52 protein-coding genes, 1 other RNA gene and 2 pseudogenes (2 of these 55 only partly in view) are annotated in these 56,150 nt (G+C 67.6%); 36 read left to right on the top strand and 19 right to left on the bottom strand.

Annotation, left to right across the window (positions count from 1 at the left end; all coding sequences use genetic code 11):
* Positions 1-491 carry the 5' portion of a LysR family transcriptional regulator gene (locus tag RD110_RS24325; RefSeq protein WP_076205606.1) on the bottom strand. It extends 424 nt beyond the left edge of the window, so the window shows 491 of its 915 coding nt (coding positions 1-491); it begins with the start codon at positions 489-491; the stop codon falls past the left edge of the window.
* Positions 492-628: 137 nt separating this feature from the next.
* On the opposite strand from RD110_RS24325, the gene RD110_RS24320 reads away from it, so the two are divergent.
* A complete protein-coding gene (locus RD110_RS24320) occupies positions 629-2,077 on the top strand; it encodes an MFS transporter (RefSeq protein WP_076202930.1) in 1,449 nt (482 codons plus the stop codon).
* A gap of 42 nt (positions 2,078-2,119) precedes the next feature.
* Here the strand turns inward: RD110_RS24320 and RD110_RS24315 are convergent, their stop codons facing one another.
* Positions 2,120-2,353 (bottom strand): DUF2789 domain-containing protein, encoded by a 234-nt coding sequence (locus RD110_RS24315; protein ID WP_076202927.1) that lies wholly within the window; start codon positions 2,351-2,353, stop codon positions 2,120-2,122.
* A gap of 54 nt (positions 2,354-2,407) precedes the next feature.
* Positions 2,408-2,854, bottom strand: coding sequence for a hypothetical protein (locus RD110_RS24310; protein ID WP_076202924.1), 447 nt, complete (start codon positions 2,852-2,854; stop codon positions 2,408-2,410).
* A gap of 150 nt (positions 2,855-3,004) precedes the next feature.
* Between RD110_RS24310 and RD110_RS24305 the strand changes: the two genes are divergently transcribed.
* The gene (locus tag RD110_RS24305; protein WP_239467113.1) at positions 3,005-3,388 is read left to right on the top strand and encodes a DUF2946 family protein; all 384 of its coding nucleotides are present in this window, start codon (positions 3,005-3,007) and stop codon (positions 3,386-3,388) included.
* A 246-nt stretch (positions 3,389-3,634) separates the two neighbouring features.
* Positions 3,635-4,525 (top strand): copper chaperone PCu(A)C domain-containing protein, encoded by an 891-nt coding sequence (locus tag RD110_RS24300; RefSeq protein WP_076202921.1) that lies wholly within the window; start codon positions 3,635-3,637, stop codon positions 4,523-4,525.
* A 48-nt stretch (positions 4,526-4,573) separates the two neighbouring features.
* Here RD110_RS24300 and RD110_RS24295 read toward each other — a convergent pair whose 3' ends face one another.
* The 7 genes from RD110_RS24295 to RD110_RS24265 all read right to left on the bottom strand — a co-directional run bounded on the left by RD110_RS24295 (position 4,574) and on the right by RD110_RS24265 (position 12,360).
* On the bottom strand, positions 4,574-5,266 hold the full coding sequence (locus RD110_RS24295; RefSeq protein ID WP_076202919.1) for a general secretion pathway protein GspB: 693 nt from the start codon (positions 5,264-5,266) through the stop codon (positions 4,574-4,576).
* A gap of 11 nt (positions 5,267-5,277) precedes the next feature.
* Positions 5,278-6,939: an ExeA family protein gene (locus tag RD110_RS24290; RefSeq protein WP_076202917.1), complete on the bottom strand. Its 1,662-nt coding sequence runs from the start codon at positions 6,937-6,939 to the stop codon at positions 5,278-5,280.
* Positions 6,940-6,984: 45 nt separating this feature from the next.
* The gene (locus tag RD110_RS24285) at positions 6,985-7,887 is read right to left on the bottom strand and encodes a LysR family transcriptional regulator (protein ID WP_076202915.1); all 903 of its coding nucleotides are present in this window, start codon (positions 7,885-7,887) and stop codon (positions 6,985-6,987) included.
* A gap of 51 nt (positions 7,888-7,938) precedes the next feature.
* Positions 7,939-9,006 carry an Ldh family oxidoreductase gene (locus tag RD110_RS24280; protein ID WP_076202912.1) on the bottom strand — a complete coding sequence of 356 codons (1,068 nt, stop codon included), beginning with the start codon at positions 9,004-9,006 and terminating at the stop codon, positions 7,939-7,941.
* 22 nt (positions 9,007-9,028) lie between these two features.
* Entirely contained in the window at positions 9,029-10,006 is a 978-nt protein-coding gene (locus RD110_RS24275) for a Bug family tripartite tricarboxylate transporter substrate binding protein (RefSeq protein ID WP_076202909.1), read from the bottom strand.
* 127 nt (positions 10,007-10,133) lie between these two features.
* On the bottom strand, positions 10,134-10,712 hold the full coding sequence (locus RD110_RS24270) for a helix-turn-helix domain-containing protein (protein WP_239467112.1): 579 nt from the start codon (positions 10,710-10,712) through the stop codon (positions 10,134-10,136).
* Positions 10,713-10,803: 91 nt separating this feature from the next.
* Positions 10,804-12,360, bottom strand: a complete 1,557-nt coding sequence (locus RD110_RS24265) for a methyl-accepting chemotaxis protein (RefSeq protein WP_076202907.1) — start codon at positions 12,358-12,360, stop codon at positions 10,804-10,806.
* Between the two features lie 136 nt (positions 12,361-12,496).
* On the opposite strand from RD110_RS24265, the gene RD110_RS24260 reads away from it, so the two are divergent.
* The 3 genes from RD110_RS24260 (at position 12,497) to RD110_RS24250 (ending at position 14,683) form a co-directional block, all read left to right on the top strand.
* Positions 12,497-13,462, top strand: a complete 966-nt coding sequence (locus RD110_RS24260) for an AEC family transporter (RefSeq protein WP_076202905.1) — start codon at positions 12,497-12,499, stop codon at positions 13,460-13,462.
* Positions 13,463-13,526: 64 nt separating this feature from the next.
* Positions 13,527-14,096 (top strand): cysteine dioxygenase family protein, encoded by a 570-nt coding sequence (locus RD110_RS24255; RefSeq protein WP_076202902.1) that lies wholly within the window; start codon positions 13,527-13,529, stop codon positions 14,094-14,096.
* 8 nt (positions 14,097-14,104) lie between these two features.
* Positions 14,105-14,683 (top strand): antibiotic biosynthesis monooxygenase, encoded by a 579-nt coding sequence (locus tag RD110_RS24250; RefSeq protein ID WP_076202899.1) that lies wholly within the window; start codon positions 14,105-14,107, stop codon positions 14,681-14,683.
* A gap of 29 nt (positions 14,684-14,712) precedes the next feature.
* Here RD110_RS24250 and RD110_RS24245 read toward each other — a convergent pair whose 3' ends face one another.
* The 4 genes from RD110_RS24245 to RD110_RS24230 form a co-directional block, all read right to left on the bottom strand.
* A complete protein-coding gene (locus tag RD110_RS24245; protein WP_076202885.1) occupies positions 14,713-15,570 on the bottom strand; it encodes an oxidoreductase in 858 nt (285 codons plus the stop codon).
* 73 nt (positions 15,571-15,643) lie between these two features.
* On the bottom strand, positions 15,644-16,903 hold the full coding sequence (locus RD110_RS24240) for a serine hydrolase domain-containing protein (protein WP_076202883.1): 1,260 nt from the start codon (positions 16,901-16,903) through the stop codon (positions 15,644-15,646).
* 79 nt (positions 16,904-16,982) lie between these two features.
* Positions 16,983-18,176 carry an amidohydrolase family protein gene (locus RD110_RS24235; protein ID WP_076202880.1) on the bottom strand — a complete coding sequence of 398 codons (1,194 nt, stop codon included), beginning with the start codon at positions 18,174-18,176 and terminating at the stop codon, positions 16,983-16,985.
* A gap of 30 nt (positions 18,177-18,206) precedes the next feature.
* Positions 18,207-18,893, bottom strand: coding sequence for a TetR/AcrR family transcriptional regulator (locus RD110_RS24230; protein WP_076205598.1), 687 nt, complete (start codon positions 18,891-18,893; stop codon positions 18,207-18,209).
* A 230-nt stretch (positions 18,894-19,123) separates the two neighbouring features.
* Here RD110_RS24230 and RD110_RS24225 point away from each other — a divergent pair, with 230 nt between their 5' ends.
* The 13 genes and pseudogenes from RD110_RS24225 (at position 19,124) to RD110_RS24165 (ending at position 33,499) form a co-directional block, all read left to right on the top strand.
* On the top strand, positions 19,124-20,734 hold the full coding sequence (locus RD110_RS24225; RefSeq protein ID WP_076202877.1) for a 6-hydroxynicotinate reductase: 1,611 nt from the start codon (positions 19,124-19,126) through the stop codon (positions 20,732-20,734).
* Positions 20,735-20,744: 10 nt separating this feature from the next.
* Complete coding sequence (locus tag RD110_RS24220; RefSeq protein ID WP_076202875.1) at positions 20,745-21,692, top strand: UPF0280 family protein; 948 nt, start codon at positions 20,745-20,747, stop codon at positions 21,690-21,692.
* 25 nt (positions 21,693-21,717) lie between these two features.
* Positions 21,718-22,359, top strand: a complete 642-nt coding sequence (locus tag RD110_RS24215) for an amino acid synthesis family protein (protein WP_076202872.1) — start codon at positions 21,718-21,720, stop codon at positions 22,357-22,359.
* 27 nt (positions 22,360-22,386) lie between these two features.
* Entirely contained in the window at positions 22,387-22,971 is a 585-nt protein-coding gene (locus tag RD110_RS24210; protein WP_076202869.1) for an amino acid synthesis family protein, read from the top strand.
* 59 nt (positions 22,972-23,030) lie between these two features.
* The gene (locus tag RD110_RS24205) at positions 23,031-24,227 is read left to right on the top strand and encodes an ABC transporter substrate-binding protein (protein WP_076202866.1); all 1,197 of its coding nucleotides are present in this window, start codon (positions 23,031-23,033) and stop codon (positions 24,225-24,227) included.
* 204 nt (positions 24,228-24,431) lie between these two features.
* Positions 24,432-26,342 (top strand): ABC transporter permease, encoded by a 1,911-nt coding sequence (locus tag RD110_RS24200; RefSeq protein WP_076202863.1) that lies wholly within the window; start codon positions 24,432-24,434, stop codon positions 26,340-26,342.
* Entirely contained in the window at positions 26,339-27,136 is a 798-nt protein-coding gene (locus RD110_RS24195; protein ID WP_076202860.1) for an ABC transporter ATP-binding protein, read from the top strand. Before RD110_RS24200 ends, RD110_RS24195 begins: the two co-directional genes overlap by 4 nt.
* Positions 27,133-27,864, top strand: coding sequence for an ABC transporter ATP-binding protein (locus RD110_RS24190; protein WP_076202857.1), 732 nt, complete (start codon positions 27,133-27,135; stop codon positions 27,862-27,864). The genes RD110_RS24195 and RD110_RS24190 overlap by 4 nt, the downstream gene beginning before the upstream one ends.
* Before the next feature lie 23 nt (positions 27,865-27,887).
* Positions 27,888-28,598: a bifunctional nicotinamidase/pyrazinamidase gene (pncA, locus tag RD110_RS24185; RefSeq protein WP_076202855.1), complete on the top strand. Its 711-nt coding sequence runs from the start codon at positions 27,888-27,890 to the stop codon at positions 28,596-28,598.
* A 9-nt stretch (positions 28,599-28,607) separates the two neighbouring features.
* A pseudogene (locus RD110_RS28715) lies at positions 28,608-29,063 on the top strand ((2Fe-2S)-binding protein); the annotation flags it as partial.
* 221 nt (positions 29,064-29,284) lie between these two features.
* A complete protein-coding gene (locus RD110_RS24175; protein ID WP_076202852.1) occupies positions 29,285-32,839 on the top strand; it encodes a molybdopterin cofactor-binding domain-containing protein in 3,555 nt (1,184 codons plus the stop codon).
* A 54-nt stretch (positions 32,840-32,893) separates the two neighbouring features.
* On the top strand, positions 32,894-33,178 hold the full coding sequence (locus tag RD110_RS24170; protein ID WP_076202849.1) for a type II toxin -antitoxin system TacA 1-like antitoxin: 285 nt from the start codon (positions 32,894-32,896) through the stop codon (positions 33,176-33,178).
* A 21-nt stretch (positions 33,179-33,199) separates the two neighbouring features.
* A complete protein-coding gene (locus RD110_RS24165; RefSeq protein ID WP_076202846.1) occupies positions 33,200-33,499 on the top strand; it encodes a type II toxin-antitoxin system RelE/ParE family toxin in 300 nt (99 codons plus the stop codon).
* Between the two features lies 1 nt (position 33,500).
* On the opposite strand, the gene RD110_RS24160 is transcribed toward RD110_RS24165, so the two are convergent.
* Positions 33,501-34,640: a hypothetical protein gene (locus RD110_RS24160; protein ID WP_076202844.1), complete on the bottom strand. Its 1,140-nt coding sequence runs from the start codon at positions 34,638-34,640 to the stop codon at positions 33,501-33,503.
* Between the two features lie 10 nt (positions 34,641-34,650).
* On the bottom strand, positions 34,651-35,568 hold the full coding sequence (cysK, locus tag RD110_RS24155) for a cysteine synthase A (protein WP_076202841.1): 918 nt from the start codon (positions 35,566-35,568) through the stop codon (positions 34,651-34,653).
* 99 nt (positions 35,569-35,667) lie between these two features.
* On the opposite strand from cysK, the gene rnpB reads away from it, so the two are divergent.
* Positions 35,668-36,009, top strand: an RNA gene (rnpB, locus tag RD110_RS24150) — RNase P RNA component class A.
* 57 nt (positions 36,010-36,066) lie between these two features.
* On the opposite strand, the gene RD110_RS24145 is transcribed toward rnpB, so the two are convergent.
* Positions 36,067-36,402 carry a hypothetical protein gene (locus RD110_RS24145; RefSeq protein WP_076202838.1) on the bottom strand — a complete coding sequence of 112 codons (336 nt, stop codon included), beginning with the start codon at positions 36,400-36,402 and terminating at the stop codon, positions 36,067-36,069.
* Positions 36,403-36,499: 97 nt separating this feature from the next.
* Positions 36,500-37,336: pseudogene (locus RD110_RS24140) on the bottom strand (MBL fold metallo-hydrolase); the annotation flags it as partial.
* Positions 37,337-37,463: 127 nt separating this feature from the next.
* Here RD110_RS24140 and dapF point away from each other — a divergent pair.
* The 5 genes from dapF (at position 37,464) to RD110_RS24115 (ending at position 42,849) form a co-directional block, all read left to right on the top strand.
* Positions 37,464-38,348, top strand: a complete 885-nt coding sequence (gene dapF / locus RD110_RS24135; protein WP_076205596.1) for a diaminopimelate epimerase — start codon at positions 37,464-37,466, stop codon at positions 38,346-38,348.
* Between the two features lie 164 nt (positions 38,349-38,512).
* Complete coding sequence (locus RD110_RS24130) at positions 38,513-39,199, top strand: DUF484 family protein (RefSeq protein ID WP_076202835.1); 687 nt, start codon at positions 38,513-38,515, stop codon at positions 39,197-39,199.
* Between the two features lie 240 nt (positions 39,200-39,439).
* Positions 39,440-40,378: a tyrosine-type recombinase/integrase gene (locus RD110_RS24125; protein ID WP_076205593.1), complete on the top strand. Its 939-nt coding sequence runs from the start codon at positions 39,440-39,442 to the stop codon at positions 40,376-40,378.
* Between the two features lie 44 nt (positions 40,379-40,422).
* Complete coding sequence (locus RD110_RS24120; RefSeq protein WP_076202832.1) at positions 40,423-41,625, top strand: class I SAM-dependent rRNA methyltransferase; 1,203 nt, start codon at positions 40,423-40,425, stop codon at positions 41,623-41,625.
* 159 nt (positions 41,626-41,784) lie between these two features.
* Positions 41,785-42,849 (top strand): CobW family GTP-binding protein, encoded by a 1,065-nt coding sequence (locus tag RD110_RS24115; protein WP_076202830.1) that lies wholly within the window; start codon positions 41,785-41,787, stop codon positions 42,847-42,849.
* 28 nt (positions 42,850-42,877) lie between these two features.
* Here the strand turns inward: RD110_RS24115 and RD110_RS28425 are convergent, their stop codons facing one another.
* A complete protein-coding gene (locus tag RD110_RS28425; protein WP_204250093.1) occupies positions 42,878-43,279 on the bottom strand; it encodes a hypothetical protein in 402 nt (133 codons plus the stop codon).
* Here RD110_RS28425 and dksA point away from each other — a divergent pair.
* The 11 genes from dksA to mraY all read left to right on the top strand — a co-directional run.
* On the top strand, positions 43,206-43,946 hold the full coding sequence (gene dksA / locus RD110_RS24110) for an RNA polymerase-binding protein DksA (protein WP_157900315.1): 741 nt from the start codon (positions 43,206-43,208) through the stop codon (positions 43,944-43,946). The two genes, RD110_RS28425 and dksA, sit on opposite strands and share 74 nt — an antisense overlap.
* Positions 43,947-44,020: 74 nt before the next feature.
* A complete protein-coding gene (locus RD110_RS24105; protein ID WP_076202827.1) occupies positions 44,021-45,928 on the top strand; it encodes an STAS domain-containing protein in 1,908 nt (635 codons plus the stop codon).
* 288 nt (positions 45,929-46,216) lie between these two features.
* Positions 46,217-46,762, top strand: coding sequence for an ATP-dependent protease subunit HslV (hslV, locus tag RD110_RS24100; RefSeq protein ID WP_076202825.1), 546 nt, complete (start codon positions 46,217-46,219; stop codon positions 46,760-46,762).
* Positions 46,763-46,919: 157 nt separating this feature from the next.
* Positions 46,920-48,263 (top strand): ATP-dependent protease ATPase subunit HslU, encoded by a 1,344-nt coding sequence (gene hslU, locus RD110_RS24095; protein WP_076202822.1) that lies wholly within the window; start codon positions 46,920-46,922, stop codon positions 48,261-48,263.
* Between the two features lie 301 nt (positions 48,264-48,564).
* A complete protein-coding gene (gene mraZ / locus RD110_RS24090) occupies positions 48,565-48,993 on the top strand; it encodes a division/cell wall cluster transcriptional repressor MraZ (RefSeq protein WP_076202820.1) in 429 nt (142 codons plus the stop codon).
* 9 nt (positions 48,994-49,002) lie between these two features.
* The gene (gene rsmH, locus RD110_RS24085) at positions 49,003-49,962 is read left to right on the top strand and encodes a 16S rRNA (cytosine(1402)-N(4))-methyltransferase RsmH (RefSeq protein ID WP_076202817.1); all 960 of its coding nucleotides are present in this window, start codon (positions 49,003-49,005) and stop codon (positions 49,960-49,962) included.
* A complete protein-coding gene (gene ftsL / locus RD110_RS24080) occupies positions 49,959-50,318 on the top strand; it encodes a cell division protein FtsL (protein ID WP_076202815.1) in 360 nt (119 codons plus the stop codon). Before rsmH ends, ftsL begins: the two co-directional genes overlap by 4 nt.
* A complete protein-coding gene (locus RD110_RS24075) occupies positions 50,315-52,048 on the top strand; it encodes a peptidoglycan D,D-transpeptidase FtsI family protein (RefSeq protein ID WP_076202812.1) in 1,734 nt (577 codons plus the stop codon). Before ftsL ends, RD110_RS24075 begins: the two co-directional genes overlap by 4 nt.
* On the top strand, positions 52,048-53,547 hold the full coding sequence (locus RD110_RS24070; RefSeq protein ID WP_076202809.1) for a UDP-N-acetylmuramoyl-L-alanyl-D-glutamate--2,6-diaminopimelate ligase: 1,500 nt from the start codon (positions 52,048-52,050) through the stop codon (positions 53,545-53,547). The genes RD110_RS24075 and RD110_RS24070 overlap by 1 nt, the downstream gene beginning before the upstream one ends.
* Positions 53,547-54,983 carry a UDP-N-acetylmuramoyl-tripeptide--D-alanyl-D-alanine ligase gene (locus RD110_RS24065; protein WP_076205588.1) on the top strand — a complete coding sequence of 479 codons (1,437 nt, stop codon included), beginning with the start codon at positions 53,547-53,549 and terminating at the stop codon, positions 54,981-54,983. The genes RD110_RS24070 and RD110_RS24065 overlap by 1 nt, the downstream gene beginning before the upstream one ends.
* On the top strand, positions 54,973-56,150 hold the 5' portion of the coding sequence (gene mraY / locus RD110_RS24060) for a phospho-N-acetylmuramoyl-pentapeptide-transferase (protein ID WP_076202806.1). Its footprint extends 1 nt past the window's final position; the window shows 1,178 of its 1,179 coding nt (coding positions 1-1,178); it begins with the start codon at positions 54,973-54,975; its stop codon straddles the right edge of the window (only 2 of its three bases are visible, at positions 56,149-56,150). Before RD110_RS24065 ends, mraY begins: the two co-directional genes overlap by 11 nt.

Raw genomic sequence — 56,150 nt, 5'->3', positions numbered from 1 at the left:
AGGGCCTGCAGGCGCAGCTCGGGCGCGGCACCCTTGCCGACCACCCCGGTTTCCAGGTCGACAAGGCCATCGCGCAAAGGCGCGCTGTCCTTGTCGGATTTCTGCACGAAATGCAGGCGCACGCCGGGCGCTTCCTTGCCGATGCGCGCGAGCAGGGCCGGCCCGAAGTTCTCCACGAAGCCATCGCTGGTGCGCAGCGTGAAGGTGCGCGACAGTTGCGCGAGCTTGAGCTGGTTCGCGGGCCGTAACACCGCCTCGCCGGATTGCACCAGCAAGTGCACCTGTTCGCGCAAGGCCACGGCGCGCGGCGTGGGCACCAGGCCGCGGCCGGCGCGCACCAGCAGCGGATCGCCCGTGGTTTCGCGCAGCCGTGCGAGTGCGCGGCTCATGGCCGACGGGCTGAGCCGCAGGCGCCGCGCGGCCCCGGCCACGCTGCATTCCGCAAGCAGCACGTCCAACGTCACGAGCAGGTTGAGATCGGGGAGGCTCATGCGCGAACCATACCGCATCGGGTGGTGGCATGGCGTTGAACGCATGGACACAGTGCGTCGGTGGCGCCTTCCGCGATGCGACACAAAACCCTAGGCTTGCCGCAGGCCCGATCCGGGCGTCAACAGGAGATGGATCGATGGGAAAGTCAAGGGTTCTGAATCCAGTCCAGCACAGCGGCGCCACCGTGGAGGCGGTGTCGCCGCGGGGCGCGCTGGCCAGCCTGGCCGTGTGCATGTTGCTGGCTTCGCTGGGCACCAGCATCGCCAACGTCGGCCTGCCGGCGATGGGGCAGGCCTTCGGCGCGAGTTTCCAGCAGGTGCAGTGGATCGTGCTGGCTTATCTGCTGGCCATCACCACGCTGATCGTCAGCGTCGGCCGGCTTGGCGACATCGTCGGCAGGCGCCGGCTGCTGCTGGCCGGCGTTCTGCTGTTCACGTCGGCCTCGGCCTTTTGCGGCGCGGCGCCCACGCTATGGCTGCTGGTGGCCGCACGAGCGGTGCAGGGGCTGGGCGCCGCGGTGATGATGGCGCTGGCCACGGCCTTCGTTGCCGACACCGTGCCGAAGGAGCGCACCGGTAGCGCCATGGGCCTGCTGGGCACCATGTCGGCGGTGGGGACCGCGCTCGGCCCCTCGCTGGGCGGCGTGCTGATCGCCGGGCTGGGCTGGCGCGCCATCTTCCTGGTGAACCTGCCACTGGGCCTGCTGGCCTGGGGCCTTGCGCGGCACCACCTGCGCGCGGACGCCGCGCTGCCTGCGGCGCGCAAGCCGGGCTTCGACCACGGGGGTACGCTGCTGCTTGCGTTCACGCTGGCGGCCTATGCGCTGGCGATGACCATGGGACGCGGCCATTTCGGTCGGCTCAACATCGCCCTGCTGCTGTCGGCCGGAGCCGGCCTCGGGCTGTTCGTGCGCTTCGAGACGCGTGCGGCGTTTCCCTTGATCCGGCTGGCGGCCTTTCGCAGCCGGGTGCTGAGCGGCGGCCTGGTCATGAACGTGTTGGTCTCGACGGTGATGATGGCCACGCTGGTGGTCGGACCGTTCTACCTGTCGCGGGCCCTCGACCTCGACGCGGCCCGTCTGGGGCTGGTCATGGCGATCGGCCCGGTGGTCTCCGCGCTCAGCGGCGTCTGGGCGGGGCGTCTGGTGGACCGACGGGGCGCGCCGGCCATGGCCACCGTGGGCCTCGTTGCCATGGGCCTGGGCGCCACGGGGCTGTCGATGCTGCCGATGCATTTCGGCCTGGCGGGTTACATCGCCGGCATCGCCGTGCTCACGCCCGGCTACCAGTTGTTCCAGGCCGCCAACAATACGGCGGTGATGATGGACGTGCAGCCGCCCCAGCGCGGCGTGGTCTCGGGTCTGTTGGCCCTCTCGCGCAATCTGGGCCTGGTGACCGGAGCGTCGGTGATGGGCGCCGTGTTCGCGTTTGCCGCTACGACCGACATTGCCACGGCGGGGCCGGAGGCGGTGTCCGCGGGCATGCGAGGCACCTTCGCCGTCGCGGCGCTGCTGATGCTCGCAGCACTTGCGCCAGCCTGGGTCAACGCGTTGGCGACGCAGCGCAGGGCGCGTCCTCCGCTTTGAACGGAGCACGCGCCCGACGGGTCGCTCTGCGGTGGATGCGGCTCAGGCGCGCAGGCTGGTGTTGAGCTGGTCCACCAAGGGCGCCCATTCGGAGTCTTCGTTGATTTCCTCGCGCAGGAACTGCGCCTGGCCCTTGCTCCAGAAGGGCGCATCGGCCAGTTTCACCGACTCGGGCAACGGGCGGTGGTCGGCGATGAATTGCGTCATCTCCGCTTCGCTGCTCGGCAGGCCGAGCTGGTCGAACAGGTCAGTCATCACGTGGTTGGTCAAATCCATTGGGCAGGGTCTCCGTCCAGGGTATGTCGATCGGGCGCGCAGCGGCGCAACGGGTCAGAAACGGCGCGGCCGGTTGATATTGAGCAGCAGCGTGGCGAGCAGGGCGCCGGCGGCGACGCCGACCAGCACCGCCTTGATCGGCTCGTCGGCAATGTATTGCGCGGCGGCTGCCTGGGCGTCGGCGGCTTTGCTCTTGAGCTGGTCAAGCTTCTGGCTGGCGGTGTCGGCCACGCTTTTGGCGGTGGTTCTGGCGTAGTCCGTGGCGCTGTCAACGGCGTCGCCCGCAATTTCCTTGGCATCGCTGGCCAGGCCCTTGGCGGTGTCGGCGGCCTCGCGGACCGTGGCTTTGGCGTCCTCCACGGCCGGGCGCAGCGACTGCACCGTGTTGGCGCCGATGGCCTTGGCTTCGCTGGCGATGCCTTCGGCCGCACTGGCCGCGTCGCGTCCGACCTGGCGCGCGTCGTTCTCGATCTCTGCGGGTGTCTTGGTGTAGTCGGCCATGGTTCTCATCCTCGGTTGGTAAAACATGCAAAGGCAACAGCGCCTTCCCTCCATTGGGCCGCCGTGCGATCGGCGGGCGTGTCGGTCTTCATACCCTGTTCTTGTAGGCCGCGGGTCGTGGTGGCCATCCTGGTTGATAATCTGCCGACCATGTTCTCCACGGCCCATCCTCCATCTTCGACCGGCGCGCGCCTGCGTGTTGCCTTCGCGCGGTGGGTGATGCTGTGGTTCGTGTTGTCGCTCGGCGCCGCCATCGCCTCGCCGATCGTGCATCCGCAGTCGGTGGAGCTGGTCTGCACCAGTGCCGGCGCGGTCAAGGCCGTCGTGCATACGGACGATGGCGTGCAGGAGGTCGGCATGGGCCACATGGACTGCCCGCTGTGCGTGCTGGGCGGCCCGCTGCCGCCGGCGCCGAACGTGTCGCTGCCGGTGCTCGTGCCGCTGTCGCATGCCATGCAGTCGATTCCGGCGGCGCGCATCGCCGCGGCCACGGCTGCGCCCCTGCCGGCGCGCGGCCCACCGACGCTTTTCTGATCCGGCTATCGATTTCGTAGCGTATCGCGCCCGTGGGCCGAGCGTTTCGAACACTTTTTGCATTGATCAGCGGTGCCCCTGGCGGGCGCCGTGGGAAGCCATCCTTTGAACCACACCATCGCACCGGCGCCTCGTGGCCCGGCCCCGACAGCGGGCCATGCAGGTCGGCCCGCGCCCATCCGCCAGCCATGGGCCCGGGCGCGCCATGGCGGCCCCACCCCGACTCCACCCGACCAAGAGATCCACATGAAGAAAAAATTCCCTGCACCCCTCGCTCTGGCGGCTTTGGCCGTGTTCACCGGCGCTGCCTCGGCCCACGTCACACTGCCGCCCGGCGGTGCCGCGGCCGGCAGCGACTACGAGGCTGCGTTCCGCGTCGGCCATGCCTGCGAAGGCGCCAAGGCCACCACCGGCATCACGGTGCGCCTGCCCAAGGGCTTCACGCTGGCCGAGGCCGTGCCGCGTGCTGGCTGGAAGCTCGAAGTCCAGAAAGAGGGTGAGCCGCAGGTCCGCTGGACACCGGACAGCCCCGACAAGGCCCTGGCGGGCCACGACAAAGCCGAGTTCATCCTGCGCGGCAGGCTCACGTCCACGCCCGGCCCGCTGTACTTCAAGGTGCTGCAGAGCTGCGACGTGGGCAGTGCCGACTGGGCACAGTTGCCCACCGGTGCGGCCGGCGAGAAGCTGGTTTCGCCCGCGGCGCGGCTCGACGTGCTCGCCCCCGGCGTGGCCGCGGTGGACGTGAAGGACGCCTGGGTGCGCCCGGCCGTGCCGGGCCAGAGCGGCACCGGGGCCTTCATGAAGCTCAGCGCGCCGTCGGGCGCGCGCCTGGTCAGCCTCTCCACGCCCGCGGCCGGCGTGGCGGAGGTGCACGAGATGAAGATGGAAGGCGACGTGATGAAGATGCGCGAGCTCAAGGGCGGCCTCGACCTGCCGCCGCGCAAGACCGTGGAACTCAGCCCCGGCGGTTACCACGTGATGCTGATGGACCTGAAGCAGCCCATCACCAAGGGCACGAACCTGCCGCTGACGCTGCGCTTCGAAGATGCCAAGGGCGTGAAGAGCGCGCTGGAGGTGAGCGTGCCGGTGGGGATACCCGAAGGCGCCGCCGCGGCGGGATCGCCCCACCAGCATTGAGGCGGGCTCGGGCTCGAAATCTTGCGGCGGGCCGCCATGGCGGCCGGTTCAATAACCCACGCTGTACCGGTAGCCCTTGAAGCGCAGCACCATGTCCTTCTGCCGGATCGTCTCCAGCGTCAGGCCCGGCGCGGGCTCGTCGCCTTCGTGCAGCACCTGGCCGTTGACGATGAGCATGCGGTAGGCGGCCTGGGCCGAATAGGTGACGCCACTGATCGAAAGCTTGGGCAACTGCGCGCGGATATCGTCGGGCAGCTCCGCCACGTTGTAGATCAGGCTGGCGGCGGTTGGCGCCGCCGAGGTCCGCGGCGCCGGTGCGGGTGCTGCCGCTTGCGGGGGCGCGGCAGTGGCGGCGGCCGATGCGGCAGGGCGTGCCGCGGCGGCGCGGGGCGGCTCCGCGGCCTTGCGCGGCGGCGCCGACGGTGCGGGCCTTGGCGGTGCCACGGCGACGGGCGCCGCCGGTGCGGCTGGTAGCGCCGGCGCGGCGGCCACCACGGCCGGTGCCGGTGACGGCGTCACCACGGGGGCCAGCACCACCGGTGCGGGCTGGCGTCCCAGCGTCCACCACAGGGCGGCGACCACCAACAGGGCCAGCAGCGCGCCGGCCGCGATCCAGTTGGCGATGGGCGCGCGCGGGCGCGTCTGGGCCGCGGCCGGCATCGCGTGGCTGTGCAGCGTGGGCACGGCGCCGCGGTCGCGCTCGGCGTCGGCACGTTTCAGGGCTTCGAGGATGTAGGACATGGCGTGGGTGTTTATTTTTGCAACTGCGGTTCGGCCACGCCGGTGGCGCGGTTGAGCAGCATCAGCGTGATCGGGCCGGCCTGGCCGTCGGGCACCAGGCCTTGCGCGAGCTGGAAGCGGTAGATCCGTTCGCGCGGGCTGTCGCCGGCTGCTGCGCCGCTGGCCGGCGTGGCCACACCGGGCAGGGTTGCGAGTTGCTGGCTCACCCACTGCGCGGTCGCGGCTGCGCGGGCTTTTTCTCCCTTGAGCCGGTCGTCCAGCGGCGGCGTGCGCCACAAGGTGGCGTATTCGCCGCGCCAGTACAAGGCGAGGGTGGCCAGCGGCACGGCTCGCGGTTGGCCGTTGACGAGCAAGGTCGCGTTCCGGGCGTCGAGCCCCCGCAGCAGTGCGTAGGCCGGCCGGCCCTGGGCATCGGTGAGCGTCAGCAGGCCCGGCCGGTCGAGCTGGCGGATCAGCGCCAGGCTGGTGCGCGTGCTGCGGAAACACTGCAGGCCCTGGGCCGGCAAGGCCTCGCAGGGGTCGGCAGCGGCGTCCGGCGTGGCTTTCCAGTCCGCGGCGAGGGCCCGCCAGGCCGCGTCCTCGGCGCGCGGCAAGGTGGTGAAGAGGTCGGCGAAGTGATCGGTGGCCGCGGCAGTCGCAGTGGCCGCCAGGGCTGCGGATGCCTGGGAGGCCGCAGGCCGCGCGGCGGCGATGTGCGGGCCGGCGGCGGATGATGCGGCGGTGGGTGATGCGCCGGTCCACGGCAACTTGACGCCCATGGCCCAGCCCAGCCCGGCCAGCAGCGCAACGCCCGCCACCAGGCCCAGGCCCGCGGCCACCGCCTTGGGATGGCCCGCGCTGCGTGCCGCCGGCAGGTCGCCGAACACCTCGGTGCCGGCCTTGGCCACGATCTTGCGGTCCACCACCGACTGGCCGGTGGCATAGGCGCCGAGCAGCGCGCGGCCACACAGCAGGTTGATGCGCCGCGGCACGCCGTGCGTCATGCGGTGCACGAGTTGCAGCGCCGCGCGGTCGAAGGGCAGCGCGCCGTGCCGTCCGCCGATGGCCAGGCGGTGGGCGATGTAGTGTTCGGTCTCGGCCAGGCTCAGCGCATCCAGGTGGAAGCGCGCGATCACGCGCTGCGCCAGCTGTTCCAGTTCGGGCCGCGCCAGCAGCGTGCGCAGTTCGGGCTGGCCGATGAGGATGATCTGCAGCAGCTTGCGTTCGTTGGTCTCGAGGTTGGTCAGCAGGCGCAACTGCTCGAGCACGTCGGCCGAGAGGTTCTGCGCCTCGTCGATGATCAGCACGTTATGCTGGCCGGCCGCATGCGTGCGCAGCAGGAAGGCGTTCAGCGGGTCGATGCAGTCCTTGGCGGTTTCCTCGCCCGGTCCATTGTGGCCGTGGGGGATGCCGAACTCGTCGCAGACCGACTGCAGCAGTTCGCCCACCGTGAGCTTGGGGTTGAAGATGTAGGCGACATTGCAGTCGGCCGGGATCTGCTCCAGGAAGCAGCGGCACACCGTGGTCTTGCCGGTGCCGATCTCGCCGGTCAGCAGCACGAAGCCGCCCCCGCCGCCCAGGCCGTACAGCAGGTGTGCCAGCGCCTCGCGGTGGCGTTCGCTCATGAACAGGTAGCGCGGGTCGGGCGCGATGGAAAACGGGTCCTGGCTCAGGCCGAAGAAAGAGGCGTACATAACCCCGAGGATAACGACCCGGCGTGGCGGCGCCGTGTGCGGGCCCTATGCGGCTTTTCCGGCATCGGCCAACACCAGTTGCCGGAAGCGCTCGACCGCCGGATTCGCCGCTTCGTCCGCCGCGCGCCAGGCCAGGTGGAATTCGGACACCGCCGCCGCCGGCAGGCCGATGGGCCGCACCGCCACGCCGGGCATGCGCAGCCGCGCGGCCGAAGCCTGGATCAGCGCGATGCCGATGCCGCTGCCGACCAGGCCCATCAGGCAATACGTCTGGCGCACGTGCTGCACATAGCGCGGCGCCACCCGTGCGGCATGGAAGGCGGCGGTGAGCAGTTCGTACATGCTGCCACCCTGGCCGGGCTCGTACATGATCAGGTCCTGCCCGTGGAGGGCTTCGATGGCGAGTTTGCGCCTGGCGGCCAGCGGGTGGGCGGCGGGCAGCGCGGCCACGAAGGGTTCGCGCAGCACGCTGGCGCTGCGCAGGTCGGCGTGGTCGGCCGGCGAGCGCGTGATGCCCACGTCGAGCCGGCCCGAACGCAGGGCCTCGAACTGTTCGGTGGTGCTGAGGTCACGCAGCACGATGTCCAGACCCGGCAACTGCTTGTTGGCGGCGGCCACGATGCGCGGCATGAAGCCGAAGCTCGCGCCGGCCACGTAGCCCAGCCGCACGGTGCCGGCTTCGCCCTGGGCCGCGCGGCGCGCCACCGAGGCGGCGGACTGGCTCAACTGCATCAGGTACTCGGCTTCGGGCAGGAAAGCCTTGCCGGCCGGCGTGAGCTGCACGTTGCGTTGCGTGCGCTCCAGCAATTGCACGCCGAGCGCGGCCTCGAGCTGCTGGATCTGCCGGCTCAGTGGCGGCTGCGTCATGTGCAGCCGCACGGCGGCGCGGCCGAAGTGCAGTTCGTTGGCCAGCACGACGAAGCAGCGGATCTGGCTGAGCTGGAACATGGCGGTGCGCCGTGCGGCGCGGTGGATGGTTGGCGGAGCGGTGATCCTAGCTCAGGCGGTTTCCTCGGCGGGCAGGGCCACGCCGAGCTGGTCGGCGCAGGCCGCCAGCGCGGCCCAGGTCACTGCATCGCAGGCTACGCCTTCGGCCTCGGCCGCAGCAATATGCCGCGCCACCTGGTCGCCGGGGATGCGCACCGGCTGCTCCGGCCGGATCGGCGCGCTGTCGCGGCATTGCTGCGCGAAGAATGCGGTCTGCTGCTCGAAGGCCTCGGCGCCCGCGAAGAATTCAGGGTTCAGCACCTGCAGGAAGACGTTGCCGCCCCAGCGCCTGGGTGCGTCCGCACGGCCGTGGCCCGACAGGCCTTGCGACAGCGCCTCGATCATCAGCGCCAGGCCGAAGCCCTTGTGGCCGTATTCCTGGCCGCCGATGAGCTGCAGCGAGCCGCGCGGCTCGGTGTGCTCCAGCACGGCCGGGTCGCGCGTGGGCCGGCCCTGGCCGTCGAGCAGCCAGGGATGGTCGAAGGTTTCGCCGGCCGCGAACTTGGTGCGCGTCATCGAGGTGGTGGTGATGGACGCGCAGATGTCCACCAGCACAGGCAGTTCGCCCGCCGGATAGCCGATGGCCATCGGGTTCGGTGTGAACAGCGCCTCCCGGCCACCGTAGGGCGCCACGCGGCGCGCGGCCGGTTCGGAGTTCTGCACGATGGCGATGAAACCCTGGTCGGCCGCCTGCTTCACGAGTGCCGCGAGGCAGCCGATGTGGTGGCTGCGGCGGATGGCGAAGGTGACCACGCCGAGCTCGGCCGCGCGCTGCATGCCGAGCGTGATGGCCTGGTCCATCAGCCACAGGCCGGGCAGGTAGCCGCCGTCCCAGACCAGGGTGGCGCCGGTGTCTTTCACCACCTCGGGCGCGCCGGTCAGCGCCATGCCGCCCTTGGCGATATCGGCCAGGTACAGCGGCGCCATGGCCAGGCCGTGGGTGCGCCGACCCATGGTGTCGGTCAACACCAGGTAGCGTGCCACGGTGGCGGCCTTGTCGGCGTCCATGCCGGCGGCGCAGAACAGTTCGGTGGCGAAGCGCGTGAGTTGCGCGATGGGCAGTTTGGTTGGAAGGGGCATGGATGACTTGAAGAAAACAGACTCAGGTGGAACCTTCGATGGTGTTGCCGGCTTGTTTGACGACCTTGGCCCAGCGCACGCGGTCCCTGGCGATGAACTGCGTGGTCTCGACCGGCGACATCGCCACCATGTCCACGCCCGCATCGCGCAGTTGCGCGCGCAAGGCCGGCTCCTGCACGATCCGCACCAACTCGGCATGCAGCCGCGCCACCTGGTCTTTCGGCAGTTTCGAGGACACGGTGACGCCCTGCCAGGTGCCCGATTCGAAATCGGTCGCGCCCTGTTCGGCCAGTGTGGGCAGGTTCGGCAGCAGCGGTGAACGCGTCTTGCCGGCCACGCCGATGGCCTTGAGCTTGCCGCCCTGCACCTGCGGATAGGTGGCCGCCATGCCGTTGAGCACGGCCTGCGTCACGTTGGCCACCGTGTCGCCCACGGCCGGTGCGCCGCCCTTGTACGGCACGTGTTGCCACTGGATGCCGGTGATCTGCGCCAGCTGCACGGTGGCCAGGTGGTTCGGCGTGCCCTGGCCGGCCAGCGCCACGTTGAGCCTGGTGCGTTTGGACAGCGCGATCAGCTCCTGCAGGTTGTTGGCCTCCACCGACGGGTGCACGGCCAGCAGGTGCGGCGATTGCGCCAGCATGGCCACGCCCTGCAGGTCGCGGTCCAGGTTGTAGGGCAGCGTCTTGTAGATCGACGGGCTGATGGCCAGCCCGCCCACGTCGCACAGCAGCACGGTGTGCTGGTCGGTGGCTTGCGCCACGGCTGCGGCGCCGATGTTGCCGCCGGCCCCGGCGCGGTTCTCGATGATCACCGGCTGGCCGAGCGCATCGGACAAGGGTTTGGTGAGCAGCCTGCCGATGATGTCGGACGTGCCGCCGGGCGCGTTGGGCACGACGATGCGCAGCGGCCGGCTGGGCCAGGCTTCGGCATGGCTGACGCCGAAGGCGGCGAGCATCGGAAAGGCGCCGAGGGACTGCAGGATGTGGCGGCGGTTGGCCATGTTCTTGTCTCCGTTTGGGGTACCCGCTGGCTCTTGGGCCGGCGTGGGTGGAGTACAGCACCACGGACCGATGCGCGTCCAATCCAAATTGGGGATGGATTGATGCGCGTCTTGGATCGATGGCCGGTCAGGCGTCGCTCATCACGATCAACACCTGCGCATCCTGCGCGCCCACCGCAAGGTAGACATGGCCGATGCCGCTGTCGAAATAGACCGACTCCGAGGCGTTCAGTGTGAGTTTCTCGCCGGTCTCGAAACAGATCTGCAGGGTGCCGGCGATCACCATGAGGAACTCCTCCCCCGCATGGCGGTTGTACTGGCGGAACTCCGACAGGTCGCGCGTCTGGATGCGGCTGTAGACCGGTGTCATCTTCTTGCGCGGGAACTCGGCGGCCAGCATCACGTGGTCGTACCGATCACCGGCGTAGGTCGGCGCCTGGTCGAGCCGGGTGTGGGCGAAGGTCGGCGCGGGCTGCGTGCCGCCGGCGACGTCGGGCTCGAAGAGCTGCGCCATGTCGATGCCCAGCGCGCGGGCCACGGCGACGAACTTCTGGTAGCTGATCGAGACCTGGCCGAGCTCCATCTTCGACAGGGTGGGCAGCGACACCCCCGAGGCCTGTGCCACCTCGCGCAGCGTCAGCCCCCGGTGCTTGCGCTCGGCGCGCAGGCGCCGGCCCATCTCTTCGCGGTCGATGATCCTGCCCACGGACGGGGCGGCGGGGCGGGCGGGGGCTGGCGCGGTCAAAACGGCTTGGCTTCGCAACGGATGGGCATGGCGCATTTTGCCGCGCCGGACGCTACAGCCGGAACACGCTCACCCGCTGTGCCAGCTGCTCGGCCTGGCTGCGCATCGAGGACGCCGCAGCGGCGGCTTCCTCGACCAGCGCCGCGTTCTGTTGCGTCACGCCGTCCATGTCGGCGATGGCCTGGTTGATCTGGTCGATGCCCTGCGACTGCTCCTGGCTGGCTGCGGCGATCTCGGCAATGATGTCGGTCACGCGCTGCACGCTTTGCACCACCTCGCCCATGGTGGCGCCGGCCTGGTCGACGAGGCGGGTGCTGTGCGCCACGTTGCCGACCGAGTCGTCGATCAGCGCCTTGATTTCCTTGGCCGCTGCGGCGGAGCGCTGCGCCAGCCCGCGCACTTCCGAGGCCACCACCGCGAAGCCGCGGCCCTGTTCGCCTGCCCGCGCAGCCTCCACGGCGGCATTGAGCGCGAGGATGTTGGTCTGGAAGGCGATGCCGTCGATGACGCCGATGATGTCCACGATCTTCTTCGACGAGGCGTTCACCGTGCCCATGGTGCTTACCACCTCGGCCACCACCGCGCCGCCCCGGGCCGCCACTTGCGAGGCCGAGGCCGCGAGCTGGCTGGCCTGGCGTGCGTTGTCGGCGTTCTGTTTCACGGTGCTGGTGAGCTCCTCCATCGAGGCCGCGGTTTCTTCCAGCGCACTGGCCTGTTGTTCGGTACGCGCCGAGAGATCGTTGTTGCCCGAGGCGATCTGGCTCGACGCGGCGGCAATGGCGTCGGTGCCGGTGCGCACTTCGGCCACGATACCGGCGATGCTGTCGCGCATGCTGCGCATCGCGTGGAGCAGGCTCGCCGTGTCGCCCGGCTTGACTTCGATCTTTGTGGACAGGTCGCCCTGGGCCATGCGGCCGGCCAGTTGCGCGGCGAGCCCGGGTTCGCCGCCGAGTTCGCGCAACAGGCTGCGGGTGATCAACAGGCCCACGCCGAGCAGTACCGCGGCCAGCACCAGCGCACCCAGGCCGAACGTGATCGCGCGCTCTCGGAAACGCGCGTCCACGGTGTCCACGTAGACGCCCGAGCCGACGATCCAGCCCCAGGGCTGGAAGCCCTCGACGTACGAGGCCTTCTCCACGGGCTGGTCGCTGCCCGGCTTGGGCCAGAGGTAGACGACGTCGCCCGCGCCCGAGGCCTTGACCACGTTCACGAATTCGACGAACAGGCGCTTGCCGGTCGGGTCCTTGTTTTCCGAGACGTTCTGGCCTTCGAGGTCGGGGCGGATCGGGTGCATCACCATGGTCGGCGTGAAGTCGACGATGAAGAAGTATTCGTTGCCGCTGTAGCGCATGGCGCGCACGGCCGCCATCGCCTGCTGCTTGGCCGCGGCCTCAGTGAGCTTGCCGTCGGTGAACTGCTTGTGGAACGCGGCGATCAGGCTGTGCGCCGATTCCACGTTCTGCCGCACGCTGGCCTGGCGCTCCTGCATGATCAACCTGCGCTCGGACACCAGGAAGAGCGCCGTCAGCACGATCACGCCGAGCAGCGCACTGGCGATCAGTATCCCCAGGCGCTTGGCAATGCTGAGGCTTGTCGGTTTGGAGGGCATGGTGGTCTCCCGAAGACGGGTTGCAGGCTGGGCTGAACGATGGTAACTGGATGAAACAGCTTTGGGAAACAGCTTGGGCAGGGCGGCAAACCGCTTTGGCGCCGGCGCAACGGAATGCCCTGCGACAATCCGAGTCGTGCTCACTGTCCTGCTCGTCACGTTTCCGTTCTTTGCGCTGGTGCTGGCGGGCTATGTCGCCGCGCGGCGGCGCTGGCTGCCACTCGAGTCGATCGGCGGGCTCAACGGCTTCGTGCTGTTCTTCGCGCTGCCGTGCATGCTGTTCCGATTCGGCGCGGCCACGCCGCTGGCCCTGCTGCTCGATGTGGGCCTGTTCGTCACCTACGTGCTGTGTGCGCTGGTCATCGTCGGCTTCGTCGTCGCCACCAGCCTGAACCGCCGCATCGGCTGGAACGACGCGGCTTTCGGCGCGCTGGTGGCCGCTTTTCCCAACACCGGCTTCATGGGCGTTCCACTGCTTGTCGCGCTGATGGGCCCCAAGGCCGCCGGCCCGGCCATCGTCACCATCGTGGCCGACCTGCTGGTCACCTCGTCGCTGTGCATCGCGCTGTCCCGGCTCGACGGTGCGGACGAGCACGGTGCCGCCCGGGCCGCGCGCAACGCGCTCAAGGGCGTGGCCATCAACCCCATGCCATGGGCCATCGTGCTCGGCGTGCTGGCTTCGGCCACGCAGCTGCGCCTGCCCGGGCCGGTGATGCAGACGGTGGGCTTGCTCGCCGATGCGGCTTCGCCGGTGGCGCTGTTCACCATCGGTGCGGTGCTCGCGCGTTCGCAGATCGTCGCCGCTGCCGGCCGGCACGCGGCCATGCCGCTGGCGGACTATGTGCCGGTGGCGCTGGTGAAGCTCGTGCTGCATCCGGTGCTGGTCGGCCTGGTGGGGCTGGCGGCCATCAACCTCGGCGTGCCGCTGGACACGTTTTCGTTGACGGTGATCGTGCTCGTCGCCGCTTTGCCGAGTGCCAGCAACGTGTCGATGCTGGCCGAGCGTTTCGGTGCGGACACGGGGCGCGTGGCGCGCATCATCCTGCTCTCCACGGCTGCGGCCTTCCTCACGTTCTCGGGCGCGGTGGCGTTGTTGCGCTGACCGATCCTCCAGGCCCACGCCGGGCGTGGCTTGAGCCCGGCCGTGCGGCGGTGGAGAATGGCGCATGACCGCTCCCGCCCTCGAATCCTTCATCGACCAGGCCATGGCCCGAAGCCGCGGCCATGCCGATCCGGCCGACTGTGTGCTCGCGCTCGCCCCGCTGATGCTGGACCTGATCGACCACGCCGGCACCTTCCTGGCGCCACAGCATTACCAGAGCAGTCCGGCCGGCTACAACCGCAACCTCGTCTACGAAGCCCCGGACAGGAGCCTTTCCCTGTACGCGCTGGTCTGGCTGCCCGGGCAATGGACACCGGTGCACGACCATGGCAGCTGGGGGGTGGTCGGTGTCGTCGAGGGGGTGTTGGAAGAGCGCGGCTACGTGAGGCTGTCGCCCGAGCGCGGCGCGGACACGGAAATCGACCTGGCACGCGGCGGCACGGTGCTGCTTCCGCATGGCGCGGTGACGAGCTTCGTGCCGAATCCGGATCACATCCACGTGACCGGCGTGCCGGCTGAGCGGCCGCGCGCCGTGAGCCTGCACCTCTACGGCCGGACCATGAGCAACTTCAACATCTACGACGTGGCCGCCAGAACCCGGCGGCGCATCGAAGTCGCCCACAACGAAAGCTGACCCGATCCATGGACGCAAGCACATCCACCGCCACCGACGAGGACCAGGGCGCCACCGTGGTCATCACCCACCGGATACGCCGGGACAGCCACGCGGCCTACGAGCGATGGCTCGAGGAAATTGCGCCGGTGTGCAAGGCCTCGCCCGGCTACCTGGATTGGCATATGGTCCGACCCGTGCAGGGACTGACGGAGACCTACACCGTGGTGGTCCGATTCGACACCAAAGCGCACCTGCAGCACTGGATGGCGTCGTTCGAGCGGCAGCGCCTGATCGAGAAGGTCCAGCCGCTGTTCGTGCGCGGCGACGATTTCTTCATCAGCAGCGGCCTCGATTTCTGGTTTGCGCCGAGCGGTGCCAAGGCCAAGGTGCCGGTGCGCTGGAAGCAATACCTGGTGACCTGGTCGGCAATCTATCCGCTGGCCCTGGCGGTGCCGCTGCTGGTCGTGCCCGTGCTGGGGAAACTCGGCTTGCCATCCAGTACGCCGCTGAACACGCTGGCCATCACCGCCGTGGTGGTTTTCATGATGGTCTACGTGGTCATGCCCCGGTACACGCGGCTGCTGCAGAAATGGCTGTTCAGCTAGGTGCCGCGTCGGCCAAGCGCGCGTTGTGATCAGCCGGCCGGGAAGTCCGCGCCCACGCTCGTGGCGCGCCATTGCTCGATCTCGGCGATCCGGCTCCTGAGTTTGCCGGTGATGGCTTCGAAGCCGATCGCGCCGAGCACCAGGTGGCGCGGCGGCGCGTCGAGCTGCGTGACCTGCACCATCGCCTCGGCGGCGCGCTCGGGGTCGCCGGGCTGAGCGCCACTGACGCTCGCGGTCAGTTGCATGCGTGCGCCCGCCGTCTCGGCATATTCGGCAATGCGATTCGGCGTCTGGTACAGCGAGCGACCCGCCCAGTCGGTACGGAAAGGCCCGGGTTCGATGCAGGTCACCTGGATGCCGATCGGCGCGCCCTCGGCCGCCAGCGCGTCCGAGAACCCTTCGACGGCGTGTTTGCTCGCCGCGTAATAGCCTGAACCCTGGAAGCCGACCAGGCCGGCCACCGAGGTGATGTTGATCACATGTCCCTGGCGGCGTGCGCGCATGCCCGGCAGCACGGCACGGGTCATCGCGAACAGGCCGAACACGTTGGCATCGAACTGGCGGCGGATCTGCGCCTCCTCGCCTTCCTCGATCGAAGACTGGTAGCCGTAACCGGCGTTGTTGACCAGCACGTCGATGTGGCCGAAATGCGCGGTGGCCGCCGCCACGGCCGACTCGATCTGCGCCCCATCGGTCACGTCCAGGTCGAGCGCCAGCGCGCGCGAGCCCATGCCTTCGACGAGGCTGGCGACGCGCGCCTTGTCGCGCGCGGTGACGACGGCGCGCCAGCCGCGCGCGAGCACGTTGCGCGCCAGCGCCTGACCGAAGCCGGTCGAGCAGCCGGTGATGAACCAGACGGGGGTTCCGGTGGGGTTGGTGTCGGTCATGTGGTCTCCAGTGGGTGATTGGTTTCAGCTTACTGCAAGCGCCGCGATCCTGCTCGGGCCCGGCCGGAGCCCTTCACCACTGCCCGTAACGCGCGACGATGCCGCGCAACAGAGCGTCGCGCTCGGCGCCCAGGTGGTTGCCGCTCGCGTCGCCACTGGCGTCCTTGCCGACCGCGGTGTGCACCACGACGAGCTTGAGTTCCGGATCCACGAAGATGGCCTGTCCGTGAATGCCCAGCAGCGCGAAACGGCGATGGCTGCCAGGCAGCAGCCAGGTCTGGAAGCCGTAGCCCGAGTAGCTGCTGCCCTTGTGGTCCATGCGTCCGGGCCGGAAGGCTTCGGGCTGGCGCGCGGCTTCGGTCATGGCCAACAGGTAGTCGCGCGTCAAAACAGCCCGGCCCTGGGCCTGGCCGTCGTTGGCCAGCAACCAGCCCAGGCGTGCATAGTCGCGCACGGTGGCGTTGAAGCCGCCCTGGGCCTGCTCCATGTGGTCGGTCGGGTTCAGCAGCCACTTCGCCTCGGCCTCGGCGCCCAGCGGCTGCCAGATCTTCTCGGCCACGTAGTCGCACAGGCTTCGGCCCGTCGCGTGGCGCAGCACCAGGCCCAGCACGTCGGTCTGGGCGCCGCTGTAGTTGAAGCGACTGCCTTCGGCGTCGGTGCGTTCGGTCACGCCGCGCAGCGCCTCGACGATGCCCGCGCGGCGGCGCGCGGCATTGAAGCGGGCCCGGTCGTCGGTCGGTGTGTAGTCCTCGACGTAACGTGCGCCGGACGCCATGCGCAGCAGGTTCACGATGCGCGTTTCGCCATAGAGCGTTCCGGCGAGTTCTTTCGCGTAGGTGGCCGCGGTGTCGTCGAGGGAGCGCACCAGGCCTTCCTCCAGCGCCTTGCCCATGGCCAGCGCCACCACGGTCTTGGCCATGGAGTTGGAGAGCATGCGCATGCCCGGCTCGCGGCCGTAGTTGTAGCGCTCGGCGACGATCTCGCCGTCTTTCAGCACCAGCACGGCCATGGCGCGCTGATGTTCCATGTAGTCGTCCAGGCTCAGCGTGCGCGCGCCGAAGCGGTAGCGGAAACTCGGCTCCGAAGCGGCCTTGGGCAGTGCCAGCGGCTGGGCGGCCGGCGCCAGGCTGCAGGATCCGGCCAGGCTGTCCATGGCGCTATAGGAGCCCACCATGTAGGGCTCCTGGGCGGCCTGCGCGAGGTTGCGGCCGGCAGGGTAGCCGGCGGCCTTGCCGAGCGCCTCTTCGTCTGGCGCGGCGGTGGCGCCCGGCGCGGCCAGCGCAAGGGCCAGCGTCAGGGCAAGGGCGGGCGAAATCCTGAGGATGTGGTGCATGGCGGGCCGGTTTGGAGCTGGGCGCGATGGTAGCTGCAGCGCGTCGCGCATCCTGTCGCGCGGCAACCGCGCGTGCGGTTCAGTGGTGCGCGTAGACCGGCACCGTGGTCGCCGGCGGCGTATTGCGGCTTCGCTCGCAGCGCACGATGCCGTCGATCATCACCATGCCCACGCCGGGGATGTCGCCGAGCTGCACGCTTTCCAGAAGGCTGCGGCCGGCCGTGTGCTGGGCCTTGTCCATGAACACGAAATCCGCCGCGCGGCCGACCTCGATCAGGCCGCAGTTGAGCTGGCGGATGCGCGCGGTGTTGCCGGTGGCAAAGCAGAACACCAGCTCGGCCGGAATGTTGCCCAGGCTGGAGAGCAGCGCGATCAGGCGCAGCATGCCCAGCGGCTGCACGCCCGAGCCGGCCGGCCCGTCGGTGCCGAGGATCACGCGGTGCGGGCACTTGAGCTGCAACGCGGCCTGCGCGGCGGCGATGGCCACTTTCTCGTTGCCGTTGTGCACGATCTCGATGGCGCGGCTGGACTTCTCGCACAGCTCGCACACATGCGCCTCGGGCAGCGCGGTGTGGCCGCCGTTGATGTGGCCGATCACGTCGGCGTCGGCTTCCAGCACCACGTCCTTGTCGATGAGGCCCGAGCCCGGGATCGACGGGCCGCCCGTGTGGATGGTGCTCTGGATGCCGTACTTGCGTGCCCAGGCCACCATCTGCTGCGCTTCGTAGCCGGCCTTTACCGAACCCAGCCCGACCTCGCCGAGCAGGCCCACGCCGGCCTCGGCCAGGTCCTTGAAGTCCTGCTCGACCATGCCTTTCTCGATGACCGGCGCGCCGGCGATCACCTTCACGCCACCGGGTCGGAAGTTGTCGAAGGCGCGCTGCGCGGTGATGGCCAGCGCCTTCAGGCCGACGATGTCCTTCGGCCGGCCGGGCAGGTGCACCTCGCCGGCCGAGACCATGGTGGTCACGCCACCGTTCATCGTCGACTCGATCCAGCCGAGCTGGTTCTGCCGCGGCGTCCAGTCGCCGAACACCGGGTGCACGTGGCTGTCGATCAGGCCGGGGGCGACGCAGGTCTGCTTCGCGTCGATGACGGTGCGCGCCTCGGCGGTGTCGCAGTCCTTGAACTTGCCGACCGCCGTGATCAGGCCATCAAAGACGACGATGGTGTCGGCGTCGAGGATGGGCCGGTCGATGTCGCCCGACAGCAGCAGGCCGATGTTCTGGATGACGACCTTGCCGGACTTGGCGCCGGCTGCGATTTCTGCCATGGTGGTGTTCTTTCGTGGGGTGGAGGTTTTCTACGGGAGGCGGACGGTGCGCAACACGGTTTCGGTGACGAAGCCTTCCCAATGGGCCACCGCCTCGGGCGCTTCCAGGTTCTCGCCGAGAAAGGCCGACAGCGTGTGCCGGTTGGAGATGTAGAAGTAGCCCATCGAGGCGATCATCAGGTACACGTCGCGCGTCTGGATGTCGGTACGGAACAGCTTCTGCGCCATGCCTTCTTCCAGGATGCGGCCGATGATGGCGATGGCCGGCGAGGAATATTCGCGCGCCCTGAGCGACTTGCCGATGTGGCGGCCCTTATGCAGGTTCTCGGTGTTGAGCAGCGTGATGAAGGCCGGGTTCCTGCGGTAGTAGCCGAGCACGAACGCGATCACGGCCCGCAGCGCGGCCACCGGCTGCGCCACGTCGAGCGCGAGCCGGGCCTCGGCCTCGTTCATGCGGCGGTAGGCGTCTTCCAGCACCTCGATGTACAGGCCTTCCTTGCTGCCGAAGTAGTAATAGATCATGCGGTCGTACGACTTGGCCGCGGTGGAGATCTTCTCCACGCTGCCGCCGTCGTAGCCATGCTTGGCGAACACCTTGGCGGCCGCGCGCAGGATACTGTCGCGCGTGGCCTGGGCGCTGAGCTCGCGCACCCCGGGTTTGGCGGGTCTGGCGGGCCCGCCCCTGGCGGCGCTCGCGGCCTTGCGTGCCACGGGCATGCGGCGCGTTTTCGCGGCGGACGGCAACGGTGTGCTCATGCCGTCTTTACCGATGGCGGACGCGCGCCGCATGCGGAATGTGTTGCGGCAGGCAGATGCTTATGCCAAAATAAATTCGACGGTCCATGTAGTGCTTGCAACATTTGTTTGAAGTGAATACTACATAGATTGCCGCGCCGGTACAAGCGTTTCGTCAAGGCCCTGAAAACGGCCGCCCCACGAGATCATCGATGACAGAACACACCAAAACGGACGGCCTGCCCGCCATGGAGGCCGCCACCACGTTCGGAACCGAGCCGCAGGTGCTGGAGCGTGCGCGCCCACGCAGCGAACGCATGGCCAGCGAGAAGATCGAGTGCAACGCCTGTCCGGTGCTGTGCCAGATATCCGATGGCCGCAGCGGCGCCTGCGACCGCTACGCCAACCAGGGCGGCACCCTGGTGCGGGTCGATCCGGTGGTGCTGCTGCGCCGCGCGCTGGTCGATGCGTCCGCGCCCCTGGTGCCGTTCGCCGGGCGCACCGGCGAGGAGGCTGGCGCACCGGATTGGAGCGGCGACCTGCTCCTGGCCGACGAGGTCTTCGTCACCGGCGTCGGCGCGTCCACCACCTATCCCGACTACAAGCCCGCGCCGTTCATCGTCGCCTCGAAGGCGCAGGGCGTGGACATGGTGACGGTCGTCACCGAGGGCATCTTCAGCTACTGCAGTTTCAAGGTCAAGATCGACACCGACCGCTACCTCGGGCCCGAGCAGGCCAACGTGCGCTGCAAGGGCGAGGTGGTCGGCCACGTGACCACGGCCGAATACGGCTCGCAGATGCTCTCGCTCGGCGGCGTGCACCACCTCACCGGCGGCAGCAAGAAGGAGGGCCGCGTCACCGTGCAGATGATGGAGGCGCTGGGCAACAAGCAGGCGGTGGAGCTCACCATCGACGGCGGCTCCCAGCTCGTGGTGCAGGCCGGCCGGCCGCCCATCGTCAACGGCGTGGAAGAGCAGCGCATGCGTGTGGGCTGCGGCTCGGCGGCTGTCGGCATCTTCGCCAAGCAGCTCTATGGCGAGGCCGACGAGGTGGTGGTGGTGGACGACCACATCACCGGCGTGCTGACCGAACACCAGGCCGGCCGCTGCCTCGACATGCCGCGCTCGGGCATCCAGATGCGCGGGCGCAAGTCCACACCCGGCCGGTACTTCCAGGTGGCGAATCCCGGCACCGGCTGGGGCGGCACCGACATCGCCGATCCGCTGTCCATCATCGAAGGCTGGGATGCCGGCGTGGCGCGCCCGGGCCTGCGGCTGCTGATGACCTCGACCACCGGCGAACACGCGGCCTGGTACGTGCTCGACGAGGCGCTGAAGCCGGTGGAGCAGCCCATGCCCGAGAGCGTGCGCCGCATCATCGCGCGCATCGGCGACAACTGCGAGCCCTCGCTGTGCACCGTGCTGTTCCTCGGCGGCGCCGGCGGCAGCCTGCGCGCGGGCGTGACGGAAAACCCCGTGCTGCTCACGCGCGCCATCAAGCAGGCCCTGGTCAACGTGACCTGCGGCGGCGCGCCGGCCTATGTGTGGCCCGGCGGGGGCATCACGGTGATGGTCGATGTGTTGCGCATGCCGGACCGAAGCTTCGGCACCGTGCCCACGCCGGCCATCGTGGCACCGATGGAATTCAGCATGCGGTTGGCGGACTACCAGCGCCTGGGCGGCCACATGGCCCACGTGCACAGCCTGGAGCAGATGTTGCAAGCTGGTGCATGGCACAACGAGGGTGCGCCGACGGCCCGCTTGTGGGCACAGAATCCCGCGGCCAACCCCTGGCCCCTCGGGCAGCCGCCGCTGCTCGGTTGAGATCCGGGCCATGAAAGCTCAACGCGCGCGACTGCCCGACGGGCGATGGCACTTTCAGAACGGTCCGATGGACATTGTGATCGGCGCCGAGGGCGAATCGCTGGCCGTACAGCTCGCACACGAGGCCGCCTGGCAACGGTTCTACACCCTGCTGCCGGAGTTGGTGGCCGAACTCCGGGCGCTGCGCCTGCCGTTGCCGCCCACCGGGCCCTTGCCCCCGGCCGGTGCGCGCCTGGACGGCCGAGTGGCGCGGCGCATGTGGGCCGCCTGTGCGCCTTACCGCGCCGAGTTCATCACGCCGATGGCCGCCGTGGCCGGCGCCGTGGCGCAGGAGCTCATCGCCTGCTACCACCGGCCCGGCGTAGGCCGTGCCTGGGTCAACAACGGCGGCGACATCGCCGTCTACCTCACGCCGGGCCAGTCGGTGCGCATCGGGCTGTTCGCCGACCTGGCGCGCTGGGGGCCGGCCATGGCCGAGGCGGCCGAAACGCCGCAGGGCCTGCGCACCGACGCGCAGTGCGAACTCGCCTACGAGTCGCCCGCGCGCGGCGTGGCCACCAGCGGCTGGCGTGGTCGCAGTTTCTCGCTCGGCATCGCCGACAGCGTGACCATCCTGGCCGCCACGGCGGCCGAGGCCGACGCCGCCGCCACGGTGGTGGCCAATGCGGTCGACGTGCCGCATCCCGGCATCGAAAGGCGTCCCGCCAACACGCTCAAGGACGATACCGACCTTGGCGACATCCCCGTCACCGTCCAGGTGCCGCCCTTGCCCGAGGCGCTGGTGCGCGAAGCGCTGGCCGCGGGCCTGGCCAGGGCGGAGGCGCTGCAGCAGGCCGGGCTGTTGTGGTCCGCCACCCTGGTCTGCCAGGGGCAATGGGCGCAAACCCGCAGTCCGGGGATGCCGCCATCCGCCGATACTCGGCCTGGACCCCCGCAACTTGGTTCAGTATTTGCTTAATGAAATTCAGAGAGCCTGCCACCCCATGATCACCATCCGCCGCATCTTCACCCACGTGGAAGAAATCAACCACGAATTCGGCCCGGTCGCCGCCGTGCCGCTGGTGCGCGGCGCCATCGGCGCGGTGCTGACCAATCCGTTCGCCGGTCGCTACGAGCCCGACATCCTGCCGATGATGGACGCGCTGCAACCCGTGGGCATCGACATGGCGCGCCGGCTGCTGGCCGCCATGCAGCTGCCGGTCGAGCGCATCGCCAGCTACGGCAAGGGCGCCATCGTCGGTGCCGCAGGCGAGCTGGAGCACGGCGCCTTATGGCATGTGCCGGGGGGTTATGCGATGCGTGAACTGCTGGGCTGGAAGGGTGACCGCAACGCCTACAAGGCGGGCAAGGCCGAGGACAAGACCGGCCAACCAGGCAATGGCTTGTCCATCGTGCCCTCGACCAAGAAGGTCGGCGGCCCCGGCACCGCGCTCGACGTGCCGCTGACCCACATCAACGCAAGCTACGTGCGCAGCCATTTCGACGCGATCGAGGTGCGCGTGCCGGGCGCGCCGGCCGCCGACGAGATCGTCTACATCCTGACCATGGCCTCGGGTGCACGTGTGCATTCGCGTGTCGGTGGGCTGGAGCCCGAAGGCATCACGAAGTGGGACGGCCTGCGCTGAATCCAACCATCATTTCAAGAGACAACCATGCTTGCCAACATCCGCAAAATCATCGTCCAGGTCGATGAGGTCCTGATCGAAATGGGCCAGGCCGTGAATCCGCCCACGCGCCGCGCGCTGGCCATGGCCGTGATCGACAACCCCTATGCCGGCAGTTATTCCGAAAACCTCGACCAGCTGGTGGCCATCGGCGAGGAACTCGGCGGCCTGCTGGGCGAGAAATGCGTGAAGGCGCTGGGCATCGCGCCCGGCGCCGCGCACAGCTACGGCAAGGCGGCCATCGTCGGCGAAGCGGGCGAGCTGGAACACGCCGCGGCCATCCTGCATCCCAAGCTCGGTGCGCCGCTGCGCCAGGCGGTGGAGAAGGGCGCGGCCCTCGTGCCTTCGGCCAAGAAGCTCGGCGGGCTGGGCACGGCCATCGACGTGCCGCTGGGCCACAAGGACGCGGCCTATGTCCGCAGCCATTTCGACGCCATGGAAGCCCGCGTGGCCGATGCGCCGCGCGCCCGCGAGATCGTGGTGGCCGTGGTGGTCACCGCCAGCGGCCGGCCGCTGGCGCGCATCGGCGGACTGCAGGCTTCGGAGATCGTGGGCCAGGACGGACTGCGGTAGTCTCCTGCCTTTGCCTTCACCCGTTTCCGGATCTTTTTGAACCTTCCAGGAGTTTTGCCATGAAGTTGTTGCGTCCCCTGTTCTATACCGCCGCCGCGCTGGCGTTCTGGCCCGCGGCCCATGCCCAGGGCGTGATCAAGATCGGCGAGGTCAACAGCTGGAAGGCGCAGCCGGCCTTCCTCGAGCCCTACAAGAAGGGCATGGAACTCGCCGTGGACGAAATCAACGCCAAGGGTGGCGTGCTCGGCAAGAAGCTCGAGCTCATCACCCGCGACGACAACGCCAACCCCGGCGATGCGGTGCGCGTGGCCGAGGAACTGGTCTCGCGCGAGAAGATCGACATCCTCACCGGCACCTTCCTGTCGAACACCGGCCTGGCCGTGGCCGACTTCGCCAAGCAGAAGAAATTCTTCTTCCTGGCCGGCGAGCCACTCACCGACAAGATGACCTGGCAGGGCGGCAACCAGTACACCTTCCGCCTGCGCCCGGGCACCTACATGCAGGCCGCGATGCTGGTGCCCGAAGCTGTCAAGCTCAAGAAGAAGCGCTGGGCTTTCGTCTACCCCAACTACGAATACGGCCAGTCCGCCGTGGCCGCGTTCAAGGGCTTGCTGAAGGCCGCGCAGCCCGACGTGGAATTCGTCGGCGAGCAGGCCACGCCGCTGGGCAAGATCGACGCCGGCAGCGTGGCGCAGGCCCTGGCCGACGCCAAGCCCGACGCGATCTTCAACGTCCTGTTCGGTGCCGACCTGTCGAAGTTCGTGCGCGAAGGCAATACCCGCGGCCTGTTCAAGGACCGCGAGGTGGTGAGCGTGCTGACCGGCGAGCCCGAATACCTCGATCCGCTGAAGGACGAAACGCCGAACGGCTGGATCGTCACCGGCTACCCGTGGTACGGCATCCAGACGCCGGAACACAAGGCTTTCTTCCTGGCCTACCACGACAAGTACAAGGACTATCCGCGCCTGGGCTCGGTGGTCGGCTACACCATGATCAAGGCTGCGGCCGCCGGCATCGCCAAGGCCAAGAGCCTTGAAAGCGCCAAGCTCGTCGAGGCCTTCAAGGGCCTGCCGGTCGACACGCCGTTCGGCAAGATCAGCTTCCGCCCCGAAGACCACCAGTCGACCATGGGCGCCTTCGTCGGAAAGACGAAGAACGAAGGCGGCAAGGGTGTGATGGTCGACTACACGTATTTCGATGGCGCCAAGTTCCAGCCGCCGGCGGCGGAAGTAGCCAAGGCCCGAGCGAAGGATTGACGATGCATGTCACTCCCACCTCCGTTCGCACTGAGCTTGTCGAAGTGCATGTATGAGGTGGGCAGGCTTCGACAAGCTCAGCACGAACGCCGATTCCCTCCCGTTCGCACTGAGCCTGTCGAAGTGTTTCATCGGTAGGCAGGGGCATCGACGGGCGCAGCCCGAACGGACACAGCGCGCCATCAATTTTGGAAGTCTCGCTAGATGAGTTTCTCGGGTTTCATCGTCCAACTGCTCAACGGGCTGGCGGGCGCTTCCTCGCTGTTCTTCGTGGCGGCCGGCCTGTCGCTGATCTTCGGCGTGACGCGCATCGTCAACTTCGCGCACGGCTCCTTCTTCATGGTGGGTATCTACCTCGCCTACACCCTGGTCGAGAAGCTCGGGGCTGGGCTGGGCTTCTGGCCGGCGTTGATCCTGGCGGCACTGGCCGTGGGGGTGCTTGGCGCGCTGATCGAGGTGGTGTTGCTGCGCCGCATCTACAAGGCGCCCGAGCTGTTCCAGTTGCTCGCCACCTTCGCCCTGGTGCTGGTCATCAAGGATGCCGTGCTCTGGCTCTGGGGCCCCGATGAACTGCTCGGCCCGCGTGCCCCCGGTCTGTCGGGTTCGGTGATGATCCTCGGCCGGCAGTTCCCGAGTTACGACCTGTTCCTGATCGTCGTCGGCCCCATCGTGCTCGGGCTGGTGTGGCTGCTGCTCACGCGCACGCGTTTCGGCACCCTGGTGCGCGCGGCCACGCAGGACCGCGAGATGGTGAGCGCGCTCGGCATCAACCAGGCCTGGCTGTTCACCGCCGTGTTCGCCCTCGGCGCCTTGCTCGCCGGCCTGGGCGGCGCGCTGCAGTTGCCGCGCGAGCCGGCCACGCTGGAACTGGACCTCAACACCATCGGCTCGGCCTTCGTGGTGGTGGTGGTCGGGGGCATGGGCTCGATCCCCGGGGCCTATGCGGCCGCGCTGCTGATCGCCGAGATCAAGGCCGTGTGCATCTGGCTCGGTGTGGTCGAGATCTTCGGCTACAGCATCTCGTTTTCCAAGCTCACCCTCGTGGTCGACTTCCTGGTGATGGCCGTGGTGCTGGTGTGGCGCCCCTGGGGCCTGTTCGGCCGGCCGCAGGCGCCGAGCCGTTATGTGGGCATGCAGGAAGAGCCGCTGCGCCGCGCGAGCAAAACCTATGTGGTTGCCGCCGCCATCTTCGGCCTGGTGCTGGCCGCCATGCCGCTGCTCACCGCCGACGCACCCTACACCATGGTGCTGATGATCGACCTGCTGATCGCCGCGCTGTTCGCCGCGAGCCTGCACTTCATCATGGGGCCGGCCGGCATGCATTCGTTCGGCCATGCGGCCTACTTCGGCCTCGGTGCCTACGGCGCGGCCTTGCTGGTGCGCGCCAGCGGCCTGCCGATGGAGCTCGCCCTGGTGCTGGCGCCGTTCGTGGCCGGCCTCGGCGCCTTCGTCTTCGGCTGGTTCGCGGTGCGGCTGTCGGGCGTGTACCTGGCCATGCTCACTTTGGCCTTCGCACAGATCACCTGGGCCGTCACCTACCAGTGGGATGCGTTCACCGGCGGCAGCAATGGCCTCACCGGCGTGTGGCCGGCCGAATGGCTGGCCGACAAGCGCATCTACTACTGGCTCACGCTGGCGCTGGTGGCCGCCGGTGTGTGGTGGCTGCGCCGGGTGTTGTTCTCGCCTTTCGGTTATGCCCTGCGCGCGGGCCGCGACTCGGTGCTGCGCGCCGACGCCATCGGCATCGACGTCAAGCGCATGCAGTGGGTGGCCTTCATCATCGCCGGCGCAGTGGCCGGCCTCGCGGGCTCGCTCTACGCGTTTTCCAAGGGCAGCATCTCGCCCGAGACCATGAGCGTGGGCAAGTCGGTCGACGGCCTGGTGATGGTCCTGCTCGGCGGTGTGCAGACCCTGGCCGGCCCGGTGGTCGGCGCGGTCACCTTCACCTGGCTGCACGACACCGTGGCGCGCAACACCGACTACTGGCGGGCGATGCTGGGCGGCATCATCCTGCTGCTGGTGCTGCTGTTCCCGCAAGGCATCGCGGGCTTTGCCAAACAACTCTCGGACAAGCTGCGGCGTGCGCCCGTCAAGGTTGAGGCGGTCAAAGCATGAGCCTTCTCAAAGTCAACAACCTCGGCAAGTCCTTCGGCGGCGTGAAGGCCGTGGACGGCATCAGTTTCGAACTCAAAGCCGGCGAACTGCTGGCGTTGATCGGGCCCAACGGCGCGGGCAAGTCCACCACCTTCAACATGGTCAACGGCCAGCTCCGGGCCGACCAGGGTTCCATCGTCTTCGACGGCCAGGAACTTGTGGGCAGGAAGCCGCGCGCGATCTGGCGCATGGGCGTGGGCCGCACCTTCCAGATCGCAGAAACCTTCGCCTCGCTCACCGTGGTGGAAAACGTGCAGATGGCGCTGCTCTCGCACGACGGCCGGCTGTTCTCGATGTGGCGCCGGGCTTCCGACCACAAACGTGACGAAGCATTGGCCTTGCTCGAGCAGGTCGGCATGAGGGCCCAGGCCGACCGGCCCTGCAGCGAACTCGCCTACGGCGACGTGAAACGCGTCGAACTCGCCATCGCCATGGCCAACAGCCCGAAGCTCCTGCTGATGGACGAACCCACGGCCGGCATGGCGCCCAAGGAACGCAACGCCCTCATGGCCCTGACCAAACAACTGGTGATCGACCGCGGCATGGCCGTGCTCTTCACCGAACACAGCATGGACGTGGTTTTCGCCTATGCCGACCGCATGATCGTGCTGGCGCGCGGCCGGCTCATCGCACAGGGCAAGCCGCTCGAGATCCGCGACCACCCCAAGGTGCAGGAGGTGTATTTCGGCAGCGGAAAAACCTTCGAGAAGATCGCCGAGAAGGCCGCGGCCCTTCACGTGGGGGCCGCCGCATGAGCGCGCAGATGCTGTTGGAGGCCAAGGGCCTGGAAGCCTGGTACGGCGCCGCCCAGATCCTGTACGACGTGGACCTGAGCGTGCGGCGTGGCGAAGTGGTGGCGCTGATGGGCCGCAACGGCGCGGGCAAGTCCACCACGCTCAAGGCGCTGATCGGCATGCTCGCCAAGCGCCGCGGCGCGATCCACTTCCTGGGCCAGGACATCTCGAAGAGCGAGCCGCATGTGGCGGCGCGCCTCGGCCTGGGCTTCGTGCCCGAAGACCGGCGCGTGTTCACCGACCTCACCGTGCTGGAGAACCTCGAGGTCGGCAAGCAGCCGCCGCGCCAATGGTCCGACGGCACGGCCGCGCCGGTGTGGACGCCCGAGCGGTTGTTCGCGCTGTTCCCCAACCTTGGCGAGATGCCCAACCGCCCCGGTGGCCGCATGAGCGGCGGCGAGCAGCAGATGCTGACCGTGGCGCGCACGCTGATGGGCAACCCCTACCTGGTGCTGCTCGACGAGCCGAGCGAAGGCGTGGCGCCGGTGATCGTGGAGCAGATGGCCAACATGATCCTGGAACTCAAGGCGCAGGGCGTGAGCATCCTGCTGTCCGAGCAGAACATGCACTTCGCCGAACTGGTTTCCGACCGCGCCTACGTGCTCGAAAAAGGCCAGATCCGGTACCAGGCCACGATGGCCGAACTCGCGGCGAACGACGAAGTGCGCCGCGCCTACCTGAGCGTCTGACCGCCCTCATTTCGGAGAACGACATGCAACGCAGAACCCTGTTGAAATCCACCGCCGCCCTGGGCTTCTTCGGCGGCACCGGCCTCGCCGCATCGGCCGCAGGCAAGATCAAGCCGGGCACGGCCGCGCTGATCGTCGTCGACGTGCAGAACTGTTTCCTCGAGGGCGGCACGCTCGCCGTGAAGGGCGGCGCCGAGGTGATCCCGGTCATCAACCGGCTCGCGCCGGCCTTCGAGAACATCGTCGTCACGCAGGACTGGCACACCGCCGGCCATGCCTCGTTCGCCAGCAGCTACAGCGGCAAAAAGCCTTTCGAAACCACCCAGCTCAAATACGGTACCCAGGTGCTCTGGCCCGACCACTGCGTGCAGGGCACGGCCGACGCCGAGGTCAGCCAGGCGCTGAAGCTGCCCACGGCCCAGCTGATCATCCGCAAGGGCTTCCACAAGGACATGGACAGTTATTCCGCCTTCGAGGAAGCCGACCACAAGACCGCCACCGGCCTGGCCGGCTACCTCAAGGCGCGCGGCATCAAGACCGTGTTCGTCACCGGCCTGGCCACCGATTTCTGCGTGGCCTGGACGGCGATGGACGCGCGCAAGGCCGGCTTCGAGGTCTATGTGGTCGAGGATGCCACGCGCGCCATCGACCTCAACGGCTCGCTGGCGGCGGCGTGGAAGCAGATGGCCGCGCAGAAGGTCAAGCGCATCCATTCGGCCGACATCGAGAGCTGATCCCAGGCCGTGTTCCCGCTCACCGTCAACGGACAAACCCAGACCGTCCGCGGCACCGACCAGGCCACGCTGCTGCACTTCCTGCGCAACGATCTCGCGCTGAACGGCCCGAAATACGGCTGTGGCCTGGGGGAATGCGGCGCGTGCACGGTGCTCGTTGACGGCATCGCCGCGCGGGCCTGCGTGATCCCCGCGCGCGGCATGGCCGGGCGTGACGTCACCACGCTTGAAGGCCTGAAGACGGCCGCCGGCCTGCATCCCGTGCAGCAGGCCTTCCTCGACACCCAGGCCGCGCAATGCGGCTACTGCCTGAACGGCATGGTGATGATGACGGTCTCGCTGCTGCGGCACACACCGGCGCCGACCGAGGACGAAATCCGCCGGCAACTCTCGCACAACCTGTGCCGCTGCGGCACGCACCTGGAAATCCTGCAGGCGGTGCGGCGTGCGGCCGTGCTGATGGCGACCTCGCCCGTTCGTGCTGAGCTGGTGCCCCCTTCCGTTCGTGCTGAGCCTGTCGAAGCACCTGTGGGACAGGAAGCCCGCTTCGACAGGCTCGGCACAAACGGGGTGGAAGAGCGGGGCGATGCGTTTTCTCCCGTTCGCCCGGAGCTTGTCGAAGGGCCTGAGCGCCTGAAGCGGCTTCGACAGGCTCAGCCCGAACGGGGAGCAGGGACGCCCGCCCCATGACCCGCCGCGCCGACACGGTCTTGTCGCGCGCCGAGTTGCGTGCCGCCACCGGTGTGCTGCTGGTGTTGCGCGAGCCACTGCCGGCCACTGTGCCCGTCCCGGGACAGCCCGCGGCGGTCGGTGCAAATCCAGCCGAAGGTGCCGAGGTGCTGCTCGCCGTGTGGGACGACGGCAGTGTCACCGCGCTCAACGGCCACGTCGACCTCGGCACGGGCATTCGCACCGCCCTGTCGCAGATCGTGGCCGAAGAACTCGACGTGGCCATGGACAGCATCCACATGGTGCTCGGCGACACCGCGCGCGCGCCGAACCAGGGCGCGACCATCGCCAGTGCATCGATCCAGCTGCATGCCGAGCCACTGCGCCGCGCCGCCGCGCAGGCCCGCGCCTGGCTTGGGCGACGCGGTGCCGCCGGCATCGGCGGAGCATTGGCGGGCCAGCACGTCGAGCTGATGCTCGACCTGACCACGCCGGTGAAGGACCCAAAGGACTACCGCGTCGTCGGCCAGTCCGTGCCGCGAGTGGACATGCTGGACAAACTTACCGGCGAACTGGTCTTCGTGCACGACATGCGCTTGCCGGGCATGCTGCACGGCCGCGTGGTGCGCCCGCCCTACGCGGGCGCCGACCATGGCGACTTCATCGGCAACACGCTGGAATCGGTGGACGAGGGCTCCATCGCGCACATCCCCGGCATCCGCGCGGTGGTGGTGATCCGCGATTTCGTCGGCATCGTCGCCGAACGCGAGGAACAGGCCGAGCAGGCGCTGGCCGACCTGCAGGTGCGCTGGAAGCCATGGCCGGGCATGCCGGACCAGCAGGACGTGGCGCAGGCCATCCGCGACAACCCGCGCACCACGCGCCAACTGGTGGACGAAGGCGATGTCGATGCGGCGCTGGCGGGCGCCGCCGAGTCCATGCCGCGCACCTATCTATGGCCTTATCAGATGCATGCGTCGATCGGGCCGTCGTGCGCGGTCGCCGATTGGCAGGGTGCATCACTCAAGGTCTGGGCCGGCACGCAGAACCCGCATGTGCTGCGCTTCGACCTGTCGCGTCTGATGGGCCTGCCCGATATTGCCATCGACGTGGTGCGCATGGAGGCCGCCGGCTGTTACGGCCGCAACGGAGCCGACGACGTGGCGGCCGATGCCGCGCTGCTGTCGCGGGCCGTGGGCGCGCCGGTGCGCGTGCAGCTCACGCGTGCGCAGGAACACCTGTGGGAGCCCAAGGGCACGGCGCAGCTCATGGAAGTGCGGGGCGGGCTGAACGCCGATGGCTCGGCGGCCGGCTACGACTTCCAGACCTCCTACCCCTCGAACGGCGCACCCACGCTGGCCCTGCTGCTGACGCGCAGCATCGAACCCGTGGCCCAGGCCTTCGAGATGGGCGACCGCACGGCGCGCCCGCCCTACAGCTTCGAGAACCTGCGCGTGCGCGTGCACGACATGGCGCCGATCGTGCGCTCGTCGTGGCTGCGCGGCGTGTCGGCCTTGCCGAACGCCTTCGCCCACGAGTCCTACATCGACGAACTGGCCACCGCTGCGGGCGCGGACCCGGTGGACTACCGGCTGCGCCACCTGGACGATCCGCGCGCCGCCGAGCTGGTGCGCGCCACCGCGCAGAAGGCCGGCTGGAAACCGCACACCGCGCCGCAGCGACAGGCGGCCGACGGGGACTGGCTGCAGGGCCAGGGCTTCGCCTACGCGCGCTACATCCACAGCAAATGGCCGGGTTACGGCGCGGCCTGGGCGGCCTGGGTGGCCGACGTGGATGTGAACCGCAAGACCGGCGAGGTGCACGTGCGCCGCGTGGTGGTGGGGCACGACGCGGGGTTGATGGTCAACCCGGCCGGCGTCGAGCACCAGGTGCACGGCAACGTGTTGCAGACCACCAGCCGCGCGCTGAAGGAGGAGGTGCGCTTCACGCCCGGCAGCAACGTCGTCGCCAATGCCGAATGGGGCAGTTATCCGATCCTGAGCTTCCGCGAGGTGCCGGTGGTCGAGGTGCTGCACATGCCGCGGCCCGGCGAACCGGCGCTGGGTGCTGGCGAATCGGCTTCGGTGCCGGGCACGGCGGCCATCGCCAATGCCATCTTCGACGCCACCGGCGTGCGCTTCCGGGCGCCGCCGTTCACCCCGGAAGTCGTGCGTGCAGCATTGAATGTGCCGCCAGAGCAGGCAGGAACTGCGCTGGCTGCTATCCAATCGGGAGCGTATCGAAATCAGGATGGGGATCGGAGCGCGCTTGCCGGCCTGCCGTTGCCGAAGGGCCGCACGGCGTGGGCCACGGCCGGCGCCGTGTTGGCGGGGGTGATCGGCCTGGGCACGGCGCTGTTCGGCGGGCGCACGGCCCTCGCGCCGATCACGGCGGGCACGGCTTCCGTCTACACCGACGCCACCATCGAACGCGGCCGCCAGCTCGCCGCGGTGGGCAACTGCGTGGGTTGCCACACCACGGCCGGCGGCGTGCCGAACGCGGGTGGCCGGGCCATGCACACGCCGTTCGGCACCGTCTACACGACCAATCTCACGCCGGATCCCGACACTGGCATCGGCCGCTGGTCGCTGGCCGCGTTCCAGCGCGCCATGCGCGAAGGCATCTCGCGCGACGGCCACCATCTGTATCCGGCCTTTCCGTACACCGCGTTCGCCAAGACCAGCGACGAAGACCTCACGGCCCTGTACGCCTACTTGATGGCGCAGCCGGCCGTGTCGGCTGCAACCAAGCCGGCCGAGATGTCTTTCCCCTACAGCCAGCGTGCGCTGATGGTCGGCTGGAATGCGCTGTTCCACGACGCCACGCCGTACCGGGCCGAGCCGCAACAGTCCGCGGAATGGAACCGCGGCGCCTACCTGGTCAACGGCCTCGGCCATTGCGGTGCCTGCCACACGCCGCGCAACGCGCTGGGTGCGGAGCAGGGCGGCCAGGCCTACCTGGCGGGGGCGCTGGTCGATGGTTGGGAGGCGCCTGCCTTGACGGCCCTGTCCAGGTCCCCCGTGCCCTGGAGCGCCGACGCCTTGTACCGCTATCTGCGTCACGGCCATGCCGCCGAACACGGCGCCGCGGGCGGGCCGATGGCGCGGGTGGTGCGTGAACTCGCGGCCTTGCCCGATACCGATGTGCGTGCGATGGCGTCTTACCTGGCCTCGTTCCAGTCCGCCAGCCCGGTCGATGCCAAAGCCGTGGTGCAGCAGGCCGCACAGGCCGGCCAGGCCTTGCCCAACGCCAGCCAGCGCCTGTTCGACGGTGCCTGCGGCGCCTGCCACCACGACGGCGACGGCCCGCGCCTGCTCGGCCTCAACCTGCCCCTGGCGCTGAGCAGCAAGCTGCACAGCGACCACCCGGACAACCTGCTGCGGACCATCCTCGACGGTGTGCAGGAACCGGCGGGCCGCGACGTCGGCTTCATGCCGGCCTTCCGGCACAACCTGTCGGACGCGCAGGTGGCGGAGATCGCGGGGTATATGCGGCAGCGGTTCGCGCCAGGCAAGCCGAATTGGGCGGATCTGCCCGAGGCCGTGGCGCGGGTGCGTGCGTTACCGCATTGAGGTTTGCTGGCGTAGCGCATTCGTGCTACATTTCCTCCTGACAGGAGGCTTCCAATGTCCACCACCACCATCCGCATCGACGACGAACTCAAGTCGCGCATCGCCGCCGCCGCCGAGCAGGCCGGCAAGACGGCACATGCCTTCATTCTCGAGGCGATTGCGCACACCGTGGAGCAGGTTGAGCGGGACAACGCCTTCAGTGCCGTGGCTGACGAACGCTGGGCTCGGGTGCGCGCTACCGGCGAGACCGTGCCTTGGGATGAGGCCAAGGCCTACCTCGCGGCCCGCGCGAACGGTGAACGGCCCCGCAGACCCGCCGCGCGCAAACTGGGCCGTTGATGCCAGGGCGCTGAACCGTTCATGGCGCGCATCGAACTCGCCCCCGAGGTGTTCGACGACTTCGATCGTTTCTTCGACCACATCGCGCAACACGATCCAGGCGCGGCGCCGGAGCGCATTGGCGAAATCCTGGAAGCCTTCAAGATCCTGACCCACAGTCCGCTGATCGGCCGACCCGTTCAAGGCGGCAAACGCGAACTCGTGATCGGCCGTGCGACCCGGGGTTATGTTGCGCTGTACCACTACCTCGCGGCCATCGACACGGTGTTCGTGCTGGCGGTGCGCAGCCAGCGCGAAGCGGACTTCAAACGCCTGCCCTGAATCAACGCCGGTAGTCGTCGAAGTCGAAATCTTCGTCCATGCCGAACGCATCGAAGTCGGCCGACCGCTGCACCTGCGTCCTGATCCACAGCTTGAGTGTCTTCAGGTCGTCCAGGTGGGCGAGCTGGTTTTTCATCTGGTGGATGTCGTGTGCCAGCCATTGCACCTGTTCGCGCAGGATGGACATCATGTTCGCCGGCGTGACCTTTTCCATCGGGGCGATGCCGAACTGCCTCTTGAACGAAAGTTCCGTGTCCTTGACCTCCTGCTGCAGTTCGCGCAACTGGTCGGTCAGCACCTGGTTGTAGTGGCGCAACCGCTCGGCACTGAGGTTGGCCATGCGCTCCGGGTCGATCTGTTCAGCCTCGATCTGCAACTGCAACATGTCGAGCAGGTTCTTGTTGGCATAGGCCTGGTTCACGCGCTGCATCAGCGCCGTCTTGCGCGCGCGTTCGGCCGGGTCGGTTTCGCGGTCGGGGTGCAGCGCACTCGCGAGTTTGCGGTACACCTCGCGCAGCGACTGGCTCGCGTCCTTTTCGGCGGCCTGTTGCTTGATTTCGCGCGCCGACTTCTTGCGGTGCTGGCTGCGGTGTTTTTCCTTTTCGGCGGCGATGTGGTCCATGCGCGCCTGTTCGGCTTCCATCTGCGCGTGCAGCGCGCGCATCACGGCTTCGGGCGAATCCATGTCCACCTCGTCGCCGAGTTCGATGCCGAGGTCTTCCTCGAGCAGGGTCTTCATCGCCTGCTGCGCCTCGCGTGCCTCGGTGTCGAAATCGGTGGCGCTGTACTTGTTGTAGATGGCCTTCATGGCTTCGGCACGGTCGCCCTGCATCAGCGTGTCGGCCAGGTCGCAGATGATGCCGGCCAGTTTGCTGCGGTCGGTCTTGCTCAGGCCTTTCTGCGCGTAGGCGCCGTCGAGAAACGCCACGAGCTCGGTGCTCACGCCATCGAGCTTTGCGAGCAGCGGATCGAGTTCACGCGCGCGCCGTTGCTGGAACAGCGGGATGGCCTCCTGCCAGTCGCCGAGCAGCTTGCGCTGCGCGGCGATCTTCTGCACCAGCGTGTTGAACTTCTTCTGGGGCGCGGAGAGTTCGGCCTGCCCGGTCTGTGCGGTGATGCTGATGTGGGCTCTGGATGTCATCGCTGCGAGATCACGCGGGCAGGAAGCCTTCGATCGAAAGGTAACGTTCGCCGGTGTCGTAGTTGAAGCCCAGCACCTTGGCGCCCGCGCCGAGTTCCGGCAACTTCTCGGCGATGGCGGCGAGCGTGGCGCCGCTGGAGATGCCGACCAAGAGGCCTTCTTCGCGCGCGCAGCGGCGCGCCATCTCGCGCGCAGGCTCGGCGTCGACCTGGATCACGCCGTCGAGCAGGCTGGTGTCCAGGTTCTTCGGGATGAAGCCCGCGCCGATGCCTTGGATCGGATGCGGCGACGGCGCGCCGCCCGAGATCACCGGCGAAGCCTTGGGTTCGACCGCGAACACCTTGAGTTGCGGCCACTTGGCCTTGAGCACGCGCGCGCAGCCGGTGAGGTGGCCGCCCGTGCCCACGCCGGTGATCAGCGCGTCCAGGCCGTCCGGGAAGTCGTTCAGGATCTCCTGCGCCGTGGTGCGCACGTGCACGTCGATGTTGGCCGGGTTCTCGAACTGCTGCGGCATCCACGCGCCGGGCGTGCTGGCCACGAGTTCCTCGGCGCGTGCGATCGAACCCTTCATGCCCTTCTCGCGCGGCGTGAGGTCGAAGCTCGCGCCGTAGGCCAGCATCAGCCGGCGGCGCTCGACGGACATGCTGTCGGGCATCACCAGCACCAGCTTGTAGCCCTTGACCGCGGCCACCATGGCCAGGCCGATGCCGGTGTTGCCCGAGGTCGGCTCGATGATGGTGCCGCCGGGCTTGAGTTTGCCCGACTTCTCGGCGTCTTCCACCATGGCCAGGGCGATCCGGTCCTTGATGGAGCCGCCGGGGTTGCTGCGCTCGGACTTCACCCAGACGTTCGCGCCCGCGCCGAACAGGCGGTTGATGCGGATGTGCGGCGTGTTGCCAATGGTGGCGAGGACGTTGTCGGCTTTCATGTTGACTCCTTGGATGTTGGTGGCGGTTGCAGCGGTGACGGGAAACGCCGATTTTGCAGCTTCGCGCGCCGCGTTGCCCGCCGGGCATAATCGCCCCGTGAAGCTCGCCAAGACCGCCGCTGGTGCAATCTGGGAAACCAGGCACTGGAGGAACGTCCGGACTGCACAGGGCAGCGTAGCAGCTAATGGCTGTCCACCGTGAGGTGAGGATCAGAGCAACAGAGACGAGTCAGGTCGGGCAAAAGCCCGACTTGGGTGAAACGGGCAATCTCTACGCGCAGCAATACCAAGTAGGCCAACGTTGACGGGGCCCCCGGAGTTGGCGGGTAGGTAGCATCGAGCCGGGTGGGCGACCCCCGGCCCAGATTAATGGCGGTCACGTTCCCGGCGCTGCAAGGTGCTGGGAATGCACAGAATCCGGCTTATCGGCGAGCTTCACACTATTCACCGCCAGCCTGGATCGGCGGCTTCTATCGTCGCAACGGGTCCGGGCTGTGCCTACAGCGTGTGGAAACGCGAAGGGGCCACCACGAAGAACCGCTGGCCGCCGGGCGCTTCCATCACGCACAGATCGGCCGTGCGTGCCACGGTCCGGATGCCCTGGGCTTCAAGTTCAGCGCGTTCGCTCTCGAGATCGTCGGCGTAGCGATCGGCGAAACCCGCGCTGGCCATGCGGCCGCCACAGGCCGAGACGATGCGACGCACGCCAGCCCGGAGCCACTGCGCGGCTCCGCCGCCCTGCCAGACGTTGGCCATCGGGCCATAGTCCATGCCGGCATCACGTTCGTCGGTCTGGCAGCTGACGGAGAGGGTTCCCACGCGGGTGGCGCACATTCGAAAATCCTTGGGTCGAGAAAAACTTGCGGGATTTTGCGGTGCGGTACCCAGGCTCTCCGGTCGGAGAGCCGCTTGCGATGGGTTCGGCCTTGTCCTACGCGGCCAGCCCCAGGGCCCTGAGGCGCAACACGTGCGCCAGCATCGAACGCTGCGCCACCGGCCACATCCTTGGCGGCACGTCGTCATACACCTGGGCCACCCAGTCGTCCATGCTGCCGGCAGGATGGGCCTGCATGGCCGCCAGCACCTTGGCCTCGCGTTTCAGGCGGTGCGCCCTGAGGTGGGCGATGGCGGTGCTGGCCTGGGCGAGCACGTGGCCGTGGGCAGGCAGGATGAAATCGATGGCGTGTTCATCGCAGGCGGCACTCAGGATGTCGAGTGAATCCAGATACGCCGTCATGTCGCCGTCGGGCGGGCTGACCACCGTGGTGCTGCCATTGAGGATGTGGTCGCCGGAGAACAGCAAGCCGTCTTCCACCAGCACCAAACACAGGTGGTTGGCCGCATGGCCGGGCGTGAAGATCACCTTCAAAGTGTGCTTTTGCGCAGGAGAGTCCAGCGTCAGCAGCTCCTGATTCTGTAGCGCGCGGTCGGGTCTGAACTGGCTGTCGACGCGCGCCGTGGGGGCCGAAGGCAAGCCCAGCACCGGCGGCCGGGTGTGCGCGCAAAGTGCCTGCAGCGGCGCCGCGCCCGGCGAATGGTCCGGGTGCGAATGGGTGCAGACGATGGCGCGGATGTCACCGCCCGCAGCACGCCAGAGCCTGTCCAGGTGCGCAGGGTCGTTCGGGCCCGGGTCGATGGCGATGAAGCCGGCGCCTGCATCGCCGACGAGGTAGCTGTTGGTGCCCGGGCCGGTCATCATGCCGGGGTTGGGCGCCGTCAGCCGCAGCACGTTTTGCAGCAGCGGTACGGGCTGCTGGTGTTGCCAGTCGGTGGTGAGCGCGAAGTCGGGCGCGGATTTCAGGTGTTGGCTGGGGCGGACCATGCGCGCATTCTGCCGCCAAAGCGTCGCGTTCGTTTTTTCGAACGCTGACGTGGCGTCCGCCGATAATCCGGCGATGCACATCCCATTCACCAAGATGCAGGGCGCGGGCAACGACTTCGTCGTGCTCGATGAAACCGCCGGCCTGTTCGGCCTGAGCGCCGCCCAGTACCGGTTCCTGGCCGACCGCCATTTCGGCGTGGGCGCGGACCAGATCCTCAGCGTGCGGCCGTCGCCCGCGGCAGGCATCGACTTCGAATACGTGATCCACAACGCCGACGGCGGCGAGGTCGAGCAGTGCGGCAACGGCGCGCGCTGTTTCGCGCGGTTCGTGCGCGACACGGGCCTCACCACCCAGGACCGCATCCGCGTGGCGACCAAAAGCGGCGTGATCGAACCCCTGCTCACGGCCGACGGCCGTGTCACGGTCGACATGGGCGCGCCGGTGTTCGATCTGGCCCAGGTGCCCTTCGACGCCGCCGGCCTCGTGCCGGAGCCGGTCGGCGCGTGGCAGAAATGGCCGCTGATGCTGGACCACGCGGTGCAGCTCGCACCCTATGTGGTCGCCGTGCTGTCGATGGGCAACCCGCATGCCGTGCATGTGGTGGAAGACACGGAAGCCGCGCCGGTGGCCCTGCTGGGCCCGCTGGTCGAACACCATCCGCGTTTTCCCAACCGGGTCAACGCCGGCTTCATGCAGGTGCTCGACAGCGGCCGCATCCGCCTGCGCGTCTTCGAGCGCGGCGCGGGCGAAACCCTGGCCTGCGGCACCGGCGCATGTGCGGCCGTGGTGGCCGGCATCCGGCTGGGCCTGCTCGAGCGCCAGGTGGACGTCTACACCCATGGCGGCATGCTCAGCGTCGCCTGGTCGGGCCAGCTGGGCGACCCGGTCTACATGACCGGCCCCGCCACCACCGTGTTTTCGGGCGAGATCACTATTCCGGAAAACCTGTCGGCTTAAAGTTCCTAAACCAATCCTCACTTCAACAAAACCCGCCCATCGTCAGCTTTGGACGCTCCTTCGAGAGATACCGCGGAACCGGCTTTGCCGGGCCGCTGGTATCGCCCCCTGCAAGGGGGGAGGAGCTGCACGAAGTGAGCGACTTGGGGGTGTTCCAAAAACTTATGAACCAAACCAACCCGATCACCGAAGACGACATCGCCAACTTCCTGATCAACACCCCCGAATTCTTCGAGCGCCATTCCGAAGTGCTGGCCGCCGTGCAGATGACCAGCCCGCACGGCAACCGCGCCGTGAGCCTGCAGGAACGCCAGGCCGAGATGCTGCGCGAGAAGATCAAGGGCCTGGAGCACCGCATCATGGACATGGTGCGCAACGGCAACGAAAACGTGCTGATCGCCGACAAGCTCCAGCGCTGGGCCCGCAACCTGCTCACCACGCGCGTGGCCAGCGAACTGCCCGAGCGCATCGCCAGCGAGATCCAGAGCCAGTTCGGCGTGCCGCAGGTGGCCATCAAGGTCTGGGGCGTGGCCGAGGCCTACATGGGCGCCGCCTATGCGCAGGGCGTGAGCGAAGACGCGAAGACCTTCGCCTCGTCGTTGACCGCGCCGTTCTGCGGCGTGAACTCGGGCTTCGAGGCCGTGTCCTGGCTGCCCGACCCGGCCGCGGCCATGTCGATCGCCCTGATGCCGCTGCGCCCCGGCGTGCTCAACAGCACCGGCCCGGCCTTCGGCATGCTGGTGCTGGCGTCGCCCGACGCGCACCGCTTCGAGTCGGCGATGGGGACGGACTTCCTGGAGCGCATCGCCGAACTGGCGAGCGCCGCGCTGTCGCGGCTGCGCTCGGCATAGGGCGCGATGGCCGATGCGCGCGTCACGCGGGTCCAAATGCTTCGACAAGCTCAGCACGAACGGGAAGGGGTGATCCGTGCCGCGTGCCTTTCCCACCCCCGTTCGTGCTGAGCCTGCCGAAGCGCCGGTGCGGGAGGACACATGCTTCGACAGGCTCAGCACGAACGGGGTGGGGTAATCGGAGTGGGTTCGAGTTTTCCCCCCGTTCGCCCTGAGCCTGTCGAAGGGCCTTCTCCGCCCATCCTGAGCCTGTCGAAGGACGACCAGGCCCTCATCACGCGTTACCTGGCCCACGTCGAAATCGAAAAGCGCCTCGCCGCGCGCACCGTCGCGCTGTACACGCTCGACCTGCAGAAGCTCGCCGAGTCCGCCGCGAAGGCTGGCGTGGCGCTCACGCAGATCCAGCACAGCCACATCCGGCGCTGGGTCGCGCAGATGCACAGCCAGGGCCGCAGCGGGCGCGGTATCGCGCTCATCCTCTCCGGCTGGCGCGGCCTGTTCCACTGGCTTGGCCGTGAAGGCCTGGTGGCCAGCAACCCGGTGCAGGATGTGCGAGCGCCCAAGGCCGCCAAGCCGCTGCCCAAGGCCCTGGGCGTGGACGACACGCAGCAGTTCGCCGACTTCAAGAACGAAGCCGACGACCCCTGGCTCGAAGCACGCGACGCGGCCATGGTCGAACTGCTCTACGGCGGCGGCCTGCGCGTGGGCGAACTCACGGGGCTCGACGTGCAGGCCGGCGCCCAGGCGCGCGGCTGGATCGACCTCGATGCCGGCGAAGCCCATGTGCTGGGCAAGGGCAGCAAGCGGCGCAGCGTGCCGATCGGCGCCAAGGCGGCCGAGGCGCTGCGGGCGTGGCTCGCGGTGCGCGGCGAGATCGACGGCGCGGCGCTGTCGCCCGCGTTGTTCCTTGGCCGCTACGGCACACGCCTCACGGCGCAGTCGGTATGGCAGCGGCTGCAGCGGCGCAGCCAGATGTCGGGCCTGGCCACGCCCGTGCATCCACACATGCTGCGCCATTCGTTCGCGAGCCACGTGCTGCAGTCCAGCGGCGACCTGCGGGCTGTGCAGGAATTGCTGGGCCACGCCAACATCAGCACCACGCAGGTCTATACGCGGCTGGACTTCCAGCATCTGGCGCGCGCCTACGATGCGGCGCATCCACGGGCGAAGAAGAAGTAGAGCGGCGGCCATGGCAAAAGCCGGCCAGGCCCGACAATCGCCAGATGAAAATCATCCGACTGCGCGAAGGCAAAGAGCGCTCGCTTCTGCGCCATCATCCCTGGATCTTCGACTCCGCCATCGCGAAGGGCGGCGGTGACCCGGGTGAAACCGTGCGTGTTGAATCGCATGACGGCAAATTCCTCGGCTGGGCCGGCTTCAGCCCGAGCTCCAAGATCCGCGCGCGGGTCTGGAGCTTCGACGAAGCTCAGCGCATCGATGCTGCTTTTTTCATAGCTGCCATCGCAGCATCCGTGAGCGCCAGGGTCCGATTCGATGTACAAAGCGACGGCGTGCGCCTGGTGCATGGCGAATCCGACGGCCTGCCTGGGCTGATCGTCGATCGTTACGGCGATACGCTGGTGGCGCAATTCCTTTTTGCCGGGGCCGAGCGCTGGAAGCCGGTGATCGTGCAGGCGTTGCTGGACGCGACGGGTCTCACGAAACTTTATGAACGTTCCGACACGGGACCGCGCGCGCTCGAGGGGCTGCAGCCGTCCACCGGCTGGCTGGCGGGGGAGGGCGCGACAGAACTGGTGATCCAGGAGCACGACTGGCAGCTCGGCCTGGACATCGCCGAAGGCCACAAGACAGGCTTCTACCTCGACCAGCGCGACAGCCGCCGCAAGATGGCCGAAGCGGCGCAGCGCCTGGGCCTTTTGAACGTGCTCAACTGCTTCTGCTACACCGGCGGCTTCACCGTGGCCGCGCTTTCCGGCATGCGCGCGGCGGGCAATGGCGCCACTGGCCACGTCACCTCCATCGATTCCTCCGGCCCGGCGCTCCAGCGGGCGGCGGCCAACGTGGCGCGCAACGGCTTTGCCGCGGAAAGTGCGACCTTCATGGACGCCGACGTGAACGCTTCGCTGCGCCAGTTCATCGAAGCGGGGCGCACGTTCGACGGCATCGTGCTCGATCCGCCGAAATACGCCCCCACCGTGGCCCATGCCGAACGCGCCGCACGCGCCTACAAGGACATCAACCGGCTGGCCTTCAAGCTGCTCGCGCCGGGCGGGGTGCTGTTCACCTATTCGTGCTCGGGCGGCATCAGCCCCGACCTGTTCCACAAGATCGTGGCCTCGGCCGGCAGCGATGCGGGGGTGGACGGCTTCATCACCGAGCGCCTGGGCGGTGCGCCCGACCATGCGATGACGCTGAATTTCCCCGAAGGCGAGTACTTGAAAGGCCTGGTCGTGGTGCGCAAATAGTGTGGGGAAACCCCTGATCCAATAGGTGGGTACACTCCCGGCTGTTAATTTGTCCACATTGGTCTGCAATGGGTGCCCGCCGCTGCGTCTGCGGCCCTCCCGCCGGGCAGCGCCTGCATCCATCTCCAGGCCCTGGTAGCGCACTATGCGAAGGAAACCATGAGCCTCATTCCTGTAACCATCCTCACCGGCTTTCTGGGCTCGGGCAAGACGACGCTGCTCAAACGGGTGTTGACCGAAGCCCATGGGCAGAAGATCGCCGTCGTCGAAAACGAATTCGGCGAAGAGAACATCGACAACGAGATCCTGGTCTCCGAGCCCGGCGAGCAGATCATCCAGCTCAACAACGGCTGCATCTGCTGCTCCATCCGCGAAGACCTGCGCTCCACCCTGAGCCTGCTGGCCGACAAGAAACGCAAGGGCACGCTCGATTTCGAGCGCGTGGTGATCGAAACCACCGGCCTGGCCGATCCCGGCCCCGTGGCGCAGACCTTCTTCATGGACGACGAGATCGCCGAGAGCTACCTGCTCGACTCGATCCTGACCCTGGTCGACGCCAAGCACGCGGCCACGCAGCTCAACGAGCGGCAGGAAGCGCGCCGCCAGGTCGGTTTCGCCGACCAGATCTTCATCAGCAAGTCGGACCTGGTCGCCAAGGACGAGGTCGATGCGCTGATGCACCGGCTCAAGCACATGAACCCCCGCGCGCCGCAGAAGACGGTGCATTTCGGCGAGGTGGCGTTGTCCGAGGTGTTCGACCTGCGCGGCTTCAACCTGAACGCCAAGCTCGACATCGACCCCGACTTCCTCAAGGAAGACGACCATGACCATGGCCATGAAGGGCACGACCACGAACATGGCGAACACTGTGACCATCCTTCGCATGCGCACGACCATGCCGGCCATGGGCACCACCATCACCATGACGACGACGTGAAGAGTTTCGTCTTCCGCTCGGACCGCGCCTTCGATCCGGCCAAGCTCGAAGACTTCCTCGGCGCGATCGTGAATATTTACGGCCCACGCATGTTGCGTTACAAAGGTGTGCTCAACATGCGTGGCACCGAGCGCAAGGTGATCTTCCAGGGCGTGCACCAGCTCATGGGCAGCGACCTCGGCCCGGCCTGGGCCGCGGACGAGAAGCGCACCAGCAAAATGGTGTTCATCGGCATCGACCTGCCGCAGGACATCTTTTTGCAAGGCATGGAGCAGTGCCTGATTTGAGGTTAATCTGTTGCTTTTCGGCGGGTGATTAAATGATTGCGACGTTTTTCCAATTGATGGGCCTGGGCTTCGGCAAACCGGACAGCGCTCGCGCCGATGGAAAGTCGTCTCCTTCATCCTCTTCATCGGGCGACAAGCCGCAACGGCCCGCTTCGGCGGCGGCCAAGCCCCTGGCCGCAGCCGGCGCGGCAGCCAAGCCAGCGCCCAAAGCCGCGAGCAAGGCAGCAGCCCCCAAGAAGGCCGCCGTCACCGCGTCCAAACCCTCGAATAAACCGGCTGCAGTTCCTGCGGCAAAGTCCGCGGCCAAAACCGCCAAACCAACTGCAACCCCTGCAGCCCCTGCCTCGAAGACGCCCGTGAACAAAACCAAAACATCGCCCGCCCCATCGGTGCCGGCCAAACAGGCGGAAACCACCGTGACTGCCACCAAGAAGGCGACGCCGGGCCCAGCGCCGGTGGCGGTCGCGCCCGCCGTGGTGGCGCCCCCGGCCGTGCCTCAAAAAAGCGCGCGCGCCTCTTCCCGGCTTGCGCAATTGACCGTACCATCGATGGCCCAGGTGGTGGCTTCCACCGCCGCGAAAGCCAGCTACACCCAAGACAAGCCTTCCTCCATGATCGTCCCGCCTCCACACATGGCTGCCAAAAAAGACCCCAAGTTGGCCAACAACTGGAAAACCACCCCGGTCGAAAAGATGACCGATGCCGAAGTCTTGGCCATGCCCGACTCCGAGTACATGAACGAGAAGCAGATGGCCTTCTTCCGCCACAAGCTGGTGGTGCTGAAGCAGGACATGCTGAACAACGCCGGTGAAACCACCGAGCACCTGCGCGAAGACACGGTGGTCGTGCCCGATCCGGCCGATCGCGCCACCATCGAGGAAGAGCATGCGCTCGAATTGCGCACGCGTGACCGCGAACGCAAGTTGCTGAAGAAGATCGAGCAATCCATCAACCGCATCGACGCGGGCGACTACGGCTACTGCGACGAGACCGGCGAACCCATCGGCGTCGGCCGCCTGCTGGCCCGGCCCACGGCCACGCTGTCGCTCGAGGCGCAGCAGCGCCGCGAACTCAAACAGAAGATGTTCGGCGACTGAAGAGGTGTCGATTGCACCCGTTGCGAAAGCCGATCTCCGCTCCGCTGTCCACCTGACCTGACATCACTTCGACCATGGCCCAGGACGACCAGCCGCCACAGCCTTCCGGACTGCTCTCCAAGGTCGTCAAGTTCGTGCGCAACCCGACCATGAACTGGTCCGACCTGGACCAGCCCGAGGCCGACAAGGAAAGCGTCTACAGCAAGCAGATGCTCAAGGAGATGATCGAGCGCAAGCGCCGCAACGACTTCGTGCGGCGCCGCGAGTTCGACCAGTTGCGCAAGCTGCGCCAGCGCGGCGCGCTCTCGGGTGCCGCGCCGGGCTCGGGGGGCGACGACCTCGGCCGGCCGTCGTTCTTCCAGAGCAGCATGCCGTCCAAGTCCGAAGACCGCGCCGGCACGCTCAAGAAGATCGACGAAATCGAAGCCCAGATGTCGATGCAGTGGTGGAAGTCGAAGGATGTCGGCGCTTCCGAGCCGGTGCCGCTGTCTTCCCGCGCCGGCCTGATCAAGGACACGAAACCGGATGTGCTGAAGTTCAGCGATGACGACAGCCATGACGCGGACCACGCGGCGCGCCACTATGCGGCCACCGTGCCGGCCTCCCTGCCTGCGCACCTGCGCGACGACGCTTCCTACACGCTGAGCACCAGCGGCGCTGCCTATGCGGCCACCGAAGTGTCGCCCTTGACGGACGGACACAGTCGCATGGGGCCGGCGCCCGCCGCCTCCGTTCACGAGCCGGTCGTCGACCTGCTGGCGGCGCTGAACGACGACCTCGAGCTCGATTACGACGCACAGCCGCCCGTGGCCGCCGAAGTTCCCGATTTCGTCCATGCACCGGAGCTCGAGGAGGCGGCGATCCGCTTTGCCAACGGCGACGACGCCGGTGCCGAAGCGGCGATCCTGGCCGTGCTCGAATCCGAGCCCGAGCAGATCGGCCCGTCGGAGACATGGATGACGCTCTTCGACCTGTACCGTGCCACCGGCCAGCAGGACCGCTTCGATACCGTCGGCATCGACTTCGCCACGCGGTTCAACCGCTCCGCGCCACCCTGGTTTTCCATGCCGACGCTGGCAGGCAGCTCCCAGCCACCGGTTGCCGATGCCGGTCAGAAGGCGGCGACTCCCGCTGGCCGCAGCCACGGCTTCAACTGGAGCAGCCCTGCCGTGATGGGCGCCAGTGCCGTGCTGGGCTTGCAGTCGATGGTGCAGTCCAGGTCGCCACAATCGCTGCGGCTGAACTGGGCCAACCTGTTGTCCATCGACGTGGCCGCGCTCGATGCATTGGCCCTGCTGTTCGCCGACTGGGCAGAGCAGGGCCTGCAACTGTTCTTTGCCGATGGCGATCGGCTGGAAGCGGTCGTCAAGGCGGCCACCCGCTCGGGTGAGCGCTCGGTGAACCAGGCCTGGTGGCGGCTGCGGCTGGAGATGCTGCGCATCATGCAGCGGCCCGATGAATTCGATCTGGTGGCGCTCGAATACTGCATCACCTACGAGGTATCGCCGCCTTCGTGGCGGCCGGTGCACTGCAGTTTCGCCGCGGTGCAGGCCGACGATTACGATGGGCTCGGATCACCCGATGCGCATGCGCCTGGTTCCGCGCCCGAGGCTGAGTCCGGGTCGTCCTCCGGCAACTCCGAATTCAAATCCACCCATTTCGGCACCGACAGCGAGCCGGTCCCGCTGCAGGCCACCGCCGCCGTGGGCATGGGCACCCTGTCCGGCCTGGTGGTGGGGGATGCCACCCAGGCCTTGGCGTCGGTCGACGGCACGGTGCGCGAGGGCGGTCTGCTGGTGATCTCCTGCGATCACCTGATCCGCATCGATTTCTCGGCCGCCGGCTCGGTGCTGAACTGGGCCGCGGCGCAGCAGGGCGCTGGCCGTCGCGTCGAGTTCCGGGGGCTGCATCGCCTGGTGGCGATCTTCTTCAACGTCATCGGCATCAACGAAAATGCCAAGGTGATTCCCCGGAAGAATTAGCACACTCCCAGGTTGCACCCTTCCCCGGGGTCGAGCCAAAGGCTCGACAACGCATGTCGCGCCCCCCGCCTTCGACAGGCTCAGGACAGGCTTGCTGGGGGCGACACCTGGCGCCCCGGCGACGGCTCTCCTGAGCTTGTCGAAGGGCCGGTTCTACGGTGTCTCTGGAATGGGTGTTAATGCGCGCCGTCACTGAGGCACATCTGGTTGCATTTCGGCAGTGCCTGCGCCAGCTTTTCCCGGCGGGCGCGCTTGCAATCCGCTTTGCTCATCCTCAAATAAATCCTTATGGAACAATTTCACGGTACTACCATCATCAGCGTTCGGCGGCAGACGCCGCAGGGCATGCAGGTCGCCATCGGCGGCGACGGGCAGGTCACGCTGGGCTCCATCGTCATCAAGGGGTCGGCGCGCAAGGTCAGGAAGCTTTATCACGACAAGGTGCTCGCCGGTTTTGCGGGCGCCACGGCCGATGCGTTCACGCTGTTCGAGCGGTTCGAGGGCAAGCTCGAGAAGCACCAGGGGCATCTGGTGCGCGCGGCCATCGAACTCACCAAGGACTGGCGCACCGACCGCGTGCTGCGCCGGCTTGAAGCCATGCTGGCCGTGGCCGACAGCCAGGCCTCGCTGATCATCACCGGCAACGGCGACGTGCTCGAGCCCGAGCGCGGCATCGTGGCCATCGGTTCCGGTGGGGCGTATGCCCAGTCGGCCGCGATTGCGATGCTGGAGAACTCGGATCTTTCGGCGCGCGACATTGTGAAGAAATCGCTGGAGATCGCGGGCGAAGTCTGCATCTACACGAACATGAACCATGTCATAGAGACTCTTTGAGTCTCTGGCTCACCCCCAGGTTGCGCACTGCGTGTCGCGCCCACCCCCTTGCAGGGGGCGACACCAGCGGCCTGGCAGAGCCAGTTCCGCGGTGTCCCTGGAAGGGACAGCCGAACAGCCCTATTGTCTATTTGCGTGTTTGAACTGAATACGATCTATGTCCTCCATGACCCCCCAGGAAATCGTCTCCGAACTCGACCGGCACATCGTCGGCCAGCGCGACGCCAAGCGCGCCGTGGCCATCGCCCTGCGCAACCGCTGGCGGCGGCAGCAGGTGGATGAGAAGCTGCGCTTCGAGATCACACCCAAGAACATCCTGATGATCGGCCCCACCGGCGTGGGCAAGACCGAGATCGCCCGGCGGCTGGCGCGGCTGGCGGACGCGCCGTTCATCAAGGTCGAAGCCACCAAGTTCACCGAGGTCGGCTACGTGGGCAAGGACGTGGATGCGATCATCCGCGACCTGGCCGACATCGCCGTGAAGCAGACGCGCGAATCCGAGATGAAGAAGGTGCGTGTGCGCGCGGAAGATGCGGCCGAGGAGCGCATCCTCGACATCCTGATTCCGACGGCGCGGTCCGTGGAAAGCACCGACGAGCATCATCCGGCCACGCCGCAGATCGAAGGTCCGGCGCGCCAGTCGTTCCGCAAGAAGCTGCGCGAGCACCAGCTCGACGACAAGGAAATCGAGATCGACGTGGCCGACGTGCGCACACAGCTCGAAATCATGGGCCCGCCGGGCATGGAGGAGATGACCGAGCAGTTGCGCGGCATGTTCAGCCAGGTCGGCGCGCCCAAGCGCAAGACGCGCAAGCTCAAGATCAGCGAAGCCATGAAGCTGCTGATCGAGGAAGAGGCCGGCAAACTCGTCAACGAGGAAGAGATCAAGACCCGCGCCATCTTTAACGCCGAGCAGAACGGCATCGTCTTCATCGACGAGATCGACAAGGTCACCTCGCGCAGCGAAGGCGGTGGTGCCGAAGTGTCGCGCCAGGGTGTACAGCGCGACCTGCTGCCGCTGGTCGAGGGCACGACGGTATCCACCAAATACGGGCCGATCAAGACCGACCACATCCTGTTCATCGCCTCCGGGGCCTTCCACCTGAGCCGCCCGAGCGACCTGATCCCCGAGTTGCAGGGGCGCTTTCCGATCCGGGTGGAACTACAGTCCCTGTCGGTGCAGGATTTCGAAGCCATCCTGACGCAGACCCATGCCTCGCTCGTGAAGCAATACCAGGCCTTGCTGGCCACGGAGAAGGTCACGCTCGAGTTTTCGCCCGACGGCCTGACGCGGCTCGCGCACATCGCCTTCGACGTGAACGAACGCACCGAGAACATCGGTGCGCGGCGCCTGTCGACGGTGATGGAGCGGCTGCTGGACGAAGTGAGTTTCGACGCCACCAAACTCGAGGGTCAGACCGTGGTGATCGATGCGGCCTATGTCGATGGCCGGCTCCAGGAGTTGAGCAAGAACGAGGATCTCTCGCGCTACATTCTTTGACGCGCGGGCAAAGAGTGCTGGCATTATTCACAGTGTCAAGCTGAATGTGCTTTTCACGTTCTGAACTGTAGCTGAGACGGCACATTCAGAACTTGGGCTAAGTGCTTAATTTAGAACGATTTTTTCTGCAAGTTCTAAATCCGGTGCCGCCGCTAAGTCGTTGATTTGATTACAAAAAATACGTGCCAACACCCCGGCAAAGTGTGCTTTTCCTGCTACAGTGGAAAAAAGTGCAATTAAGTGGTGAAAAGTGCCCTCGCATGGCCCACTTGCTTGCATCTACTTGCGAGGGTGGGCTGTTGTGTTTCAAGGGGCTTCGTCTCTAAGTCTGGATGCCAAGGGGCGGCTATCGGTGCCGACCCGGCATCGTGACGTCCTGAGCGCGACGGCCAATGGACAGCTCACGATCACCAAACACCCCCACGGCTGCCTGATGGTATTCCCCCGCCCCGAGTGGGAGAAATTCCGCGAGCGCATCGCTGCGTTGCCCATGTCGGCACAGTGGTGGAAACGCATCTTCCTGGGCAACGCGATGGATGTGGAGATGGACGGCACCGGCCGCGTGCTGGTCTCGCCCGAGCTGCGTGAAGGCGCGGGCATCTCCAAGGAAACCATGCTGCTGGGCATGGGCAACCATTTCGAACTCTGGGACAAGGCGACCTACGACGCGCAGGAAGCCAAGGCGATGCAGGGCGAAACGCCCGAAGCCTTCAAGGACTTTTCTTTCTAAGGCACCACGGTGGACGCGTCATGGACACATACCACCGTCTTGTTGCAGGAAGCAGTCGACGCCCTTCTCAGCAACAAGCCGGTCATGGCGGCATCCGCGATGCCGGGCACGGGCGCGACCTATGTGGACGCCACCTTCGGACGCGGCGGTCATTCGCGGCTGCTGCTGGCGCGCCTCGGGCCGCAGGACCGCCTGATCGCATTCGATCGCGACCCGGCCGCGATCGCCGAAGCCGCGCAGATCGCCGACCCGCGGTTTGCCATTCGTCACCAGGCGTTCAGCCACCTGGGCGAACTGCCGCCGGCCAGCGCGGCCGGCGTCCTGATGGACCTGGGCGTGAGCTCGCCGCAGATCGACAACCCCGAGCGCGGCTTCAGTTTTCGGTTCGAAGGGCCCCTCGACATGCGCATGGACACCACGCGTGGCGAGAGTGTGGCCGAGTGGCTGGCGACAGCCGAAGTTCAACAGATCGCAGAGGTGATACGTGACTACGGCGAAGAACGGTTTGCTGGCCCCATTGCAAAGGCGATTGTTGCTCGCCGACAGGAACGGGGCCCAATTTCATCCACCACCGAACTGGCCGAGCTCGTGGCTGGCACGGTCAAAACCCGCGAGCAGGGCCAGAACCCTGCAACGCGCACATTTCAGGCTTTTCGGATTTTCATCAACGCCGAGCTTGAAGAGCTCCAGCAGGCGCTAGAAGCGAGCCTGACCGTGCTGCAACCTGGAGGCCGCCTGGTGGTGATCAGTTTCCATTCGCTGGAAGACCGCATCGTCAAACAGTTCATCGCCAAGCACACGCGCGAGGTGGTGGACCGTCGCGCGCCCGACTGGATGCTCGCCGCGAAGGCGCCGGTGATGAAACTCAAGGCCCTGGACCGCATCAAACCGAGTGCGGCCGAAGTGGCCGCCAACCCGCGTTCGCGCAGCGCGGTGATGCGCGTGGCCGAAAGGACGGTGGCAACATGACCCGACTCAACCTGGTCCTGTTGATGGCCGTGCTGGCCAGCGCGTTGTACCTGGTGCGCACGCAGTACGAATCGCGCAACCTCTTCGTCCAGGTCGACAAGGCGAATGCGCTCGCGCACCAGCTGGAGATCGACAACGAGCGCCTGCAGGTCGAAAAACGCGCCCAGGCCACGCCGCTGCGCGTGGAGAAGCTGGCCAAGGAGCAGTTGCAGATGCGCACCAGCACGCCGGCCATCACGCAATACGTGACGATGCAGGCTGCACCCGCTGCCGCGGCGACGACACCGTCCGAAACCGGCACCTCGGCCGGTGGCCGTGGCCGCCAGGTGCTGGACAACAGCCGGAGGATTGAATGAGCCGTAGCGTTCGTTATACCTCCAGCCCGCTGCTGGCCAGCAAGACGCCGGTCTGGCGCAGTAAGCTGGTAGTGGCCGCCATCGCCATGGGCTTCGTCGGCCTGGCCGCGCGTGCGGCCTACATCCAGGTCATCGGCAACGACTTCTTCCAGCGCCAGGGCGAGGTGCGTTTCGCGCGCACGCTGGAACTGCCGGCCAACCGCGGCCGCATCCTCGACCGCAACGGCCTGATCCTGGCCTCGAGCGTGATCGCGCCCAGCATCTGGGCGATTCCAGAAGACGTGGACCGCGACCCGGCCAAGCTGCGCGAACTCGCCCGGCTGCTCCAGATGCCGCTGGCCGACCTGAACAAGAAGCTCGAGAACGAAGACAAGACCTTCGTCTGGCTCAAGCGCCAGGTCGATGAGCCCATCGTGCAGCAGATCAACGCCCTGAAGATCCGCGGCATCTACCAGCGCAAGGAATACAAGCGCCAATACCCCGAAGGCGAGGCCATCGCACACGTGCTTGGCTTCACCAACGTGGAAGACCAGGGCCAGGAAGGTGTGGAGCTGAGCTTCAACAAGGAGCTGCGCGGCAAACCCGGTTCGCGCCGCGTGATCAAGGACCGGCTCGGCCGCGTCGTCGAGGACATCGGCGACCAAGTGCCGCCGGTCGAAGGCAAGGAAATCCAGCTCAGCATCGACAGCAAGGTGCAGTTCTTCGCCTACCAGAAGCTGCGCGACGCGGTGATCGCCCACCGCGCCAAGGCCGGCAGCGTGGTGGTGCTCGACAGCGTCACCGGCGAGGTGCTGGCGCTGGCCAACTACCCGAGCTACGTGCCCGACAAGCGGGTGAACCTGACCGGTGAACAACTGCGCAACCGCGCGCTCACCGACACCTTCGAGCCCGGCTCGACGATGAAGCCGATCACCGTCGGCATGGCGCTCGAGGCCGGCCGCGTGAAGCCGTCCACGCTCATCGAAACTTCACCAGGCCGCTTCCAGATCGGCGGCTTCACCATCAGCGACACGCACAACTACGGCACGCTCACGGTCGAAGGGGTGATCCAGAAGTCGAGCAACGTCGGTGCGCTGAAGATCGCTCAGAAGATGACGCCCCACGAAATGTGGGACACCTACACCTCGCTGGGCTACGGCCAGAAGCCGCAGATCGAATTCCCAGGCGCCGTCACCGGGCGGCTGCGCCCGTGGAAGACCTGGAAACCGGTCGAGCAGGCGACCATGGCCTATGGCTACGGCCTGTCGGCCTCGCTGTTCCAGATGGCGCATTCCTACACCTCGTTCGCGCACGACGGCAGCATCATCCCGGTCACGATTCTGAAGAACCACGAGGCGCCGGTCGGCGTGAAGGTGTTCTCCGCGGAAAACGCGCACGCCGTGCGCAAGATGCTGCAGATGGCCGCCGCGCCCGGTGGCACCGGCCCGCTGGCGCAGACGCTCGGCTATTCGGTCGGCGGCAAGTCGGGCACGGCCCACAAGCAGGTCGGCAAGGGCTACGCCAGCAACAAATACCGTTCCTGGTTCACCGGCATGGCGCCGATCGAGAAGCCGCGCATCATCGTCGCCGTGATGGTCGACGAGCCGAGCGACGGCCAATATTTCGGCGGCATCGTCGCCGCGCCGATCTTCAGCGAGGTGGTGCAGCAGACGCTGCGCATGATGGGTGTGCCGCCCGACATCGACGTCAAGCCGCAGGTGACGGCGCAACCGGTGGAGGAATCGTTCTGATGAACGTGTTCCAACAGCCGCTCGAGGCCGCGCACTGGTTGCGCGGCCTGGTCGCATCCGGGTCCGGCAGCTTGCAGGTGGACAGCCGGCGGGTGCGGCCGGGCGACGCCTTCATCGCCTGGCCCGGTGCCGCGGTCGATGGCCGCCAGTTCATCGGCGCCGCCCTGGCGCAGGGTGCGGTGGCCTGTCTGATCGAGGCGTCCGGCCACGAGGCTTTCGGCTTCCACGACGAACGTGTGGCGGGTTACGCCGGGCTCAAGGCCAGCACCGGGCCGATTGCCGCCGCCTATTTCGGCCATCCGAGCGACAGCCTCGACGTGCTGGCCGTGACCGGCACCAACGGCAAGACCTCCACCAGCTGGTGGCTGGCCCAGGCGCTATCGAAAGTGAAGCTGCCCGCGCCCGTGCCATGCGCGGTGGTGGGTACTTTGGGCGTGGGAATCCCGCCCGAGGTCGAGGCCACCGGGCTGACCACGCCCGACCCGGTGCTGCTGCAGCGGCAGTTCCGCCGCTTCGTGGACGAGGGCATCCGGGCCTGCGCCATCGAGGCTTCGAGCATCGGCGTGGCCGAACGCCGGCTCGACGGCACGCGCATCCGCGTGGGCATCTTCACCAATTTCACGCAGGACCACCTCGACTACCACGGGGGCATGGATGCCTACTGGACGGCCAAGGCCGAACTCTTCGCCTGGCCCGGCCTGCAAGCCGCGGTGCTCAACGTCGACGACAGCAAAGGCGCCGAACTGGCGGCCACGCTGGCTGGCGGCGCGCTCGACGTGTGGTCGGTGGGCATCGAGGCCGAGGCGCGGCTCCGGGCCGTCGAGGTCGGTTATGCCGCCCAGGGTTTGTCCTTCACCGTCGTCGAAGGCGCCGAGCGCCATCGGGTACAGACACCGCTGATCGGCCTGTACAACGTGTCCAACCTGCTCGGCGTCATGGGTGCGATGCGCGCCATGGGCGTGCCGCTGGCCGAGGTCGTGCGCGCCTGTGCCGCCGTCACGCCGGTGCCGGGCCGCATGGACTGCCTCAATGCCGCCGGCCAGCCGCTGGTGGCCATCGACTATGCCCACACGCCAGACGCCCTCGACAAGGCTTTGCTCGCGCTCCGTCCGCTGGCCAGCGCGCGCGGCGGCCAGCTGTGGTGCGTGTTCGGCTGCGGCGGCGACCGCGATGCGACCAAGCGTCCGCTGATGGCCGCCGTGGCCGAGAAACAGGCCGACATGGTCGTCGTCACCAGCGACAACCCGCGCGGCGAAAAGCCGGAGCACATCATTGCCCAGATCCTGCTCGGCCTGAGCCACGACCACTGCGTGCAGGTGCAGGCCGACCGCGCGCTGGCCATCGCCGACGCGCTGGCCCAGGCGCAACCGCAAGACGTGGTGCTGCTGGCCGGCAAGGGCCACGAGGCCACGCAGGAAGTGGCCGGCGTGAAGCATCCGTTCTCCGACAAGGCCGAGGCCGAAATGGCGTTGCAGCGGCGCAGCGGGGTGGCGCCATGATGATGACCCTGGCCCAGGCGCTGGCATGGATTCCCGGCGGCCGTCTCCATGGCGACGGCGCCGTCGCCATCCAGCGCGTGCACACCGACACACGCAGCCTGCAGCCGGGCGACCTGTTCGTCGCCTTGCGCGGCGACAACTTCGACGCCAACACGATGCTGGCGCAGGCCAAGGCCAGCGGCGCCGTGGCGGCCCTGTGCCATGCGGGCGCGAGCGGCGGCATCCAGGCCACCGGCCTGCCGTGCATCGAGGTGGACGACACGCTGGCCGCGCTCGGCGCCCTGGCCACGGGCTGGCGCAGCCAGTTCAGACTGCCGCTGATCGCCGTGACCGGCAGCAACGGCAAGACCACGGTGACGCAGATGATCGCCAGCATCCTGCGCGCCGCCGAGCCGGAGGCCTCCCTCGCCACGCAGGGCAACTACAACAACGAGATCGGCGTGCCGCTGACGCTGCTGCGCCTCTCGGCCGCGCACCGGCTGGCCGTGGTCGAGCTCGGCATGAACCACCCGGGCGAGATCGCCCGGATCGCCGCCATGGCCCGGCCGACGGTGGCCCTGGTCAATAACGCGCAACGCGAGCACATGGAGTTCATGGCCACGGTGGAAGCCGTGGCGCGGGAAAACGGCGTCGTCCTCCAGGCCATGGCGGAAGATGGCGTGGCCGTGTTCCCGGCCGACGACGACTATGCCCATATCTGGCGCGAACTGGCCGGTCCACGCGTGACGAGCACCTTCGCGATGGTTGGCCCGGCCGACATCACCTGCGACGAGCCCGTCTGGGCCGAAGGCGCATGGCAGGTGCGGGCCCGCACGCCGGCGGGCGACGTGGCCTATGGCCTGCACATCGCCGGTCGGCACAACGTGAAGAATTCGCTGGCCGCGATCGGCTGCGCACTCGCCGCCGGCGTTTCGTTAGACGCCATCGGCCGCGGGCTTGCGGCCTTCGAACCCGTCAAGGGCCGTTCGCGCGCGCTCGCGCTGACCATCGAGGACCGCGCGCTGACCCTGGTAGACGACAGCTACAACGCCAACCCCGATTCCGTGATCGCCGCGATCGAGGTGCTGGCTGGCCTGCCTGGCCCGCGCCTGCTGGTGCTCGGCGACATGGGCGAGGTCGGCGACCAGGGGCCGCAGTTCCATGCCGAGGTCGGCGCGCGTGCGGCGCAGGCCGGCATCGAGCACGTGTTGACGCTCGGCGAGCTGACGGCACATACCGTGCAGGCCTTCGGTCAAGCCAGTCCAGGTTTGTGCCGTCATTTCGGCGCCGACGTGGACGCGCTCAACGCGGCCATTGCGGCCCTGCTGCCTGGCGTGGCGAGCGTGCTCGTCAAAGGCTCCAAATTCATGAAGATGCCGCGCGTGGTCGATTTCATCGTCGCCAGCGCCAAGTCGCCATCCCAACAAGTTTCCAAGGAGCCCAACCATGCTGCTTAGCCTGGCCCAGTGGCTGCAGACCCTTTCACCCGACTTCGGGTTCTTTCGCGTCTTCCAGTACCTGACCTTCCGCGCCGTGATGGCCGCCGTGACCGCCTTGATGATCGGTCTGCTGGCCGGCCCGGCGGTGATCCGCAAGCTCGCCGAACTCAAGGTCGGCCAGCCGATCCGCGGCTACGGCATGGAGAGCCACATGGCCAAGCAGGGCACGCCAACCATGGGCGGCGTGCTGATCCTGCTGTCCATCGCCATTTCCACGCTGCTGTGGTTCGACCTCTCCAACCGCTTCGTCTGGATCGTGCTGCTGGTCACGCTGGGCTTCGGGGCCATCGGCTGGGTCGACGACTGGCGCAAGGTGGTCAACAAGGACCCGGAGGGCATGCGCTCGCGCGAGAAATACCTGTGGCAATCGCTGATCGGCCTGGTGGCCGCGCTCTACCTGGTGTTCAGCATATCGGAGAGCTCGAACCTGCGCGTGCTGGAGTTGTTCTTCAGCTGGGTGCAGTCCGGCTTCGACGTGAACCTGCCGCCCAAGGCCGGCCTGCAGCTGCCGTTCTTCAAGGAAGTGAGTTATCCGCTGGGCGTGTTCGGCTTCGTGATCATGACCTACCTGGTGATCGTCGGATCGAGCAACGCGGTGAACCTGACCGACGGGCTGGACGGCCTGGCCATCATGCCGGTGGTGATGGTGGGCTCGGCGCTGGGCGTGTTCGCCTACGTGACCGGCAGCTCGGTGTATTCCAGGTACCTGTTCTTCCCGCACATCCCGGGCTCGGGCGAGCTGCTGATCTTCTGCGCGGCCACGGCCGGCGCCGGCCTGGCCTTCCTGTGGTTCAACACCCACCCGGCGCAGGTGTTCATGGGCGACGTGGGCGCGCTTGCGCTCGGCGGCGCGCTCGGCACCATCGCCGTCATCGTGCGCCAGGAGATCGTGTTGTCCATCATGGGCGGCATCTTCGTGGTGGAGGCGCTGTCGGTGATGATGCAGGTGAGCTATTTCAAGTACACCAAGAAACGCTTCGGGCAGGGCCGGCGCATCCTCAAGATGGCGCCGCTGCACCACCATTTCGAGAAAAGCGGCTGGAAGGAAACGCAGGTCGTGGTGCGCTTCTGGATCATCACCATGCTGCTGTGCCTGATCGGCTTGTCCACTTTGAAGCTGCGGTG

Source organism: Rhodoferax koreense, assembly GCF_001955695.1.
Lineage (GTDB): Bacteria > Pseudomonadota > Gammaproteobacteria > Burkholderiales > Burkholderiaceae_C > Rhodoferax_B > Rhodoferax_B koreensis.
The sequence above is the reverse complement of the archived record's forward strand: the minus strand, read 5'-3'. Positions and strand labels throughout refer to the sequence as shown.

Coding starts and splice junctions, on each gene's coding strand:
- RD110_RS24225 (WP_076202877.1), top strand. CDS start 19,124: ATGACAGAACACACCAAAACGGACGGCCTGCCCGCCATGGAGGCCGCC.
- RD110_RS24230 (WP_076205598.1), bottom strand. CDS start 18,893: ATGCCCGTGGCACGCAAGGCCGCGAGCGCCGCCAGGGGCGGGCCCGCC.
- RD110_RS24175 (WP_076202852.1), top strand. CDS start 29,285: ATGACCCGCCGCGCCGACACGGTCTTGTCGCGCGCCGAGTTGCGTGCC.
- hslV (WP_076202825.1), top strand. CDS start 46,217: ATGGAACAATTTCACGGTACTACCATCATCAGCGTTCGGCGGCAGACG.
- RD110_RS24245 (WP_076202885.1), bottom strand. CDS start 15,570: ATGACCGACACCAACCCCACCGGAACCCCCGTCTGGTTCATCACCGGC.
- RD110_RS24220 (WP_076202875.1), top strand. CDS start 20,745: ATGAAAGCTCAACGCGCGCGACTGCCCGACGGGCGATGGCACTTTCAG.
- RD110_RS24195 (WP_076202860.1), top strand. CDS start 26,339: ATGAGCCTTCTCAAAGTCAACAACCTCGGCAAGTCCTTCGGCGGCGTG.
- RD110_RS24280 (WP_076202912.1), bottom strand. CDS start 9,006: ATGCCCCTTCCAACCAAACTGCCCATCGCGCAACTCACGCGCTTCGCC.
- RD110_RS24235 (WP_076202880.1), bottom strand. CDS start 18,176: ATGGCAGAAATCGCAGCCGGCGCCAAGTCCGGCAAGGTCGTCATCCAG.
- RD110_RS24170 (WP_076202849.1), top strand. CDS start 32,894: ATGTCCACCACCACCATCCGCATCGACGACGAACTCAAGTCGCGCATC.
- RD110_RS24145 (WP_076202838.1), bottom strand. CDS start 36,402: ATGTGCGCCACCCGCGTGGGAACCCTCTCCGTCAGCTGCCAGACCGAC.
- RD110_RS24240 (WP_076202883.1), bottom strand. CDS start 16,903: ATGCACCACATCCTCAGGATTTCGCCCGCCCTTGCCCTGACGCTGGCC.
- RD110_RS24165 (WP_076202846.1), top strand. CDS start 33,200: ATGGCGCGCATCGAACTCGCCCCCGAGGTGTTCGACGACTTCGATCGT.
- RD110_RS24305 (WP_239467113.1), top strand. CDS start 3,005: ATGTTCTCCACGGCCCATCCTCCATCTTCGACCGGCGCGCGCCTGCGT.
- dapF (WP_076205596.1), top strand. CDS start 37,464: ATGCACATCCCATTCACCAAGATGCAGGGCGCGGGCAACGACTTCGTC.
- RD110_RS24255 (WP_076202902.1), top strand. CDS start 13,527: ATGACCGCTCCCGCCCTCGAATCCTTCATCGACCAGGCCATGGCCCGA.
- RD110_RS24275 (WP_076202909.1), bottom strand. CDS start 10,006: ATGGCCAACCGCCGCCACATCCTGCAGTCCCTCGGCGCCTTTCCGATG.
- RD110_RS24300 (WP_076202921.1), top strand. CDS start 3,635: ATGAAGAAAAAATTCCCTGCACCCCTCGCTCTGGCGGCTTTGGCCGTG.
- RD110_RS24190 (WP_076202857.1), top strand. CDS start 27,133: ATGAGCGCGCAGATGCTGTTGGAGGCCAAGGGCCTGGAAGCCTGGTAC.
- RD110_RS24075 (WP_076202812.1), top strand. CDS start 50,315: ATGAGCCGTAGCGTTCGTTATACCTCCAGCCCGCTGCTGGCCAGCAAG.
- RD110_RS24205 (WP_076202866.1), top strand. CDS start 23,031: ATGAAGTTGTTGCGTCCCCTGTTCTATACCGCCGCCGCGCTGGCGTTC.
- hslU (WP_076202822.1), top strand. CDS start 46,920: ATGTCCTCCATGACCCCCCAGGAAATCGTCTCCGAACTCGACCGGCAC.
- RD110_RS24250 (WP_076202899.1), top strand. CDS start 14,105: ATGGACGCAAGCACATCCACCGCCACCGACGAGGACCAGGGCGCCACC.
- RD110_RS24320 (WP_076202930.1), top strand. CDS start 629: ATGGGAAAGTCAAGGGTTCTGAATCCAGTCCAGCACAGCGGCGCCACC.
- RD110_RS24070 (WP_076202809.1), top strand. CDS start 52,048: ATGAACGTGTTCCAACAGCCGCTCGAGGCCGCGCACTGGTTGCGCGGC.
- RD110_RS24120 (WP_076202832.1), top strand. CDS start 40,423: ATGAAAATCATCCGACTGCGCGAAGGCAAAGAGCGCTCGCTTCTGCGC.
- RD110_RS24295 (WP_076202919.1), bottom strand. CDS start 5,266: ATGTCCTACATCCTCGAAGCCCTGAAACGTGCCGACGCCGAGCGCGAC.
- RD110_RS24160 (WP_076202844.1), bottom strand. CDS start 34,640: ATGACATCCAGAGCCCACATCAGCATCACCGCACAGACCGGGCAGGCC.
- cysK (WP_076202841.1), bottom strand. CDS start 35,568: ATGAAAGCCGACAACGTCCTCGCCACCATTGGCAACACGCCGCACATC.
- RD110_RS24290 (WP_076202917.1), bottom strand. CDS start 6,939: ATGTACGCCTCTTTCTTCGGCCTGAGCCAGGACCCGTTTTCCATCGCG.
- RD110_RS24310 (WP_076202924.1), bottom strand. CDS start 2,854: ATGGCCGACTACACCAAGACACCCGCAGAGATCGAGAACGACGCGCGC.
- RD110_RS24105 (WP_076202827.1), top strand. CDS start 44,021: ATGGCCCAGGACGACCAGCCGCCACAGCCTTCCGGACTGCTCTCCAAG.
- RD110_RS24210 (WP_076202869.1), top strand. CDS start 22,387: ATGCTTGCCAACATCCGCAAAATCATCGTCCAGGTCGATGAGGTCCTG.
- ftsL (WP_076202815.1), top strand. CDS start 49,959: ATGACCCGACTCAACCTGGTCCTGTTGATGGCCGTGCTGGCCAGCGCG.
- RD110_RS24130 (WP_076202835.1), top strand. CDS start 38,513: ATGAACCAAACCAACCCGATCACCGAAGACGACATCGCCAACTTCCTG.
- RD110_RS24065 (WP_076205588.1), top strand. CDS start 53,547: ATGATGACCCTGGCCCAGGCGCTGGCATGGATTCCCGGCGGCCGTCTC.
- pncA (WP_076202855.1), top strand. CDS start 27,888: ATGCAACGCAGAACCCTGTTGAAATCCACCGCCGCCCTGGGCTTCTTC.
- RD110_RS24115 (WP_076202830.1), top strand. CDS start 41,785: ATGAGCCTCATTCCTGTAACCATCCTCACCGGCTTTCTGGGCTCGGGC.
- RD110_RS24215 (WP_076202872.1), top strand. CDS start 21,718: ATGATCACCATCCGCCGCATCTTCACCCACGTGGAAGAAATCAACCAC.
- RD110_RS24200 (WP_076202863.1), top strand. CDS start 24,432: ATGAGTTTCTCGGGTTTCATCGTCCAACTGCTCAACGGGCTGGCGGGC.
- RD110_RS24285 (WP_076202915.1), bottom strand. CDS start 7,887: ATGTTCCAGCTCAGCCAGATCCGCTGCTTCGTCGTGCTGGCCAACGAA.
- RD110_RS24265 (WP_076202907.1), bottom strand. CDS start 12,360: ATGCCCTCCAAACCGACAAGCCTCAGCATTGCCAAGCGCCTGGGGATA.
- RD110_RS24315 (WP_076202927.1), bottom strand. CDS start 2,353: ATGGATTTGACCAACCACGTGATGACTGACCTGTTCGACCAGCTCGGC.